This is a genomic window from Georgenia sp. Z1491, assembly GCF_049856175.1.
GTDB lineage: Bacteria > Actinomycetota > Actinomycetes > Actinomycetales > Actinomycetaceae > JB111.
Genome location: NZ_JBNDNA010000001.1, coordinates 394,335 through 451,219 on the forward strand (window position 1 = coordinate 394,335; position 56,885 = coordinate 451,219).

Below are 56,885 nucleotides of genomic sequence, written 5' to 3' on the forward strand. Positions count from 1 at the left end.
AACGCACTCAAGCTGCTCGATGAGCTCGTCCGCCGCGGGGAGATCCGGGTGCACGAGGCAGCCACCTTTCTCGGTGTCGCCCGATCAACCGCCCACCGTCTGCTGGCGGCGCTGGTCCGTCATGGTTTCGTGCGGCAGCGCACCGCAGGAGGCCCGTACGTGCCGATGGTCATCCTCGACCGGCCGGTGGTCCCGAAGGTCACGCACGAGCGCATGATCGCAGCGGCGGCCCCGGTTGTCCGCGCCCTCCGGGACGAGACGGAGGAGACTTCGCACCTCGCGCTGCTCCAGGGGAACAGCGTGCGTTTCGTCGTGGGGTACCAGGGGAGTCGCGACGACAGCACGCCGCTCCGCACCGGAATGGTTCTGCCGGCCCATGCGACAGCAGTCGGCAAGGTGATGCTGGCAGCGCTGCCTGCCGAATCGCTGCGGCACCTCTACCCACGTGGCGTCCAGGTACTCACGGACGCGACACTGCGGACGGAGGAGGAGATCGGGACCCACCTGCGTGACGTCGCCCGACGCGGCCACGCGACGAATATCGCGGAATCCGCGGAGGGGCTCACTGCCGTAGCCGTGATCGTTCGGGACGCCGAGGCAGCGCCGGCCGCGGCGATCGCCGTGGCCGGACCGGCGGAGCGGATGCCGGCTGTCCGGCTGCCGTACATCGTCAGCCGTATGCACCGAGCGGCGCTCGACATTCAGGCCGAGCTGCTCGGTCCGGCTCGTCCGTAGCGCGTCTTTGCCGCCGACAACTCATGATCTCTTGACCCAAGGGCCACCACGACACGGGACTTGACCTCCGATCGCCCGGCTCGGCAGCGCCTACTGCCGGGCGGGCGATGCTGATTCGAGGAATACTCGCGTGGTGGTTGTGATCTGGTCGAGCACCTTCGCTGCCGCCTCGACCACGGCATGCATCGACAAGAAGGCGTGCCCCAGCGTCGGCGCCGTGATGACCCGTGTCTCGTCGTCGTGGGCACGCAGCAGTTCGGCGAGCTCGGACGCCTCGTCCCGTAGAGGATCATGGCCGGCGATCACCACGCAGGTGCGTGGTAGGTGGCGCAGGTCCCCGCGGAGCGGCGAGACCCGGGGGTCCGCACGGTCAGCATCGGCCGGTAGGTAGCGCTCGACGTACCAGGCGAGATCAGGCGTCGAGAGCAGCAGCAGGGGGTCGTCGTGCCGCGCATGCGAGGGACGCCGTCGCCCGAGGTCGACGAGCGGGGTGACGAGCACCGCGCCGGCGAAGGAGCTCCGCTCGGTCGCGCCCATCGACTGCAGCGCGCCGAGCACAAGGTTCGCACCCGCGCTCTCGCCCATGACGACGACGGGGCAATCCGACCGTTGGATCTGATTGATCAACAGCTCTGTGGTGGCCGTGAGCGCAGCAGGGAAGGGCGACTCGGGGGCGAGTGGGTACTCGACGGACAGCACGTCGCACGATGAGTCGAGCGCGAGACGGCGGCACGTCGGGTCCGCGTGGGCGATTGACCCGAGGACCCAGCCTCCGCCGTGCAGGTAGATGACGGTGCCGAGGGAACGACCGGTCAATGTGTATCGGCGGAGCGGCAGGCCGCAGCTCTCGAGCGCGAGCACCGAGTCCTCGACGAGCAGGCGGGGATCCTCCGGCGCGTCCGGCGGCAGAGGCATCTGCGCCCGCGCCTGGTCCGTCGTCAGAACGGCGACCGAGCGCCGGCCCGCTGCGCGCGAGACACGTAGCGCTTTGTCCAGCAGAGGGTCGAGCGGCAACTCGGGGATGTCGGTCCCCGAGCCGTGATCAGTCGAACTCATAGTGCTCCGCATCGACCACGCGCGTCGCACGCCAGTAGTCGAGCGTGCGGTAGGGCCAGTTCTGGGTGACTCGTCCTCGTGCGTTCTTGTACCAGCTGGACACCTCGGATGCCCCCCATGCCATGAGCGCGTTCGCCCGGTCGAGCTCCTCGTTGTGTCGGAGGTACGGGCCCTCTCTTACTTCGACCGTGCGGTGATCCCCCTCGAGCAGGGCACGGGCCGCCTCCAGCACGACGTTCACCGCGAGCTCCGAGAACAGGAGGATCGAGCCGTTGACCACGAGGTTCGTGTTCGGGCCGTAGAGGCAGAAGAGGTTTGGAAAGCCCGGCACAGTGATGCCGTGAAAGGCGCGGGCGTCGCCGTCCCAGTACGCGTGCAGGTCGCGGCCGTCACGTCCGGTGACGGTGAGCGAACCGAGAAACTCGGACGCCTTGAACCCGGTGCCGTAGACAAGTACGTCGACCTCGTGCAGCACACCGTCGGACGTGCGTACGCCGTCGGGTTCAAGCCGTTCGATCGGGGCTGTGACCAGCTCGACGTGCGACTTCGAGAGCGTCTCGGCCCAGGCGCCGTCGTCCCGCAGCATGCGCTTGGCCCCGGGCGGGTACGACGGAGTCACGGCAGGCAGCAGGTCGGGCCGTGCACCGAACTGGTTTTCCAGGTAGCCCGTAAGCACCTCGCGGAGCTCGTTGTTCTTCGCGGAGACCGAATCGGTGCCCGTCCAGGTCGGGTCGACCTCGACGTACGGGCGGCGTCCTTCGACCGTCGTCCAGAACTGGAACAGCCGATACCACCGGTAGTAGTGCGGAACGTGACGCAGCAACCAGGTCATGCCCGGTGCGATGCGCTGACGGTAGTCGGGTGCCGGCAACAACCAGGGCGGTGTGCGCTGGAAGACAATGACGGCGGGGCTGCTCGACGCGAGCTCGGGGATCGCCTGGAACGCGCTGGCACCGGTGCCGATCACGCCGACGCGACGGCGACCGACATCGACGTCGTGCCGCCAGCGGGCCGTGTGCCAGCGCGGGCCCGAGAAGTTGTCCGACCCGGGGATGTCGGGGATGTTCGGCTGGTTGAGCTGGCCGGTGGCACTGACGACCAGGTCGGTCGTGAGCGTGCTCGTCCGGCCCGCCGAGTCGACCAGGCGGGCCGTCCATTTCTTGGTCGAGTCGTCGAAGTCAAGGGAGCTAACGGTCGTGTCGAACGTGATGAGCTCGCGAAGCCCACGACGATCCGCCACGTTTCGGAAGTACGAGTAGATAGCGGGCTGCGTCGAGTACTGCGTGGGCCAGAGCTGGGTCTGTGCGAACGTAAAGCTGTACCCGAAGTTGGTGGTGTCCAGCCGGCAACCGGGGTAGGTGTTCTCGTGCCAGCTCCCACCGACGTCCGAGTTCTTCTCGACGACGGTGACGTCGACTCCGGCCTGGTGCAACCTGTGGGCGCAGGAGAGTCCGGAGAGTCCGGCTCCGATCACGAGGGCGGAGAGGCGGCGCTCGCCGAAGTCGGACACCGTCCACGTCGGTGCGCCGGCGTCACCGGGATACGCGAACTCGTGGGCCAGCAGATCCGTGTAGTCGTCGTCAGCCGGGCCCGTGAGAAAGTCGAAGAGGTGCTGCGCCGTACCGGCATCGCGCATGTCGAGCGCGGAGCACGGGCCGTCGCGAAGCTGCCGCAGCGCGTCGAGCGCCAGACCGCGCAACGTGCGCTGCTCCGAGTCCGAGAGGCCCCCCTGCGCAGGCGGTATCGCCCCGGCCGTGTCTCCGGAGGGCCGAAGGTGGGGCGAGACGAGGTCGAGGCGACCGGTTGCCTGGGCCAGCGCTGCCATTAGTGGGAGCAGCTCCGCGTCGCGGACGGCGTCGCGGAGTTCGTCGTCGCTGGCCGCGATCGGTTCGACCGGCCGATCAATACGGACATCGTCGGCCGCCTCCGCCGCTGGGGCTGCCTGGTCCGTTCCCGCCAGTGGGTGCATCGTGTCCTCATCTTCGAGCTGATGTGCGCATAATGCACGAACTGCGCGCACTGTGCCCATAGTAGGGTCGGCGACCGTGGCGACGTCAAGAACTTCAGCGGCACGTGCGGTGGGTGGCTCGGTCGACGGACTGGTCGACCGGCGGTCCACCGTTCAGGCCGTGGACCGCGCGATGCTGGTTCTGGACGTGCTCTCGGCTAGCAGCGGTCCGCTCCCCGTCAAGGATGTGGCGGCGCGAGCCGACCTTGATCGCACGACCACGCACCGCCTCCTCAAGTCGCTTGCGGGACGTGATCTTGCCGAGCAGGGTGAGAACGGATGGCGCCTGGGTGTGGGGACGTTCCGGCTCGGTCGCATCTACCTCGACTCCCTGCCGTTTACGACCGTCGCTCCGGCCTATGCGCTTGACCTGTTCCGCTCGCAGGTGCAGCACCGGCCGTGGTCGGTCGTGGTCTCGTTGCTCCTCGACGACGCCGCAGCCATCGTCGATCGATACTGGAGCGACACGGCGCCGCTGTCGACCGTTCTTGAGATCGGCGCGCTCCTGCCGCTGGATCGAAGCGCGACCGGGCTGGCGCTCCTGGCGACGATGTCGGACGACGAGGTTCGACGGCGGGTCGGCGCCCCGCGTGCGACCGAGCTCGAGGAGCTCATCGACGAGGCGCGTGCCGATGGCGGTCTCGCGTGTGTCCCTCATCTGCTTCACAACGACGTGCATGCCGTGGCGTGTGCGGTGCGTGGCCCGAGCGGGGCTCCGGTCGGTGCGATCAACGTCAATGGTGTGGACATCGAGGACCAGCTCCGACCGGACTCCGAGCTTGCTCGCGGCGTCAAGCGGGCCGCAGACAGGATCAGCGTGGTTCTTAGTTCGCGCTGACGCCCTTTCGAGGGGTGGGTCCGGCGGTGCGTGGACTGCCGAGTTTGGGGCGCATGAGCGCCGGTTGAGCCGATAGTGCCCGTGTCGCCTCGGTTCGTGATGGGTCGCCCGAACGATGCCGCCGATCCTTGACCGGGTGGTCGCGATGGTGTTTGACTCAAGCCGCGCGCGAAGTGCACACATAGTGCACTATGCGCACAATGCGTCGTTGAGACGACACAAGCGGACGAGGAGGACGCGATGATGCGTCGTGGAGCAGGTGGATGGTTGGTCGTTGCCATGGGGGCGTCGCTCACGTTGGCAGCATGCGGAAGTGAGGATGGGGAGGGGGCCGAGGCGTCGACCGAGGAGGGGTTGGTACCTGTGGCGATCGCTGAGACGCCCGGGATGCCTACCCATATCGTCGAGTTCGGCATCGAGCAGGGTTTCTTCGAGGATGCGGGCCTCGACGCCACGGTGACCAGCATTGCCGGCGGCTCACAGCAGGTGACCGCAGCGATGGCGGGTGAGGTTCAGTTCACCGGCGGAGACGTCGTCTCCATCAATACGTTCCTCGCGCAGGACATGCCCCTCGTCGTCGTCGGCCCTGGAACCGCGGCCAGCGAGGAACCCGAGGACGACTTCTCCGTCGTGGTCGTGCGGGACGACTCTCCGATCCAGGAGCCAGAAGATCTCGAAGGAGCTTCGCTCGCCACGAACGAGCTCGACAACATCACTGCACTCGGTGTGGTGGGGGCGCTAGACAACCTGAGGCTCGACACGGAGGCGCTGGAGTTCGTCGAGATCCCGTTCCCCGAGATGGTCGCCGGCGTGGAAAACGGGCACGTGGACGCCGCGACCCTGATCGAGCCGTTCGCGACGATCGCCATCTCCCAGGGCTACCGACCCGTACTGCATCCGTTCGCGAGCTGGGAGCCTGAGACGCAGATCGGCATCTCCCTGACGACCCAGGAGTATGCGAGCGAGAATCCAGAGGTCGTGGAGGCATTCCAGGCGGCGCGACTGGCGACAGCCCAGTACGTCACGGAGAATCCTGACGAGTTCCGATCGGCGCTCCTCGAGCTGGGCGAGTTCGACGAGCAGGTCGTCCAGGACATGAATCTGCCGCTCTACCGAGAGGAGCTCGACCGCGAATCGATCGAGCGAGCAGCGGCGCTCATGGTCGACCACGGCATCCTGGACGAGGTGCCGGACTACGAGGGACACATCGACGACGGGGCCTGACGGTTCCCGCGACCTATCGGGAGTGGTCCTTGCCCAAGGACTCGCAGCATCGTTCCTGCGCTCCCGCTACCGCCCCGGGACGAGACCCGCGCGGATGATCGCCTGCAGGTCGGTGTAGTCGACGTCGAGCTCGCCGCCCAGGACGGCCGCCCAGCTCGGCAGCAGCTCGGAGTGGTAGCTGTGGGCGGTCCCGCCCTGCAGCGTCACCGAGCTCGGCATGTCGACGGCCATCTGCCAGAACGTCACCCACGGATACCAGTTGACGGCCTTCGACACCTGACGGCCGGCCTTCTCCCGGACCCACCGCGGGGCCCGCCACAGCAGGTCCGGGGACCAGAAGACGACCGGGTCGTTGGAGTGCTGCTGGAAGACGAACCGTGGCGACTCCCACGGGACGTACGGCTCGCCGAACGCACCGTGCATGAGCTCGGACGGCCGGGACACGAACCGCACGTGCCGGCCGTGGTCGACGATCGGCAGGACCTCCGGCGAGCCGCGCCGCGAGGAGGCGACGAGCTCGCGCCACATCCGGGTGAACCGCGGCGTGCCGATCCACACGCCGCCGTCGGTGCGCTCGAGCATGTCCGCGGCCGAGGAGAACGCGGCGAGACCGCCGTCCGTGCCGAGGGACTCGCCCCCGACGTAGAGCTTCGGCTGCTTCTCCGGCGGAAGGGACCGCACCGCACGCTCGACGGCCTCGAACAGGGCGATCCCGGCCCGCTGGGCGGTGTGACGGTCGCTGACCCACGCCAGCCCGCTCGGGAGGTAGGAGTACTGCATCGAGACGATGGCGCAGTCCCCGCCGGTGAGGTACTCGATCGACGAGCCGTTCCACTCCTGCACCCACCCGGAGCCGGTCCCGGTGAGCACGACGACGACGGATCGCTCGAGCCCGCCTGCCCGCACCAGCTCGCGGCACGCGGCCTCGGCGGTCTCCTCGATCTCGCGGTCCTCGAGGAACCCGGCGTACGCGCGGATCGGCTCGAGCGCGGGCGTGCCGGTGACCCGTTCGATGTCGGCGCGCCGCGGGCCGTCGCTGACGAACACCTGCCCGTGGCGGCCGAGCGTGTCGAACGACTCCAGGGAGGCGGGCGAGCCCGAGCGCTCGGGCTCGGCCGGCTGCGACCGCCCCGGGGCACGGCGCGCGTTCTGGTCCTTCGCCTGCACGGCGAGGCGGCGCAGCGCCCGCCGGACGAGGAGGCGGTCCGAGGCGTAGACCACGGCGGTGGCCGCGATCCCGGTGGAGAGCACGGGCACGAGCACCTTCGGGGCCACCCGGCGCACCACCGGCGAGATGGCGCGTGCCCCCGCCGTCGTCGCGCGCGCGGCAAGGAGCACGACCCCGAACCCCGCGGTGCCGGCGACGAGCCCACCTGCGTGCCCGGCCGCCGTGACGGGCTCGGTGCCCGCGAGCTCGGCGATCTCGTTCTGGCGGCGCAGGGAGCGCAGGAACGCGGTGGCCGTCCCGACCCCGAGGGCCGACTGCCACACGGCCTTCACGCGACGCTCGGTGCGCGGCGACATGTCCGAGCGGAGCTTCGCCAGCCGCCCCACCCCGCGGACCCCCGCGACCGTGCCCTCGCCCACGAGGTACCCGTAGGCCTGCGAGAGACCGACGTTGACCGCGGTCATCCACCACTGGCGCGGCAGGAGCGAGGGGCCCAGGGCGACCCAGGTCGCGATCTGCGCCCCGGAGGCCCCGGCGTTGTCGAGGGCCCTGAGGACCGGGCGGGTACGGCGCAGGGCGCCCCGAGCAATGGATCGCCTGGCCATGCGTCCCATCCTGACAAACCGGCGCGACGGCGTCGTCCGCCGTCCGGTGGAGATCGGCGCGGTGCGACGTGACCCAGGTCCCCCTCGATGTCCACCACCCGGGGGATATCCCCCGGTCGGGTCGTCTGCCAGCACCCTGCCCGGCCCGTCCCCGGGCGCAATAGCGTGACCGTCATGAACCCGACCTCTTCCACCGCCCCGGGCGTCCCCGGGCCGGCCGCCGCCGTCGGCCGTGCCTCGTTCGGCCGCGCCTCCCTCGGTCGCGCGGCCGGCCTGGCCGCCTCCGGTCTCGCCGACCTCGTGTTCTCCGGGATCGTCAGCCTCACGCTGGCGGTCACGGTCGTCACGCTCCTGGCCACGGGAGCGGGCCTTGCCGTCATCGGCGTCGGTCTGCTCCTCCTGGTGGGCACGCTCTACGTCATGCGCTGGGGCGTCGAGCTCCACCGGTGGAAGGCGCGCTCCCTGTACGGCGTCACCACCGCGCAGGGCTGGCGCAGCCCGCCGCCGCACGCCCGCACCCCGGGGTTCGGCAGCTACGTCGCCCGCCAGTGGGACCGGTTCAAGGACCCCGAGATGTGGCGCGGCATCGGCCGCATCGCCGCCGGCGCGATCCTCGGCATCGTGCTGCTGACCTTCGTGCTGTGGTGCGCCCAGCGGGTGGGCATCATGATCGCGGCGCTGGCCCGCGGGTACACGGGTGTCCCGCTCGGCCCGTGGGTCCTCGACACCTGGGCGATGGTCCTCGTGACACTCCTGCTCGTCGTCCTCGGCGCCCTGACCTGCCTGCTCTACGCCCACCTGTCGCGCGCCATCGACGCCGAGCTGCTCGGTGCCGTCACCCGCGCCGAGTACAGCGAGCGGATCCACCGCCTCGAGGGTGCCCGGCACGGCGCGGTCTCCGCCGCCGAGGACCAGCGCTACCGCATCGAGCGCGACCTGCACGACGGCGTCCAGCCCCAGCTCGTCAACGTCGCGATGACGCTCGACATGGCGCGCCGGGCGTTCGCCACGAACCCGGACGAGGCCCAGGCCCTGCTCGACGAGGCGCACACCTCCTCGAAGGAGGCCATCACCTCGCTCCGGCAGACGGTGCGCGGCATCCACCCGGCCGTCCTCACCGACCGGGGGCTCGACGCCGCCCTCTCGGCGCTCGCCGCACGGTCCACGGTGCCGGTCGACCTCGCCGTCGACCTGAGCGAGCGGCCCGGGCCGGAGGCGGAGGCCACCGTGTACTTCGTCGTCGCCGAGGCCCTGGGCAACGTCGCCAAGCACTCCCACGCCTCGTCCGCCCGGGTGACCGTCCGCCCGATCGGCCCCGACGGCGACCACCTCCAGGTCGTCGTCTCCGACGACGGCGGTGGCGGGGCCACGCTCGACGCCGGGGTGAGCCACACCGGGCTGCGCGGCATGCGGGACCGGCTCGCCGCCGTCGGCGGGTCGCTCACCCTGACCAGCCCGCACGGCGGCCCGACGACGATCGTGGGTGAGCTGCCGTGCGGATCGTGATCTGCGAGGACTCCGTCCTCCTGCGCGCCGGGCTGGAGCGGCTGCTCACGTCCGCCGGCCACGAGGTGGTCGCCGCACTGCCCGACGCCACCGGCCTGCTCGACGCGGTGCGTCCCGGCGTCGACCTCGCCCTCCTCGACGTCCGGATGCCGCCCACGTTCACCGACGAGGGGGTGCGCGCCGCCCTCGAGCTGCGGCGCCGGGACCCGCACGTGTCCGTGCTGCTGCTCAGCCAGTACGTCGAGCACTCCTACGCGGCCGACCTCGTCGCCCAGCACCCGCACGGCCTGGGCTACCTGCTCAAGGACCGGGTGGCGGACGTCGGCGACTTCCTCGAGGACGTCGACCGCATCGCGGCCGGCGGCACCGTCCTCGACCCCGAGGTCGTCTCCCAGATCCTCGTCCGGACCCGAAGGAGCCAGCCCTTGTCCGACCTCACACCCCGGGAGAAGCAGGTGCTGGCTCTCATGGCCGAGGGCCGGTCCAACGGCGCGATCGCCGCCGCCCTCAAGGTCTCGCCCGGATCGGTCGAGAAGCACGTCTCCGCGATCCTCCTCAAGCTCGACATCCCCAATACCCCCGACGAGAACCGCCGCGTCCTGGCGGTCCTGCGCTACCTGGAGTCCTGATGAGCACCGACGACACCACCCGCGAGACACCCGCCCGGGAGGCTCCCGTCCCGACGGCCTCCACCGGCCCCGGCAACCCTGGCCGAACGATCCTCGTCGGCCTCTCGGCGCTGCTCGTCGGGCTCGCCGCCGTCCCGCCGGCGCTGGGCTACGTCCAGGGCCGGCCGGACGGCCGGCCCCTCGACGTCGACGGCACGACGGCGGCGACCACCATCGAGGTCGACACCGACCGGGCCGACGTCACGGTCGTGCCCACGGCCGGTGACGAGATCGAGTGGTCCGTCGTCGGGGGGCGCGGCACCACGTCCGCGGACCTCACCGAGAGCGGGGACACGGCCACGCTCGAGGTCGACGACGGGCGCGGCGGCTGGGCCAGGATCGGTCCCAGCTTCGACCTCGACTGGATGGGGCGGCGCTCGAGCGACACCGCCCTGGTGACGGTGGCGGTCCCCGAGGGGACCGACGTCGTCGTCAGCTCGGGCTTCGGGCGCGTCCAGGCCGAGGACGTGGCGCTCGGCGACCTGAGCGTGGAGTCGTCCTTCGGGAGCGTGCTGGCGTCCGGGTCCGCCGAGAACCTCGACCTGCGCCTCGACTACGGCGAGGTCACCGCCGTCGACCTCGCGGTCGCCGGGGCGATCGAGGTCTACGCAGACTTCGGCGACGTCGAGCTGCGCTCGCCCGAGGTCCCGACGTCGGTCGACGTCGAGGCCTCGTTCGGCGACGTCACCGTCGCCCTGCCGCCCGGGCCCTACTCGGTCTCGCACGGCTCGGACCTCGGCGACGTGCGGAACCTCCTCGAGCAGGCCGGCGACGGGCCGACCGTCCCGGTGCGCCTGCACACGAGCTTCGGATCTGTGACCGCCGAGACGTACTGAGGCGCGCGGCCGACGGCCGGCCGTGATCCGGGGCTCCGGGCCGCTTCGCCCGGGCCCCGGCACGTCCCCGACATGCCCCACGTCACACGCCTGTCATGCGCGCGTGGCAGTGTTCTCCCACCGCGGCGCCATGAGGGCGCCGCACCTGGCGGGGGGAGCAGGGCATGGACCGGATCGAGGTCGTCCTCGGTGACATCAGTGCGTTCGTGTGGGGGCCGTGGCTCCTCATCCCCCTCCTGGGGCTCACGGGCGTCATCCTCACCGTTCGCCTGCGCGGGATCCAGTTCCGCACCCTTGGTGCGGCGCTCCGCCTCGGCATCGGGCGTCGCAAGGACGCGGGCGCCGACGACGGGGACCTCTCGCAGTTCCAGGCGCTGACGACGGCGCTCGCCGCGACGGTCGGCACGGGCAACATCGTCGGCGTCGCCACGGCGATCGGCGTCGGTGGGCCCGGCGCACTGTTCTGGATGTGGGTGACCGGGCTGTTCGGCATGGCGTCGAAGTACACCGAGGCGTTCCTCGGCGTCCGGTTCCGCACCACCGACGCCGCCGGCGAGAAGTCGGGGGGCCCGCAGTACTACCTCGAGCGCGGGATCCGGGGCCCGCTGGGCAAGATCCTGGGCCTGTTCTTCACGATCGCGGCGGCCATCGCCGCGTTCGGCATCGGCAACATGACGCAGGGCAACTCGATCGCCGGAAACATCGAGGGGTCGTTCGGCGTGGACCGGTGGATCACCGGCATCGTGCTCACGGTCTTCGCGCTGGTGGTCCTCGTCGGTGGGATCAGGTCGATCGGCCGGGTGACCGCCGGGTTCGTACCGATCATGATCGCCTTCTACGTCCTCGGCGCCCTGTTCATCCTCGCGGTCAACATCGGCGACCTGCCTGCCGCTCTCGGCCTCGTGCTCAGCGACGCCTTCACCGGGACCGCCGCGACCGGCGGATTCGTCGGGTCGACGATCATGCTCGCCGTCCAGTTCGGCGTGGCCCGGGGCATCTTCTCCAACGAGTCCGGCATGGGGTCCGCCGCGATCGCCGCCGCGGCCGCGAAGACCACCCACCCGGTGCGTCAGGGGCTCGTCTCGATGACGCAGACCTTCATCGACACGATGATCGTCGTCACCTGCACGGGCCTGGTCATCGTCACCACCGGCGTGTGGGACGTCGGCGAGGACGGGGCCGCCACCATGACCGGGGAGGCGTTCAGCCACGGGCTGCCGGGCGACTGGGGGCACTACATCGTCACCATCGCGCTGGCGATGTTCGCGTTCTCCACCGTGCTCGGCTGGGCCTACTACGGCGAGCGGTGCATGGAGCGGCTGTTCGGCCGCAGGCTGGTCATGCCGTACCGGGTCGTGTTCTCGCTGGTCGTGTACGTGGGCTGCACGGTGCCGCTCGCCGCGGTGTGGAACTTCTCCGACGTCGCCAACGGCCTCATGGCGCTCCCGAACCTGGTCGGGCTGCTCATCCTGTCCGGCCTGGTGGCCCGGGAGACGCGGCACTACCTGCGTCACGACCCGCGGCTGACGGCCGGCAAGGCAGAGGTCGACGCGTTCATGGCGGGCCACCCCGGCGGCATCGACACCTACGAGTCGACCGGTCGCTAGGCGGCGCGGGCAGGAGGGGCGGGAGCGGGGATCGGGCCGGGAGCTCGGGCACGGAGCTCGTTCGGCCGGCCGTGCACGAGAACGGGGCCCGGGCAGCGCTGCTGCCCGGGCCCCGTCCGTGCGCCTGGTGCGGTCAGGCCCCCTGGACCTGGCCCGCGTTGTTCTCGAGGTGTGCGCGGACGAACCACTGGAACTTCTCGAGCTCCGCGGTCTGGCCGATGAGGATGTCCTCGGTCATCGGGTCGACGTCGCCGACGGCCTTGATGGCCTTGCGGTGGTCCTCGACGACGCCCGTGTAGACGTGGTCGAGCGCGGTGAGGTGCTCCTGCGTGCTCGCGCGGCCCACCGCGTAGTCGTCCCACGTGCGGTCCTTGACGAGCGCGCCGGGGGTGCCGATGGGCTCGGCGCCGAGGGTGGCGATGCGCTCGGCGAGCTCGTCCGCGTAGCCGCGCACGAGCTCGACCTGGGGGTCGAGCATCTCGTGGACCGCGATGAAGTTCGGGCCCACCACGTTCCAGTGCGCGTGCTTGAGCGTGAGGTGCAGGTCGTTGAGCGCGTGGAGCCGGTGCTGCAGCTCGTCCGCGACGGAGCGCCCCTCGGTGAGCGAGAGGCCCGGGACGGTGTAGCCGGAGTTCGTGGAGTCAGCCATGATCAACCCTTCCGCAGCGTGTGTCGCCGCTTGTCATACAGTCCCGCAGGGGGTCGCTTCGTGGGCGTCCGGCGGTGCGGGGTGAACGGTTCCCATGGTAGTCGGCACGGCGGTGCGGGGGCCACCGGAACCGCATGATTCCGCCGTTGGAAGGCTGTCTGACTAGACACGCAGGGAAGGCTCACCTAGCGGCGAGCACCGCCGTGAGACCGTCCAGACCGGTGTGTGCGGTCAGTGCGAAGTACACCGCGAGGACGGCTCCCACGGCCCCGACCGCGACGGCCCACGTGGGCGGTCGAAGGTCCGGTGCGGAGCTCTTGCGCAGCCTCAGGAGGACCGCGACGAACGCGAGCACGAGGACGGCGGCCGCGATCGCCTGGAAGACGTCGAAGCGGAAGAACTCCACCACCTCGCCGTTGACGGTGCGCATGTTCTGGATGTTGAAGCTGACGACGAGCGGGAGGACCGCGAAGATCGCCGTCACCCAGGTCGGCCCCGGGATCGTCCTGTGCCACGGCCGTCCGGAGGCCGAGCCGGAGGCGGACGCGGGGGCGGGGGCCTCGTCGGTGTCGGCGGCCTGGATGTGCGGGGGGAGCGAGGAGGACATGGCTGCATCGTGGCCGGTCAGGACCGGTGCGCGCTCGGCGCGAACAGGGGAGTGCTGACCGGGCAGAGGTGTCCGCCGTCGTCGTCGGGGACACTGGTCCTCTCGCGGGAGCCGCCCGCGAGGGGAGGCCGGCCCGCATCCGGAGCGACCGGGGCCCGGCCCCGGGGAGAAGAGGCAGCTGCCCGTGGACGTCGTCATCGTTCCCACGCCCGCCGAGGTCGGCGAGCGCGCCGCCGAGGTCACCGCGCGACTGCTGCGCGCCGCCGGCTCCGAGGCCGTCCTCGGGGTCGCCACGGGCTCGAGCCCGCTCGGCCTGTACGCGGGCCTCGCCGAGCGCGTCCGCGCCGGTGAGCTCGACCTGTCCCGCGCGTCCGCCTTCGCCCTCGACGAGTACGTGGGCCTGCCCGACGGTCACCCGGAGTCCTACCGCGAGGTCGTCCGACGCACCGTGACCGAGCCGCTCGGGATGGACCCGGCGCGCGTCCACGTGCCCGACGGGCAGGCTGCCGACCTGGACGCCGCCTGCGTGCGGTACGAACGTGCGATCGCGGAGTCCGGCGGGGTCGACGTCCAGATCGTCGGCGTCGGTGTCAACGGGCACATCGGGTTCAACGAGCCGGCGACCTCGCTGGCCTCGCGCACCCGCGTCGAGCTGCTCACCGATGACACCCGGCGCGCCAACTCCCGGTTCTTCGCGTCGATCGACGAGGTGCCGAGGCGGGCGGTCACGCAGGGTCTGGGGACCATCCTCGACGCCCGTCACGTCGTCCTCGTGGCGACCGGCAGCGCCAAGGCGGACGCCGTGACCGCCGTCGTCGAGGGGCCGGTCGGTGCGCGCCGGCCGGGCTCGGTGCTGCAGCTGCATCCCGAGGTGACGGTCGTCGTCGACGAGGAGGCCGCCGCCGGCCTCGAGCTCGCCGACTACTACTGCCAGATGACCGACGCGCGGGAGGCGCTGCTCGGCGACTGACCGCGCCCGGCGCACGGGTGCGGAGACGGCTCGGCGCCGCCCTCCGGAAGGTTCCGGAGGGCGGCGCCGAACGGGCGTGCGGGGGATGCGGGGGCGTGAGGGGGTGTCAGGCTCCGACGTTCGCGCCGCGGATCGCGGCGAGCGCGGAGGTCATCTGCTCGACCGAGGCGAGCAGCGCGTCGATCTCCCCGTCGCGGCGGGCGTCGGGCTGGACCCCGTTCTCGCCGAACTCGGTGAACAGGCTGAGCGAGACCTGGCCGCGCACGGCCACCATCTGTGCGTTGGCGACGATCTGGCGCCACTGCTCGACGGCGCGTACGCCGCCGTCGGCGCCGTAGGAGACGAGGCCGACCGCCTTGTGCGCCCACTCCGGGGCGATCGTGTCGAACGCGTTCTTGAACGCGCCGGGCACGCCGTGGTTGTACTCGGGCGAGACGAAGATGAACCCGTCGTAGCCGTCGATCTCGGTGCTCCACGCGCGGGCCTCGGCGGTGCCGTACTCGCGGTTGGCGGCGCCCGGGACGACCGGGTCGGTGAGGATCGGCAGGTCGAACGCCTTGAGGTCGACGATCTCGTAGTCGACGCCGTCGCGCTGCTGGGCGTGGCTGTACACCCACTCGGCGACGGACTGGCCGGCGCGACCCTCGCGAACCGAACCGATGATGATGCCGATCTTCATGTGCGCTCTCCGTAACGATGTCGGGGTCGTGCTGCGGTCGCCGGCGTCAACGGGAGCGCGCCTAGTTCCATTCCTATGCATGCGGTGGGGCGGGTCACGTCTCAACTCCCCGTCCCCGACGCCGGGTGCGGGGGGCTGTCCTGGCACGATGCTCCTGGCCGGCGGCGGACGCCTCCGCCCGGTGCCACAGCACCGTCGCACTGTCCGGTGCCTCGTCCCGTCATCCAGCGGAGCCCAGCAATGTCCACGACGACGCACGTCCCCGAGCGCCTGGAGCAGCACGACCGTGCCGGGTGGCGCGTCCGCCTCGGCGAGCTCGTGACGTCGCCCGGTGTCCAGCGGATCGTCGTCGTGCTCATCATCGTCAACGCGGTCACGCTCGGCCTCGAGACGTCCGCGACCGTCATGGACCGCGCGGGCGGCCTGGTCCTCGCAGTCGACTCGCTGTGCCTGCTCGTGTTCACGGTCGAGATCGCGGCGAAGCTCGTGGCCTTCGGCGGCCGCTTCTTCGAGGACGGTTGGAACGTCTTCGACCTGCTCGTCGTCGGGATCGCGCTCGTGCCCGGGTCGGGACCGCTGGCGGTGCTCCGCTCGCTGCGCGTGCTGCGGGTCCTCCGACTGGTCTCGGTGCTGCCGCGGCTGCGGTTCATCGTCGAGGCGCTCATGCACTCGCTGCCCGGCATCGGCTCGATCGCCCTGCTGCTGGCGATCATCTTCTACGTCTCGGCCGTGATGGCGACCTCGCTGTTCGGGACCGGGCACCCCGAGTACTTCGGCGAGCTCGGCGACTCGCTGCTCACGCTGTTCCAGATCATGACCCTCGACAGCTGGGCCGGGGCGGTCGTGCGGCCGATCATGGAGACGCAGCCCTGGGCGTGGATCTTCTTCGTCGTCTTCATCCTCGTCTCGGCGTTCACCATGCTCAACCTGTTCATCGCCGTCATCGTCGACACGATGCAGTCGATCGGGCACGGGCGCGGACAGGTGGAGGACGCGGACGAGGTGGCCGACGACGTGGCGCGGCACCCGGGCGACGACGAAGAACGGCACCGGGGTGACGACGTGGCTCGGCACCCGGGCGACGACGAGGAACGGGCGCAGCTCGCCGAGGTGCTCGCCGAGCTGCGGGCCCTGCGCGCCCAGGTCGACGCGCTGCCCGGGCAGCGCGTCGACGCGGAGTCCTGAGCCCGGCGTACGACGTCGGGCCCGAGCGCCGGCCGGACCCCGGTGGTACTGCCGGGTACCCGGCGGTGCTGCCCGGAACCCGGGCGTGCCGACCGGTCGACCGCTACGGTGTGAGGACTCCTCCCGCACAGAAGCGAGGTCGACATGTCGCACGACATCGAGGTCACCGTCACCGTCGACGCCCCCCGGCCGGAGGTCTGGCGCGCGTTCACGGTCGACGTCGGGATGCGTCCGTGGTGGTGGGCCGAGGCCGGGGACGTCACCTTCGAGCTGCCCGAACGCGTGGACGGCCGGTACCGGATCGCGTCGCGTTCGCTGGACCTCGCCGTCAGCGGGTGGTTGCTCGAGAGCGACCCGCCCGCGCGTCAGGTCCTCACCTGGCTGCGCGAGGGCGAGGCGCCGCCGGCCGACCCGGAGTTCGACCATGTGACGATCACGCTCGAGCCCGACGGCTTCGCGACCGCCGTCACCGTCCGGCACACGACGCACCTGGGCGACCCGGCCGAGCTCGAGCGCGCCTGGCACGGGCTCCTCGGCTCGCTCGTGCGCCTCTACGACAACACGCACTGAGCAGGCCGACGGGCAACCACCGCACTGTCCGAAAACCGCCGGTGGTGAGCGTCGTCGTCGTGCATGCTTGACCGCGTGAGCACCGCGATCGACGACGCCGCCGCCTACGCGGCGTGCTCGGCGCGCGACCCGCGCTGGGACGGCCGCGTCTACCTGGGCGTGACCTCGACGGGCGTGTACTGCCGCCCCTCCTGCCCGGCGCGGATGCCACGGCGGGAGAACTGCCGCTTCTTCCGCACGGCGGCGTCGGCCGCGACCGCCGGGTTCCGCGCGTGCCGCCGCTGCCGGCCCGACACCCTGCCCGGGCGCCGCGCGCCGGGGGAGTCGCCGGAGCTCGTCGAACGCGCACTGGCGATGATCGCCGGCGGCGTCGTCGACGAGGTGGGTGTGCCGGGCCTGGCGGCGCGTCTGGGTCTCCAGGAGCGGCGCCTGCACCGGATGCTGACGGCCGAGCTCGGTGCGGGGGCTCTCGCCCTCGCGCGGACGCGGCGCGCACAGACGGCCCGCACGCTGCTCGAGCAGACCGACCTGCCCGTCACCGACGTCGCGTTCGCGGCCGGCTTCGCCTCCGTGCGTCAGTTCAACGACGTGGTCCGCGCCGAGCTCGGCGCCTCGCCGACCCAGGTCCGGGCCCGGGCGCCACGATCGCCCGGGGCGCGTGGGCGGGGCGTGCCCCGGGGTGCGTCCTGGGGTGCGGACGGTTCGGGCGAACGGGTCGCCGACGGCGCGGCCACGCTCACGCTCCGCCTGCGGGTCCGGCCGCCGTTCGACGGGCCGCGCCTGGCCGCGTCGATCGCCCAGCACGCCGTCGACGGCGTGGAGACCGTGACAGACGTCGAGGCGACCGCGACGCTGCACGCGGGCGGGACGTTGCACGCGTCAGCGACCGATGTCGGGGCGACCGCGAGGCTGCACGCTGCCGAGACGTTGCACGCGTCAGCGACGTTGCACGCGGCGGGCGGGCCGGCGCGTGTCAGCGTGGAGCTGTCGGACCTCTCCGGCGGTGGTCCGAAGCCGTGGGACGGCGACCGTGCGCACGTGGCGATGCGCGCCGACCTGACGGACCTCGCGGACCTGCCGGCCGTCGTCGCTCGTGTACGCCGGTGGCTGGACCTCGATGCCGAGCCGGTCGCCGTCGCCGACCACCTGGGGTCGGACCCGCTGCTCGCGCCGCTGGTGGCCGCCCGTCCGGGGCTGCGCGTGCAGGGCAGCGTCGACGCGTTCCGCACGCTGATCGTGGCGATCCTTGGCCAACAGGTCTCCCTCGCGGCAACCCGCACCTTTGCCGGACGACTCGTCGGGGCGCTGGGCGAGGCCGCGCCATGGCGCGGCTCGGTGTTGACGGGCGCGAGCGTCCTCGGAGAGGCGACGGGCGGCTCTCCCATGGCCCCCGACGACGCCGGAGCGGCCGGACCGTCTCCGGCCGCTGCGTCCGGGGCCGTTGCGTCCCCGGCTGATGCACGTCCGGCCGGGCCGGCTTCGACCGATGTGTCCCAGGCTCTCCTGTTTCCGACGCCGGAGGCACTCGCTGCGGCCGGCCCGGAAGCGATCCGAGAGGCCGTGCGCATCCCCGCAGCCCGTGCCCGCACCGTGCACCGCGCAGCCGAGCTGGTCGCGGGTGGGCTCGACCTCGGACCGGGAGCGGATGGCGAGGACGTGCGCGCCGCTCTGCTGGACGTCTCCGGCATCGGGCCGTGGACCGTCGACCTCCTCGAGCTGCGCGGCCTCGGCGACACCGACGCGCTCCCGCCCGGCGACCTCGTGCTTCGCCGCGCGCTCGGGCGCCTGCTCGGCACGACGCCCGACCCGTCTGCCGTCACGGCGCGGGCCAAGAGCTGGCGGCCGTGGCGCGCCTACGCCACCACGCACCTGTGGACCGACGAGATGGAGAGACCATGAGTGAACAGCTGCACGTCCTCACCGTGCCGAGCCCGGCCGGAGACCTCACCGTCGTCGTCGAGCCGGGCACCGGCGTCCTGCGGGGCACCTCGTTCTGGGGTGCCGACGACATCCTCGGCAGGCTCGGCCTGGGGCCGGACGAGGTCGTCGGGGGCACGGGTGAGCCGGCGCCACGCACGCCCGCGACCGACCGGGTCGTCGAGACCTTCGCCCGGTACGCCTCCGGTGAGATCGACGCGCTCGACGCCCTCGAGGTGTCCCAGCCGGGCGGACCGTTCACCCAGCGCGCGTGGGCGGCGATGCGCGAGGTGCACGGCGTGGCTACGTACGCCGAGATCGCCGAGACGGCCGGCAGCGCGACGGCGTACCGCGCCGCGGGCAGCGCGTGTGCGCGGAACCTCGTCCCGGTCGTCGTGCCGTGCCACCGGATCCTCACGTCCGACCGCCGGGTCGGCGGCTACTACTTCGGCGGCGAGACCAAGACGGCGCTCCTCGAGCACGAAGGCTCCCTCGGGAGCGTCCACCGCTGACGGGTGAGCGCGGTTCGGTAGGAACGAACCGCGCTCACTCGTGGGGCAGAACGGCCCTCACTCGTGGGGCAGAACGGCCCTCACTCGTGGGGCCGCACCGCGCTCACGCCGGACTAGGCACGACCTGGTTGGACCGAACTCCGCTCACTCGTCGGGGATGGCGGAGGCCCGGCGCGGTGTCGTCGGTGAGTCAGCGGGGTAACCGTCGAGGCAGTGCACCCGGGGGACTGCCTCGACGGTTACCCGATTGTCTGGGCGACGGTGCGACACCGCGGCCAGCTCATCCATGGGCAGAACCGCGCACACTGGTCAGGCCCGGGCAGCGCCACGCTCACTCGTCGGTATCTTGACCGGGTGCGCGCGGGCGCCCTACCGTATCCGAGTAATCGATTTCCCAGCGACCGACGGACGTGACGATGACGCACCCCGAGACGCCGCGCCGTGCCACGGCCCCGCGGTACCCGGACATCGAGCAGCCACCCTCCTGGGCCGAGGCGTCGTGACCACGCCGGCCCAGGTCTGCGTCGTCGCCTCGTTCATGTACGACATGGTGGCGACCGCGCCGCGGCGCCCGGCCGAGGGGGAGACGCTCGTCGGGACCGGCTTCGCCACCTTCGTCGGCGGCAAGGGGTTCAACCAGGCGGTGGCCGCCGCGCGGTCCGGCGCGAGCACGGCCGTCGTCGGCCGTGTCGGCGAGGACCACTTCGCCACGGAGTTCCGCGAGTTCCTGCGCGCGGAGGGGATCGGCGACGCGCACGTGACCGGCGACCGCGAGCAGGGCACCGGAGTGGGCCTGCCGGTCGTCGTCGAGGGTGGGCAGAACTCCATCATCATCGTGCCGCGCGCCAACGAGGCCGTGACGATCTCCGACGTCGAGGCCGCCCGTCCGGCGATCGAGGTCGCCGAGGTCCTGCTCCTCCAGCTCGAGATCCCGCTGCCCGCCGTCCGCCTCGCGGCGCAGATCGCGCGCGACGCCGGCACCACGGTCGTCCTCAACCCCGCGCCCTTCGCCGATCTGCCGCCGGACGTGCTCGGTCTCGTCGACGTCCTCGTCCCCAACGAGGTCGAGCTGAGCCAGCTGGTCCCCGGCGAGCCGGACCCGGCCGAGGCGGCGGTCGCGCTCCGGCGCAGCGCGGGGTGCGTCGTCGTCGTGACGTGCGGGCGCGCCGGCGTGCTGGTCGTCGACGACGAGAGCGCTCCCCGGCGCATCGCGGCGCACCGGGTGGACGTGGTCGACACGATCGGCGCCGGCGACGCCTTCTGCGGCAACCTGAGCGCCCGCCTCGCCCTGGGCGACGACCTCGACACCGCGCTGCGGTTCGCCAACGCCGCGGCCGCGCTGTCCGTGACCCGCCCGGGCGGCGCGCCGGCCGCACCACGCGCGGCCGAGACCGCGGACCTCGTGGCAGGGGCGGGGTCGTGACGCGGATCGTCGACGTCGCCGCGCGGGCCGGCGTGTCGACCGCGACCGTCTCCCGTGTGCTCAACGGGACCAAGGTGCGTGCCGACCTCGAGGAGGCCGTCCGGCGGGCCGTCGACGAGCTCGGCTACAGCGCCAACCGGGCGGCACGCTCCCTGCGGCGCCAGTACAGCGACGTCGTCGCCCTCGTCATCCCTGACGTCGAGAACCCCTTCTTCACCTCCGTCGCGCGCGGGGTGGAGGACGTCGCACAGGCCGCGGGTCTGTCGCTCGTGCTGTGCAACACCGACGACGACGTCGAGAAGGAGCAGAGCTACCTCTCTGTCGCGGAGTCGGAGAACATGGCGGGCGTCATCCTCGCCCCGGCGGGCGACGCGCCCGATCTCACGCGGCTCCTGGGCCGGTCCCGCGCCGTCGTGGTCATCGACCGTGAGGTGCGGGACCAGGTCGACCAGGTGCTGTTCGACAACGTGGGCCTGGGTCGGAGGGCGACCGAGCTCCTGCTGGCCCGGGGGCACACCGACGTCGCCTGCATCACCGGTCCGCGGACCACCAGCACGGCCGTCGAGCGCGCGGCCGGGTGGCGCGACGCCCTGGGCGACGCCGGGATCGGCGCGGACCGGCTCGTCCACGCGAACTTCCGTGTCGACGGCGGGCGGGCGGCGATGACCGAGATGCTCGCCGGCCCCACCCAGCCGGACGCGGTCCTCGCGACGAACAACCTCGTGGGGGTCGGCGTGCTGCAGGCGCTGGCCGCCTGGGGCGGTCCGCGGATCGAGGTGGGCATCGTCGGCGACCTGCCGTTCGCCACCTCCGACGTGGCGGACGTGGCCCGGCTGCCGCTGAACCCTCGCGAGATGGGGGTGCGCGCGGCACGCCTGCTGGTCGACCGGATCCGGGGCACGGCCGGCGAGCCGGGGACGCACGTCCTCGGGACCGACCCCTGACCGGGGCTCCGCCGGGCCCGTGACCGCAGCTCCGTCCGAGGCCCCGACACGGAGGGGTGAAGGTCTTGCGTCGCCGGTCGGCAGCGCGTAACGTTCCAGCGAGAAATCGATTACTTGCCAAGTTGCCAACGGGGGTAGCGTGCAGTCGTCCGACCGGTCGGTCCCCGACACACCTGTGCTGCAGATGTCCGGGATCGCCAAGCGCTTCGGCGGGATCCGTGCCCTCAAGGGCGTGGATCTCGAGGTCCGGGCCGGTGAGGTCATGGCCCTCCTGGGCGAGAACGGCGCGGGCAAGTCGACCCTGATGAACATCCTCGCCGGCGTGCTCCCGCCGGACGCCGGCCGGATCGAGGTCGGCGGGGAGGAGCGGCGGTTCGCGTCACCGTCGGACGCCCAGGCGGCCGGCGTCGCGATGATCCACCAGGAGCTCGACCTCGTCCCCGGCGCGAGCGTGACCGACAACCTCTTCCTCGGCGCGGAGAAGCGCCGCCTCGGCCTGCTCGACCGGCGCGGGATGGAGCGCGAGACCAAGGAGCTCCTCGCGGAGGTCGGTATCCGCATCTCGCCGTCCCGTCACGTGGGCACCATGCGCGTCGGGGAGCAGCAGATGGTGGCGATCGCCAAGGCGCTGCGACTGGACGCCCGGATCCTCGTGATGGACGAGCCCACCTCCGCGCTGTCGGAGACCGAGGTGACCCGGCTGTTCGAGATCATCCCCGGCCTGCGGCGGCGCGGGGTCGCGGTCGTCTTCATCTCGCACCGGATGGACGAGATCGCCCAGATCGCCGACCGCGGCACCGTCATGCGTGACGGCGAGAACGCCGGGACCTTCGACGTCGTCACCACGAGGCCGGCCGAGGTCATCCGCATGATGATCGGCAAGCCGCTCGACCAGGTCTATCCCGACCGGGCCGAGCCGGAGGCGGACGTCCGGCTGCGCCTGCGCGGCCTCCGGCTCGACGGCGGGGTGGACATCTCCCGCAGCGAGCCGAACGGGATCGACCTCGAGGTGCGGCGCGGGGAGGTCCTCGGCCTGGCCGGTCTGCTCGGCGCCGGGCGCAGCGAGCTCCTCGAGGCCGTGTTCGGCCTGGGCGGCGGCCGGCTGCGCGGGGACGTCGAGCTGGACGGCGAGCCGGTCCGCATCCGTTCCCCGCGCGACGCCATGGCCCACGGGATCGGGTTCGTCCCGGAGGACCGGCGGGCCGCCGGCCTCAACATGCACGCCACCGTCGGCGCCAACATCGCCATCAGCGTCCTCGAACGACTCGCCACCCTCGGCTGGCGGTCGAGGTCGAAGGAGCGGCGCGCGGTCACGCGCGCGATCGAGGCGCTGCGCATCAAGACCGGCTCCCAGGACACGATCGTGCGCACCCTGTCCGGCGGCAACCAGCAGAAGGTCGTCTTCGGCCGGAACATGCTGCGCGAGCCGCGCGTCCTGCTGCTCGACGAGCCCACGCGCGGGGTCGACGTCGGGGCCAAGTCCGAGATCTACCGCCTCCTCGCCGAGCTCTCGGCCGACGACGTATCGGTCGTCATGGCCTCCTCGGAGCTGCCGGAGCTCATCGGCGCCTGCGACCGCATCGCCGTGCTCCGCGAAGGCAGGGTCGTCGAGGTCGTGGCCGCCAGGGCCGCCACCGAGGAGTCGCTGCTCGCGGCAGCAGGCATGGAGCACCGCGAGCCCGCGCGCGTGGGCGCGGGTGGGGCGGAGCAGAGCGGCGCCGGCGGTGCCGAACGCGCAGGCCCGAAGGGCGCCGGCGAGCGCGCCACCACGAACGACCGGGACGAGACGGGGGAGACCCAATGAACGGGACGACGACCGCGGAGGGCACGGCTGCGGGGGCGACGACGGCGAGTCCCGTGCCCAAGCGGCGGCGCTTCCAGATCCCGGAGCGGTTCTTCGCGCTCCAGAGCTATGTGGCGCTGCTGCTCGTGTTCGTCGCCGCGATCGTCTTCTCGCCCAGGCGGGGTGGGGAGATCGTCTTCCTGAACAGCGAGAACCTGCTCAACATCGTCCGCGCGACGTCGGAGATCGGCATCATCGCCATCGGGATGACCTTCGTGATCCTCATCGGAGGCATCGACCTGTCCGTCGGATCGGTCCTCGGGCTGGCGGCGACCGGCGTGGCGAGCCTGCTCATGGTCAACCAGATGGGCGTGATCGCCGCGGTCCTCATCATCCTCGCGATCGGCGCGGCGTTCGGGGCCGCGCAGGGTCTGATCACCGCGAGGTTCGGCATCCAGGCGTTCATCGTCACCCTGGCGGGCCTGCAGATCGCCCGCGGCCTGGCGCGGATCTGGTCCGGCGGGCAGGGCATCCCGATCGCCTACGGCGACGGACCCGGCACGGCCCCGGACTCCTTCGCCCTGCTCAACTCCCGCACGTTCAACGGCACCGTGCCGATCCCCGCCCTGATCTTCCTCGCGGTGGCGGTCGTCGCCATCCTTGTCGCCCGGAACACGGTCTTCGGCCGGCACGTCTACGCGATCGGTGGCAACGAGCGCGCCGCCCGCCTGTCGGGCGTCCCGGTGCGGCGCGTCAAGGTCGCGGTGTTCGCCATCGCCGGTCTGCTCGCGGCCCTGGCGGGCATCATCCAGGCCGGGCAGCTCAACCAGGGCAGCCCCAACGCCGGGATCAGCTACGAGCTCGACGCCATCGCGGCGGTCGTCATCGGCGGCACGAGCCTCATGGGCGGTGTGGGCACGGTGGCCGGGACGATCGCGGGCGCCCTGCTCATCGGCATCCTCAAGAACGTCCTCGCCCTCAACAACATCGACTCCAACATCCAGCTGCTCATCACCGGATTCATCATCATCGTCGCGGCGGGCGTCCAGACCTTCCGCGCGCGCTCATAACAGGAGGCAGGACATGACCACCCGACACTTCTTCGCTCGTCGCCGCTGGACGGCCGCCCTCGCGGGCAGCGCGGCCCTCATGCTGACCCTCGCCGCGTGCGGGACCGAGTCCGACGCGCCCGGCGTCGGGGACGACGAGGCCGGTTCCGGGGACGGCGGCGGTGACACCGGCGCGGAGTGCGCCGGGGCCGACGGCGAGTACCTCATCGGCATGAGCCAGGCGAACGTCGCCGAGCCCTACCGGCAGCAGATGGACGACGACATCCGGGCGGCCGCCGAGGAGATCGACCAGTTCGAGGTCGTCTTCGCCGACGCCGCACAGGACAACGCGCAGCAGGTCTCCGACGTCGAGAACTTCCTCACCCAGGGCATCGACCTGCTGATGATCAGCCCCAACGAGGCCGCGCCGCTGACCGACGTGGTCGAGCGCGCCTACAACGAGGGCATCCCGGTGATCGTGCTCGACCGCAGGGTCGAGGGCGAGGCCTTCACCCAGTACATCGGGGCCGACAACTTCGAGATCGGCCGGGCCGCCGGCGAGTACGTCGCTACCGAGCTGCTGACCGACGGCGGGAACGTCGCCGAGCTGGCCGGTCTGCCCGGGTCGACGCCCGCGCAGGAGCGGGCCGAGGGCTTCCGCGAGGGCATCGCCGGCACCGACGGCATCGAGATCATCGCCGAGGGAACCGGCGACTGGCTGCGCGAGCTGGGCCAGAGCCAGGCCGAGGGCATCCTCCAGGCCAACGCGGAGATCGACGTCTTCTACGCCCACAACGACCCGATGGCCGAGGGCGCCTACCTCGCCGCGCAGTCCGCGGGCCGCGAGGGGGAGCTCGAGTTCATCGGTATCGACGGTCTGCCCATCCCGTCCGGCGGTATCCGCGCCGTCGAGGAGGGGCGCCTCTCGGCGACGTTCGTCTACCCGACCGGTGGCGTCGAGGCCGTCGAGACCGCCGAGCAGATCCTCATCGGCTGCGAGGAGGTCGACGTCGAGCAGATCCTCGAGACCCAGCTCGTCACGCAGGACAACGCAGCAGACGTGTACACCGAGCTCGGCGGGGAGTAGGGAGCCGAGGAACGCCGACCGGGAGGGGGGCGCGGGGACCCCTCCCGGCGTGGTCGGGCGAGGATGACACGCCACGCCCGGCCCGGTCCCGCGCCGTACGGCACGGACCCGATCGGCCTCCCGCACGTCCCGGACGGACCGCGCGGTCCTTCGGCATCCGGCAGGGCATCGCCGCCCCGCCAGGCTCGACGAGGAGCCACCGCACCGACGCACACGAGATCGACGCACACCAGATCGCACGACCAGTCACAGCTCCGATCGAGGGGGATCAGACATGTCCGACCAGTCACGCATCAGAGCACGGGGGAGACGACGCGCCGTCCGGGCGGTGGTCGCCGCCGTCGGCACGATCGGCCTGCTCGCGCCGGTCGCGGCCGCCTCCGCCGCACCTGCCGAGCACGCCGTACCTACCGAGAACGCCGCACCGCCGCTCGTCCTGCAGCCCGCGGTCCAGGAGCCGGCGCCCGACCAGGACGACACGTCGTCGTCGACCGGTCCCGTGGGCCGGGGCACCTACGACAGGCTCGACCTGCTCCCGACCCTGACGACCGGCGTCGAGACCCGCCAGTTCTCGAGCTTCGACCGCACCGGCGGCAACGACGACGGTTTCGAGGGCACCTACTCGTGCCTTCGCGAGGACGAGTCGGGCTGCGTGCTCGCGGAGGACACCGGGCCCGGTGAGATCGGCTCGATCTGGTTCACCTGGGACGGCGGCAACGTCTCCGGGGCCGGCAACATCGTCATCGAGCTCGACGGCGAGACGGTCGTCGACGCACCGCTGCAGGAGCTCGTCGACGGCGAGCACGGCGACCCGTTCACCTACCCGCTCGTGGCCAACGCCGACCAGAGCTCCGGCGGTGTCTACATCAAGGTCCCGATGCCCTACCGGGAGTCGATGCGGGTGACGACGACGAACAACCCGTTCTTCTACTACGTCACGCACCGGTCCTTCCCCGACGCCGAGGGCGTGACCACGTTCGACCCGACCGACCCGGCGAGCGACCTCGTCGAGGCTGCGCAGGCCTGGGGCACCGCGGACCCCAAGCCCGCCCACCCCGACGCGACCACGGTCGAGACCGACGTCGCGATCGCCCCGGGCGAGTCCGTCCGGCTCGCCGAGCAGAGCGGCCCGGGCGTGATCGACGAGCTCCGGCTGCAGCTCCCGCAGATCGTCGGGGTACCGCCCGACGGCGACCCGGTCGAGGACGACGGCCGCGCCCACACCGGGACCAGCAGCTTCACCGTGGCGATCGACCCGGACAACGAGGGCGTGCAGCTCACCAGACGCTGGGACCCGCTCTCGGCGAACCAGCACGCGACGATCACCGTCGACGGCGAGCCGGCCGGCGAGTGGGAGCCCGTCCGCGGGGACACGGGACGGTGGACCGACCAGACGGTCGAGCTGCCCGCCGAGCTCACCGCCGGGCAGAGCGAGATCACCGTGGAGAACACGTTCGTCTCGGCCGGGATCGACTTCAACGAGTTCCGCTACTGGGTCGACTCCGTCGTCGACGGCGAGCTCGTGCGGACCGACGAGCTCGACGTCGGCCCGGGGGACGAGGCGCTCGCGAGCGAGGAGGCCCACGGGTACGAGATCACCGACCAGCAGTGGGAGGGCTCGCACCGATACTCCTACCCGCGGGAGATCGACAACGAGGAGGAGATCCTCGCGTCCAACGAGCTGCTCCGTGACGTGCGCGTGCAGATGAGCTTCGACGGCGTACAGACCGTCGACGCCCCGCTGGGCGAGTTCTTCGGCTCGGGCCTCGGCGAGGCCGAGGTGCGCGCGCTCATGTACTCGATGGAGACCGAGGACGACGGCTCGTACTATTCCTGGTGGCCGATGCCGTACGCCGAGTCCGTCACCATCGACCTCGTCAACGGCTCGAGCCAGCCGATCGAGGCGGGCAACGGCTCGGTCACCTCGCACGCGGACCCCGCCGTCGCCGAGCAGCTCACCGGTCCGTCCCCGTCCATCGGCTACTTCCAGGCCGAGAGTCGGATCGGAGAGACCGTCAACGGGCAGGACTGGACGTTCCTCGACACCCAGGGCGTCGGCCGGTTCGTCGGCGTCAACCACACGATGGTCGGGCACATCGAGGAAGGGAACATCCGCAACTACCTCGAGGGCGACGAGCGGGTGTTCGTCGACGGATCGCGCTCGCCGCAGATCCACGGCACCGGCTCGGAGGACTTCTACCACGGCGGCTGGTACTTCAACCGCAACGAGTTCTCCGCACCGCTCAACGGGGCGCCCGCCATGCAGACCGGCATCCTCGACTGCCCGAACCAGTGCGACGCCGCCTACCGGCTCATGCTCGCCGAGGCCGTCAGCTTCGGCTCGGGGATCGAGTTCGGTATCGAGCCCGGCCCGACGGCGAACGAGCCCGGCCTCTACGGCTCCACCGCGTTCTGGTACGGGCACGAGGGCGTGAGCAGCCTGCGGGTCACCGACCGGATCGACGTCGGGAACGCCGAGAGCGAGGACGCCCACGCCTACACCGGCGGCGGCGAGGTGGAGAGCCTCACCTCGACCTTCGAGGGCCGGCACGGACCCAGCCCCGTGACCGAGGACCTGCGCGCGAGCGAGGAGGCCGTGTCCTTCACGGTTGCCGTCGCCGAGGACAACGACGGCGTGTGGCTGCGCCGCACGTCCGACCAGGCCCACGGCTACCAGGCGGTCGAGGTCGCGGTCGACGGCGAGGTCGTCGGCATCTGGCAGCAGCCGCTGGCCAACGAGACGCATCGGTGGTTGGAGGACTCCTTCGTGGTGCCCGCCGCACTCAGCCAGGGCACGGACGGCATCGCCGAGGTCGTCCTCACCCCGGTCGACGGCTCCGCGCCGTGGTCCGCGGCGAGCTACCGGGTCGAGTCGATCGTCGACCCGGTCGCGGACACGACCCCACCCTCCGCCCCGGTCGACCTCGTCGCCGAGGGCCAGGAGTCCAACGCGGTCGAGCTGAGCTGGGGAGCGGCCACCGACGACGTCGGTGTCGCCCACTACGAGATCCACGCCTCCACCGAGGCCGGATTCGAACCCGGTGAGGACACGCTGATCACCACCACCGCGAACCTCGGCCTGAGGCACGACGACCTCGGCCTGGGCGAGCAGTGGTACTACCGGGTCCGCGCCGTCGACGTCGGGGGGAACCCCGGTGAGCTCTCGCCGGAGGTCTCCGCCACGAGCGGCACGAGCATCCATCTCGAGGCCGAGAACCTCGAGGTCCTGGCCAGCGACGCCGACGCCGTCCGGCAGGGCACGTGCTGCGGGGCCGACTGGTCCGCCGGGGCACAGCTGTGGTTCAGGGCCACCGAGGTCGGCCACGCCGTCACCCTCGGAGTCGATATCCCCGAGGACGGGACCTACGACCTCGCCGGTGTCTTCACCCAGGCCGGTGACTACGGGATCGTCGAGATCCTCGTCGACGGTGAGGTCGTCGGCGAGCCCGTCGACGGCTACGGCGCCGAGGGCGTCGGGACGACCGACCCGGTCGTGCTCGGCACGGTGGAGCTCACCGCCGGCAGCCACGAGCTGACGGCGCGCGTGACGGGGCAGAACGCGGAGGCGTCCGGCTACTTCGTCGGGCTGGACTACTTCACGCTCACCGGTGACGACGAGGACCCCGGTGAGCCTGGTGAGCCGGTGCCGCCGTCGGCCGGTCGTGGGTTCTACCTGAACGACGGCTGGGGGATCTGGGCGGATCACGAGTTCAGCTTCGGCCGCCCGGGGGACGAGGTCCTCGTCGGTGACTGGGACGGCGACGGCAGCGACACGCTGGCCGTACGCCGGGGGAACGCGTACTACCTGAGCAACTCGCTGTATGGCGGGGCGGCGGAGGTCGAGCTGACCTACGGGCGTGCTGATGATGCGGTGCTGGTGGGTGACTGGGACGGTGACGGTGCGGATTCGTTCGCGGTGCGTCGCGGGAACAGTTACTTCCTCACCAACTCCCTGACCGGTGGCAATGCGGATGCGGTGCTGGACTACGGCCGCGCCGACGACACCGTGCTGGTGGGTGACTACGACGGCGACGGCGTCGACACGTTCACCGTGCGACGTGGCAACACGTACTACGTGTCCAACAGCCTCAACACGGGCTGGGCGGACAGCGAGCTCGACTACGGCCGGGCGTCGGACGACGTCCTGGTCGGTGACTGGGACGGCGACGCGGCCGACACCTTCGCGGTGCGGCGGGGCAACCTGTACCTGGTGTCGAACTCGCTGACGTCCACGGTGGCTGACACCGAGGTCCGCTACGGCCGGGCCGGGGACGAGGTGTTCGTCGGTGACTGGGACGGCGACGGCTCCGACACCCTGGGAGTCCGCCGCTGACCAGATCCATGTGGCGAGTGAGCGGACTTCTGCTCCACCAGTGAGCGGAGTCCTGCTCCACGGATAGGCGCCGCCCGGATCTCGGTCCGGGCGGCGCTCAGCTATATGGCGGGGCACGCCATTCGCCGTCGTCGTGCCCGTCGCCGGGTCGGTGTGGTCGGTGAGTCAGCGGGGTAACCGTCGAGGCAGTGCACCCGGGGGACTGCCTCGACGGTTACCCGATTGACTGGGCAACGGCGCCTCGGCGCGACACCGGAATCCGCTCCCCAGCGGGCAGAACAGCCCTCACTCGTCACGCGCGACGGACAGAACCGCGCTCAGTCGTCATGCGGTGGGGGTGGGGAGGCCGACGGCCTCGGGACCCTCCTCGATCACGGTGCGCAGCATCGACTCGAGCTCGGCGCGGGTGGCGTCGGCCTCGGTGCGGTCGATCTCCCCGTCGACCACAGCCGCGTCCAGCTGCTCGTCCACGGGCTCCAGGCCCAGCTGCACGAGGTCCTCGGGGTCCACGCCCTGCTCGGTGGCGAGCTCGCCGATTGTCGCCCCGTTCGAGAGCTCGCCGAGCAGCTCGAACGGTGAGAGGTCGAGGAGTTCGAGGCCCTCGAGCGCGGCGTCGATCATGGGCTGCATCGCGTCGGTGAGCGCCTCGACGTCGGCGCTGCCCGCGAGGTCCTCGGGCAGCTGCGCGGCAAGGTCGTCCGGCAGCTGCGCGGCAAGGTCGTCCGGGAGCTGCTCGGCCAGGTCCTCAGGAAGCCGCTCGGCGAGGTCCTCGGGCAGCTGCTCTGCCAGGTCGTCGGGGAGGTGGTCGAGGAGGTCGTCGGGCAGAGCGGGCAGTCCGCCGGGCGGGGTCGTCCCATCGCTCTCTCCTGGGCCGTCGCCCGGTCCGTCGTCGGAGTCCTCGTCCCCGGCACCGCCGGCGTTACCGGCAACCGCCGGCCCGGTCGGAGTGTCCTGCGCGCCGTCGTCCGTGCCCATGGTGGCCGCGACAGCCACGCCGCCGACCCCGACGAGACCGAGCCCGGCAACCGCCGCGACGGTGATGACCTTGTTCCTCATGCTGCTCCCTCGTCGTCGTGCCGGGCCCGCACTGGGGGCGCCGCCCGGCCGATCCTCCGTCTCGACGGTACGCGGGGCGCCGCGGACCGGCAACGAGTTCCGGCCCCGGTACACGACGCGACGCACCGCCCGCCTCGCTCCCGCCGGGCACTCCGCTTCCCTCGCCCTGCGCATCGCCCGTCCTGCTCACAGTTCCGTGCACCACTGCCCGTGCGGGATCCTCCGCAGTGGCGTCCCGCCGACCTAGACTTGGCCCTCGCGCGCCAGGACGCGGCAGCAGGGGCGGACCGCTCGCCCCGGGACCACGAGGGAACGGTGTGACCAGCTCGACGCCGGACGAGACCACCAGTCGGAGCCCCGACGAGCCGTCCGACGTCCCGTCGGACGACTCGCTCGACGACGACGTCATCGCGCTCTCCGGGGCCGACGACGCCGATCGTGGCCGACGTGGGCGCCGTCGTGGTGGCGGTCGGAAGGCCCTCATCGCCTCGCTCGTCATCGTGCTCATCCTCGTGGGCGGCGTGTACGGCGCGCTGCGGTACATCCAGCACCGCATCGACTCGCAGGTGGAGCGCATCCCGGACGTCTTCGAGTCCGTGACCGACCGACCGACGCACGCCGAGCCCGAGGAGGGGGACGGCACCCCGGTCAACTTCCTCGTCCTCGGCTCCGACTCGCGCATCTCGGCGGGCGACGCGTCCGAGTGGCAGGCCGGCGCGCAGCGGACCGACGCGATCATGATCGTCCACCTGTCCGGGGACCGGCGCTCCGCCGTCGTCATGTCGATCCCGCGCGACTCGTGGGTGCCGATCCCTGGTTATGGCGACAACAAGGTCAACGCGGCGTTCTCCTTCGGCGGGCCCTCCCTGATGGTGCAGACCGTCGAGGACCTGACGAACATCCCGATCGACCACTTCGCGGTCACCGACTTCGAGTCGTTCGCGACCCTGACCGACGAGCTCGGCGGCGTCGAGATCCACCTTCCGAACGGCATGCAGGGCACCACCCGGGACGGCCGCACGGTCGACCTGCCGCCCGGCACCCACCTGCTCGACGGCGAGGAGGCGCTCATGTACGCCCGTGACCGGTCGATCCCCGGCGGCGACCTCGGCCGTGTGCAGCGCCAGCAGAACTGGATGCGGGCCATGATGTCCGCCGTATTCCGGGAGAACCTCCTGCGCCGCCCGACCGCGCTGTACGACTTCGCCCAGGTCGTGGCCGGGACCGTGGCGGTGGACGAGCACCTGTCGGTGAGCCAGATGACCACGCTCGGACTCTCGATGCGCGACGTCAGGCCCGACGACGTCACCTTCCTCACCGCGCCGGTGGCCGGCACGGGGTGGAGCCCCGACGGGCGGCAGTCGATCGTCGAGCTGGACATGGCGGCCTTCGACGAGCTCAACGCGGCGATCGCCGAGGACCGCGCGGCGGAGTACCTCGACGAGAACCCCGACGTCGCCGAGCGACTCCAGGAGGAGGTCCGGTAGGGACCCGGCCGGGTCGGCCGGCACCGGCCCCGCCGGGACCGGACCACCGGCCACCGGGCCAGCGACCACCGGACCAGCGACCACCGGACCAGCGACCACCGGGTCAGCGACCACCGGGTCGGCCGACCGGTGGCGCGGCATCCTCCGTGGCGCCGTCGGCCACGAGGGCGTCGACGTGGTCGGCGATCTCGTCGACCCGAGCGTCGGCCTCGTCCTGGCTGAGGGTCCCGTCGGCGACCTCGTCGTCGAGCAGGGTCTCGATGTCGACCAGCAGCGCGTCGACGAGCTCGCTGCCGGCGACGCCCTCGTCATGGGCGATCTCGCCCAGCGTGGCGCCGCCCGCGAGGCGGGCCTCGAGGTCGGCCGGGTCGAGTCCGAGCGTGGTCGCGGCGGTGTCGAGCATCGGGACGGTGCCCGCGGCCTCCGGGGTGCTCCGGGTCGGTGTCGCGTTCACGTGCATGTCGTTCTCCTTGCGAGCCGGGTGCGAGGGGCCCGGTTCGAGCCCGTACGAGAGAATCTCGCTCATCGACCTGGGAGGGGCCTTGCGGGGCGCTGTGCGCGTCCTGCCGGAGTGGTGGGAGTCCGCTGGACGCGGGCACGCAGGGACAACTCAGGGGGCAGAAGTTCGCTCACTCGTCGGGCGGAGCGGGCAGAAGTTCGCTCACTCGTCGGGCGGAGGGGCAGAAGTCCGCTCACTCGTGGGACGGGCGCCGCCAGGTCAGGCTGTGCCGAGGACCTTGTCGGCGATGGCGTCGATCGCCTCGGCCACGGCATCGATCGCGGCCCGGTACTCCTCGGGGCTGCCGCGGTAGGGGTCGGGCACGTCGTCGAGCTCGCGGGGGACCTGCACGCGGTGACGGGAGGCGAGGTCGACGAGCGCCTTGAACCGGGCGGCGGGCGAGGCACCCTCCCCGGCCCGCGCCACGAGGTCGTCCTCGTCCACGTCCTGGGCGAGGCGGGCGAGCTCGCGCAGCGTGAACGACCGGCGCACGAGCGCAGGCGCGGCATCGACGACCGCGGTGCGGTGCTCGCGTGTGGCGGTGAGCACGACGTCGCTCGACGTCGCGATCCGCTCCGTCAGGGCCCGCGCGGCGAAGTCGCCGGTGTCGGTGCCGCGGGCGCTGAGCAGCTCGACCACGGGAGCGTCGATCGGGGCGCCGACGACCGCCTGCACGCCGGCGCTCCTCACCGTGACGCCGGAGCCTGCCCCGAGCCGCTGGCGCAGCAGCCGTTCGGCGGCGGGGGAGCGGCAGATGTTGCCGGTGCAGACCGTGAGGACCTGCAGCACGGCGGTGTCGCCGCCGGGGCGCGTGGCAGTCATGTCCGCTCCGTCAGGAGGCGGCGCGGGTGCGCCGGTTGCGGCGAGGGGCGGACGTGGCGCGGCGCGGGGCTCCCGCGCGCGTGATCGGCTCGGGGCGGGGCGCGTCGTCCTCGGTCAGCGGCTTGTAACCGCCGTACGCGTAGGAGTACCGGCTGTTGGAGCGCGCCACCCGGTTGAGGACGATGCCGAGCACGTGGGTCTCGACCGCCTCGAGCGACTCGAGCGAGTCGGCGAGCTGGCCCTTGTGGATCTGGTCGGCGCCGGCCACGACCAGGGTCCCGCCGGTCATGCCGCTGAGCACCGTGGCGTCGGTGACGGGCAGGATCGGCGGGCTGTCGAGCAGCACCGCGTCGTAGGACTCCGTGGCCTCGGCCAGGAGCGTGCGCATCGACTGCGAGCCCAGCAGCTCGCTCGGGTTCGGCGGGATCTGGCCGGTCGGCAGGATGTCGAGGGACGAGCTCTGCCACGGCTGCACGACGTCCTCGAGCGACGCGCGGCCGATGAGCACGGTCGTCAGGCCGACGCCGCCCTCGAGCCCGAGGTACTCCGCGACCGACGGACGCCGCAGGTCGGCGTCGATGAGCAGCACGCGGGCGCCCGTGTCCGCGAGCGAGGCGGCGAGGTTGATCGCCGTCGTCGACTTGCCCTCGCCCGGCAGGGAGGAGGTGACGACGATCGAGCTCGGGCCGTCGCCGAGGTCGACGAACTGGAGGTTGGTGCGCAGCCGGCGGACGGCCTCCGCCGAGGGCCCGTGCGGCTCGTCGTGGACGAAGACCCGGTCGCGCTCGGCGTTGTCCTTGACCGCGACGGCGGCGATGACGGGCACCTCGGTGAGGCCGGCGATGTCCTCCTCGGTGTGCACGCGGGTGTCCGCGAGGTGCCGGACGAAGGCGGCGCCCAGGCCGAGGAGCAGGCCGAGCACGAGGCCGAGCGCGCCGTTGCGCACGACGTCGGGCGACGACGGCGAGCCCGGGACCTGGGCGGGCGTCATGACGGTGGCCTGGACCGGCGCGGTCTCCCCGCCGTCGGGCGAGGACAGGGCCGCGGAGGTGCTGGCGAGCTGGCCCGCGACCGCGTTGGAGATGCGCGCGGCGTCGTCGGGGCTGGTCGAGGTCGTCGAGACCTCGAGGATGACCGTGTCCTGGGGCACGCTGACGGTGACCATCCCGGCGAGCTCGCCGGCGGACATGTCCAGGCCGAGCTCCTCGATGACGGGCTCGAGGACGAGCGGCGAGGTGGCCACCTCGGCGAAGGACGTCATCTGCCGCTGGGCGAACGTCGAGCCCTGCGCGAGGTCGGAGACGGAGTCGCCGCCCTGCACGGCGAAGAACACCTCGGAGCTCGTCGTGTAGCGCGGTGTGGCCAGCAGGCTGGCGGCGAGCGAGGCGGCGAGGCACAGGAGGGTGACGACCAGGACGATCGGCCACCGTCGGCGTAGGACGGCGACGTAGTCGGTCAGCTCCACAGGTCCACCATTCGTCTCGTTCCGCGCACCGGCGTCCCCACGCGAACCTGAGGGGGTCATGGGACGTGTGATGCATTAGTTGGGGGGGGAGTTGCGAGAGTACTACGGCGCGGCGGTGGTCCTGGGCCGTTTCCTCGGGCGATCCGGTCACTGCGGCGGTGCAATCGGCCGGCCGGGGGCTTCGCAGCAGGTCATGGGTTTGATAACTTCGTGAGGTGGTCCCTGGGATGAGAACTGCGGTCGTCGTCGAGGACGACGCCGACATCAGGTTCCTGTTGGAGACCACCCTTCGGCAGGCGGGGTTCGAGGTGCACGCCGCGGCGACCGGCGTCGAGGGTGTGGAGGCGGTGCGCCGCCACGATCCGCTCGTCACCACCCTCGACATCTCGCTGCCGGACATCGACGGCTTCGAGGTCGCCCGCCAGATCCGCACGTTCTCCTCGACCTACGTCCTCATGCTCACCGGCCGCTCCGACGAGATCGACACCCTGCTCGGGCTCGAGGCCGGCGCCGACGACTACGTCACCAAGCCGTTCCGGCCGCGTGAGGTCCGCGCCCGCATCGAGGCGATGCTGCGCCGGCCCCGCGCGGTCGCCGGTCCGGTGGGCTCGTCGTCGGCGGCGTCCGCCGGCTCGGCACCCGTCGCCGTGTCCGGCGAACCTGCCGCACCACTCCCGCCCCCGACGACGACGAACGGCTCGGCGGAGGGTGCTCCGCGCGAGTCGTCGGCCCCCGCGGCGGGGTCCTCGGCGGAAGGTCCTGCCTCACCGGCGCCCACGTCGCCCCCGGGGGGCGGGCTCCCGGACGCCGACGACGACTCGGTGCTGCGGCACGGCGGGCTGCTCGTGGACGTCGGGGCCCGCCTGACGTCCGTCGACGACGTCGCCGTCCACCTCACGCGCAGCGAGTTCGACATCCTCGTCGCGCTCGTGGGGGCCGGTCGACGGGTCGTCGAGAAGGACAGCCTGGTGCGCGCCGCGTGGGGCGACGCCGACGATCACGCGCGGTACGTCACCGACCCCGACCGCCGCGCCGTCGAGGTGCACATCGCGAACCTGCGCCGCAAGCTCGGTGACGGAGCATCGGCGCCCCGGTTCATCGAGACGGTCCGGGGTGTCGGCTACCGGATGGCGGCCGTTCGGTGACGGAGCGGACGTAGCGGCTGCCGCGGATCGGTCGGCGGTCAGCAGACGCAGCGGACGGACCGGGTGTCGAGCTCGTCCGCCGACCGGCGCGCGAGGTCGTCGAGCCGTGCGAGCGCCGGCCCCCTTGAGGTGCGGCCCGCCCGCGACGGGACGCCGTCCGGCGGCGGTAGGTCCCGGGCGGCCTCGGCGAGGGCGTCGGCGCCGAGCATCGCCGCCGAGCAGGCGAGGCTGAGGACGGCGACCTGGAGCTCGTCGGTGTCGGATGCGCGTCGGATGCGGGCCAGCCGCTCGTCGAGCATGGCGAGGAATCGGGCGACCAGCTCGTCCGTGGCCTCCTGACCGATGTCCTCGGCGAGCGCGAGCAGCGTGGATCGGTCGAGGACCGCGCGGTCGCCCTCCGTCATCGCGCGGCACCGGCGGACGATCGCGCGTGCGCCCCGCTCTCGCTCTCGACGCCGCTGGCGTCGGTGGTGGCCGCCTCGGCGCCGGCGCCCGTGCTCGCCGCGGAGCCGCCGTCCTCGACGTCGAGGGCCGGATCCTCGCCCGCCGCGCCCCCGTGCCGGCGAGCTCCGCGGACGGCGCCGAGGACCTGGACGGCCGCGTAGGTGAGCAGGGCGGCCGCGGCGACGATCGCGCCCGCGGCCTTCTGCCCGCCGTCGAGGGCCGTGGCGACATAGCCGGCGTAGGGGACGTGGTAGCGGACCTCGCCGCGGATCTGGGTGGCGGTGACGTCCCACGCGTCGACGGCGCCGTTCGCGTCACCCTGCGTGACGAAGCCGACCCCGTTCGAGGAGTCATGCCGCTCGACGATCCGGTGGGTGACCAGCGTCGGGTCGTTCGGGTAGGGCATGACGGTGATGACGTCGCCGACCTCGAGCTCGCGGGCGTCCGCCTCGCCGTCGACCTCCTCCACGACGACCTGGCTACCGGTGGGGATCGTCGGCTCCATCGAGCCGGTGAGGATCGTCAGCGGTACCCAGCCCATGATCCGGGGGACCACGACGAGTGCGCCGAGCAGGGCGAGGATCGCGACGAGCGCGAGGCCGGCGAGGGCGCGGCCGAGGTGGCGGACGGACATGGTGGGCTCCTTGGGCGTGGCGTGGCGTGTGCGGGGTGGCGGGGAGGGCCCGAGGTGCTCACCTGCGGGTGATGGTGCCGCCGTGCTGGGGCGATATCGTGACGGCGATCTGGGTGCTCGCGACGGCGCTGCCGTCCGGCAGGACCGCGACGACGCGGAGCCAGCCGGTGCTGCCGCTCCGCGTGAACTCGCTGCGAATGTCCTGCCACCTGATCTCGACGGTGCGGGCGGTGCCACTGATCGAGGTCCGGAGCATCGGCTGCCAGTTCGACGTGGCGACGCGGTACTCGACCCGCCACTCGGCGACGGGGGCCGTGCTCGGCGCGCCGCTGGCGGAGTCGGCCCAGGTCCAGTCGAGGTGAATCCACTTCCCGTTGGTGTGCGGACGGCTGTCGAGGGAGCCGACCTCAGGCAGGGCCGGCAGCGCGGCGGGTACGTCCTGAGTGGTCGACCAGCTCTGTGCGGCCGTCCAGGTGCCGTCGCCGGCCTGGGTGGCGGTGATCGCGGTCGTCACGGCCAGGGACACGCCCGCGTGGCTCGCCCGCAGGGTGTCGCCGGGGACGAGCGTGACGCACAGGGTCTGCGTGCCGCTGAGGGCGGCGCCACCGGTGACGGGGAAGCTCGTCCCCGCGGCGGTCGGTGTCGCGCTGAAGAGCGGTGCGCCGGAGACCGTGCACGACGTGCCGCCCGCCGTGCGGTACTCGATGCGGGAGCCGGCCAGCTGGGTGCCGGTGAGCGGGACCCCGCCGGCGGTCACGGTGACGGACGTCGGCGCCCAGGTGCTCGCGGCCGTCCCGCCGGGCGTGACGACGGCGGATCCGGTGACCCCGCCCGTGACGGCGAGGGAGAGCGAGCCCGTGGTCCCGGTGGGGGCGGAGACCTCGACCGAATCGCTCCACGCGGCCGTCGTGCCGCCCGAGGGCTGCAGGACCACCACGGCGACGACGGCGACGAGCGCCGCGACCAGCGCACGCACCAGGTGGGGGCGGGGGCGTGAGTGCGTGGTGGTCGCGGCGCTCATCGGTTCTCCTTCGGGCAGGTTCGGGTAGCTCGGTGAGCTCACGGCTGCTGGACGAGGGTCCAGCGCAGGCCCCCGGGGGTGACGGTCTGGTTCTGGAGCTGGGAACCCCACCAGTTCGACCGGTCCGCGGCGCGCGCCCGGCCGTCCGTGGTGGCGGGGACGGTCCACGAGACGGTGGCGGTCGCCGTGGCGCCGTCGCCGGTCTCGGTGACGCGGAACGCGTGGGACCCGGCGCCGGGCAGCGAGCTGGTGGTGGAGATCCGGGGGGTCCACTGCCGGGCGACGCCGCCGACGGTCATCACCAGGCCGGCGCTGTCGAGCTCGAGGCGGGCGCCGAGGGTGTCGCCCGCGGCGTGGACGCGGACGGTCGAGGTCATCGTGATCGTGTCGCCGGGGTTGACCCGGGTGGAGGCGAGCGGAGTGGCGGTGGGGCTGCCCGGCCGCGCGACGACGACGCTCTGGGACACCGCCTCGACCTCGAGGGGGCCCGACTCGATCGTGGCGCCAGCGCTCGTGACCGAGTCGGTCCACGAGGCGGCGGTGCCGCCCGAGCCCGAGAGGAGGACGACGCCGAGCGCCGCTGCGATCGCCGCGCGGCCGAGCCGGGGGGTGCTCATCGTCGTCGTCCTCCTCTCAGGGGTTCAGGGGGTGTCCGGTCCGGGGTGCGTCAGCCGGCGACGGGGGGCTGCTCGACGCGGGGCTGCGCGACGGTGACCGTGAGGTCCTGGACGTCGACCGAGCCTCCCTGCGCGTAGGTGCCGTCGGCGGCGAACGGAAGCTCGACCCTGATGTCGAGCGTCTGCTCGCCGACGTTCGTCGGGATCTCGGCGGTCGGGCCCTCGGGACCGGGTGCGACCTGGAGCTCCTGGCCGTCGATCGTGAGCGTCATGGTGGCGGAGCGGGTGAGTGCCTCGATGAGCTCGCTGTCGCCGGAGAGTGCCGGGATGTTGGTCGAGACCTCGGCGGCGAGCCCGTCGCCCTCGGCGTCGATGGTCATCGAGTGGGTGTAGATGAGGGTGGTGCCCGGGACGATGAGGTAGTCGTCGAGCTGGACCGAGTTGCCCGCGCCGTCCGTCCACGCGCCGTCGTCGTTCGACTCGATGTCGAGCACGCCGGAGCTGATGGGGGCGCCGGCGCTGGCGGAGGCGGAGTCGCGCCACTCGGCGAACGAGGCACCGCCACCGGCGAGGAGGGCGATGGCGGCGACGCCGGCGGCGACACCCTTCCAGGTCTTCGAGCGGGAGGAGGCGGGGGCGGTGGAGCGCGACATGGCGGGGGCCTTTCGAGAAGGGGGTCAGCCCGGCCTGTCCGGGCTGCTGGGAAGAGATTCCCCCGCGCCCCTCAGCGCCCGCCCACGGCCACCGTTCGGTTCCCTCAGGTTCTCCTCAGGATTCCCGGGCGCCTCGGTCCCGTGCGGCGCCGATGCTGCGGCCGACAGCCCCGAGGCTCGCCTCGCCCTCCTCGCGCGTGGCGACGCGGACCCGGTTGCCGCCGTCGCCGGCCGCCGCGGCCGCGCTGTCCCGGCTGACCTGAGCGAGGTCGTCCAGGTCGTACCCGGCCGTGTCGTCGCAGGCCACGCCGATGCTCAGGCGGAGCCTGAGGTGCCCGTCGTCGACCTCGAGCGCGACGTCGGTCAGCTCCCGGCGCACCTGCTCGGCCCAGGTGCGCGCCTCGGCCTGCGCGCGACCCGGCAGCAGGACGTCGAACCCCGCCCGGTGGCGCTCGCGTCCGATGAGCGAGAGCGGCGGGACCAGCCGGCGCACGACCTCACCGAGCACGGCGACGGCGCGTTCGGCGAGCACGGTGTCGAACGCCGTCCGGAGGCGCTCGTGGTCGTCGAGGTCGAGCGTGACCATGGACACGGGTCGGTGCGCCTCGCGGTGCTCGGCGACCGCCGTGACCGCGCGCGGCCGGAAGCTCGCCACCGTCCGGGCGCCCGTCATCGGGTCGTAGGCGGCATCCTCCTCGCGTGCGCGGCGGCCGTCCTCGGCCCGCATGCTCACCATGCAGAACGCCGCGCAGGTGATGAGGACGATGATGACCAGGGACGACGTCGTGGTACCTGCCCACAGCTCGAAGATCTCGGAGTCCGGCCCGTGGGTGAGGAGCAGCACGAGGCGGCCCGCGTAGAAGGCGGACACGACGGCGAGCACGCCCGCGAGGACGCGCACGACGAGGGAGCGGAGTCGGGGGGTGCGGAGGAGCGCGATGCAGGCCGCGAGTGCTCCGAGGGAGGTCCCGGCGAGCATCGCCCATGCGCCGCCCCACGCCCCGGCGCCCTGCCCCGCGACGAGGGCCGCGAGGACGACGAGCCCCGACGCGGCAAGCGAGACCCCGACGAGCGGTCGCCGGCCCGTCCAGGCGCGCACGCCGTTCCACATGAGCAGGGTCGTGAGGGCGACGCCGGCGTTGCCGATCGCGTTCGCCCACCACGTGCCGGGAGTGGCGGCGGCTGCGACGTAGGCGACCGCCCCGGTGATGGCGGCGGCGAAGGCGCCGCCCCAGATCCGGTCGACCGCGTCCTCGCCCCGGCCGCGCGCGTCGACGACGAACAGGATCGTCACGGTCATGATGACGAGCCCGGTCGTGGCCTGGAGCGTGAAGGGGTCCAGGGTCATCGGGCGCCCGCCGCGGGGAGGCTGACGTGGACGGTGGTGCCCTCGCCCAGCCGGCTGTCCAGCTCGATCGTCCCGCCGATCGCCTCGACGAGCCCCTTGGTGATGTGGAGGCCGAGCCCGGTGCCCTGGACGGGTCCCTGCCGCACGGCCGGTGCCCGGTAGAACCTGGAGAAGAGGCGGATGCGGTCGCCGGCCGAGATGCCGATGCCGGTGTCCGCGACCTCGAGATGCACGTGCTCGGGGTCGCGCCAGGTCTCGACCCGCACGTGGTCGTCCGGGCGGGAGTACTTGATCGCGTTGGAGACGAGGTTGTCGACGATCTGGGTGAGTCGGGTGTCGTTGGCCTCGACGTCGCAGGGTGCCTCGGCGTGCACCGTGACCGTCACCTGCCCGTCCCTGGCGCGCGGCGTCTGGCTCTCGACGACGTCGCGGACCACCGCCGAGAGGTCGACCAGGCCGGCCGGCGCGGGAGTCGCCTCGGCGCTCTCCCTGGCGGCGACCAGGAGGTTGGAGATGAGCAGCTCGAGCCGTTCGGCGTTGCGCACGGCGACCTCGAGCCGGGCGCGGGCCTCGTCCGGCAGGTCCGGGTCGTCGATCGCGAGGTCGAGGTAGCCGAGGATCGAGGTCAGCGGCGTGCGCAGCTCGTGGGTGACGGAGGAGACGAAGTCGTCCCGCTGGGCGAGCGCCGCCATCTCCTTGGTGAGGTCCTGGTAGACGACGACGGATCCGGCGTGCTCGCCGTGCTCGTCGGTGAGCCGGGCGGCGGAGACCCGCTGTGCGGACCGAGGCTCGTCGGCGCCCCACCAGACGATCTCCCGCACGAGACGCTCGCCGCGGTGCACGCGCACGCTGGGGAGCTGCTCGGCCCGGAGCTCGGTGGTGCCGTCCGCCGCGCGGACACGGCCGACGCTGCGGGCCCGCGCGGCCGGGTCGTCGACGAGCTCACCGACGGCGGGGACCGGCGCGTCCTGCTCGACCAGGGTGCGGTTGCGGAGCGTGACCCTGCCGGCCGCGTCGAGGGCGAGCACGCCGACGTCGACGGTGTTGAGGACGGCCTCGAGCAGGCGGCGCTGGGAGCGTGAGTCCGCCAGGGCGTCCTCGACGACCTGGCTCTGCGCGGACACGAGCTCGAGCCGTGCGGCGGCGCGCCGTTCGGACCCTGCGACGACGATCGCCGCCGAGGCCAGCACGGCGGGCACGAGGACGAGCCGCTGCAGCGTGACGCCGTCGACCGTGAGCTTGCCGGTAGAGGTGAGGAGGTCCCGGATCTCGGGCGACCAGGCGGCGAGGACGCCGAGCGCGATCGCCGGGACCACGCCGACGCGGGGGAACGTGCGTGCCAGCACCATGACGGGCAGCACGAGCGTCGAGGAGACGATGAGCGAGTCGGTGAGCAGGAGCGCGACCGCGAGGATGTCGAGCACGGGGACGGTGGCGACCGCCCACCGCGGCAGGCGGTGCCACGGCATCGCGACGGCCGCGGTCGTCGCCGCGATGACGACGAGGAAGGCGGCGAAGGTGCGGTCCCGGGTGAGGAGCTCGGCATCCGTGGCCACGTGGACCAGGGCGACGACGATGACGACGACGACGAACGGCAGCTGCCGGACCAGCGGCGAGGACCTGCGGTGACCGGACCGCTTCGACGCGCCGCGCCCCGGGTCGTCCGCGGGCGCGCCGGAGACGGCCCACGGGCGGTTCCGCTGGGGTTCCGCAGCCGGTCCGCCGGCCGGTCGTCGTCCCTCGTCGTCGGGGGCGAGGACGGGGGCCATGGGGCGACCCTATGCGCCGCGGCGCCCCCCGGGCGGTCGTTCCGACGTCGACCGGGACGCCCGTCGTCCGGACGCGCTCGTGGGATGCCTGGTGCGGGGACGCGCACGTGGGGCGCCCGACCCCGGTCGCGGTCGGGCGCCCCACGTGGTGGGCCGGTCGGTCGCTCAGCCCTGGGTCGGGCCCCCCGGCATGCTGGGGGCGCCGCCCGGGACCGTCGGGTCGGCGTCGAGCCTGCGCTCCGCCTTGCCGAGGGTGCGGGCGGCGGCGTCGCGGCCGCCGAGGCCGAAGGCCAGGGCCGCGGCGAGCGCACCGCCGACGACGACGGCGCCGAACGCCAGGTTGACGATCGACTCGGCGATACCCATGTAGCTCAGGCCCATCGCGGCGAACAGGGCGACGGTGGCCCAGTAGACGATCTGGCCGGGCGTCCCACGACCGATGGCCCGGCGCAGGAGCGTGGCGACGAGCACGCCGACGGCGACGAACGCGGCGCCGAAGAGGATGCGTCCGCCGACGGCGATGATCTCCTCGAGGAACGCGGTGATCTCCGGGAAGCCGAGCATGCGGGTCGCCATGATCGCGAAGAACACGACGATGGCCACCTTGACCGCCGTGGCGATGATGCTCGAGGCCCGACGGCCCTCGGGGACGATGCCCTGCTCGACCGCGACGCGGTCGATGCTGAGGCCGGCGAGCGTCGACTCGAGGAGCTGGCCGACGAACTTCGCGATGACCCAGCCGAGGACGAGGAGGACCGCGGCGGCGAGGACGTTCGGGATCGCGTCGAGGAAGGTCTGCAGCATCGAGGTGGCCGGGTCGGAGATCGCGGAGATCCCGAGGATCTGCAGCGCCGAGATCGCGACGACGACGAGCACGACGGCGAACGCCAGGTTCGCGAGGACGTTCGTCAGGCTGGCCGGCTGCTGACCCGGCTGCTGACCCGGGTGCGGACCGTCCTGCGGCTGGTGCGGTGCGTAGGGCTGGCCGGGAGCGCCCTGCGCGTGCGGGGCGCCGGGCGCGACCTGTGCGCCCGCGGGGGCGCCGGCCTGCGCGGCGGCGGGTGCCCCCGTCCGGCGGGCGGAGCCGACCGCGCCGCCGCTCAGGCGGGCGACACGCTCGTCGAGGCCCGCGGAGTGCAGCGCGGTGCCGACGAGCTGGCGGACGATCCGGGCGAGCACGAGACCGATGAAGAACACCACTCCCGCACCGATGACGTTGGGCAGGTAGGAGAGGATCGTGTCGAGCATCCCCTGGATCGGCGAGAGGACCTGCTCCAGGCGGAAGACCTGCAGGATGGCGATGAGGCCGAACATCCAGATGAGGAGCGAGGCGATCTGTCCGATCGCGCTCCCGATGCTCTGGCCGTCACGTCCCGTGCGCTGGAGCGCGGGGATGCGCACCACGAGCTTCTCGATGAGGGTCTTGACGGCCTTCGCCACGATCCAGGTGACCAGCAGGATGACAAGGGCGACGACCACCTTCTCCAGCAGCCCCACCCAGTCGTAGTTCCGTAGTTCGTCCATGTCGCTGCGCTCGCTTCCACATCATTGAGTCATAACGGACGCTGAACAACGTAGCGACACGATGCACACATGGGAAGGCCAGGAGTTGACCAGTTCCTGACGCGGTCATGGATCGCAGGCGTGGTGCGACCGCGTCACACGGTCAGCGAGCGGGACTCAGCAGCTCGAGGACCGCCCGGACGTCGCCGACCGGAAGCTGTCCGGGGGCCGAGGTCGCGCCGGCGCTCGCGAACGTGGCCGCAGAGCCGTAGCGGCCCCCGACGAGCCTGCTCGGCGCCCCGAGGTCGCCCATCGCCATCGTGATCAGGGGGACGCGCGCGTCCTGTGCCCGCTCGGCGGTGGCCCCCAGGAGGGTGAGGACGTCGTCGGAGGAGTGCGGCATGACGGCGATCTTCGCGACATCGGCGCCGGCCTCCTCCATCGCCGCGAGCCGGTCGACGATCTCCACGCGGGTCGGCGTGCGGTCGAAGTCGTGGTGGGACAGGACGACCGCGGGGCGGGTGGGCGCTCCCGGCGCAGCGTCCGTGCCTGCGGTGGGCGCGGCGGCAGGGCCCCCGAGACGATCGACGTCGGTGCGCGAGCCGGCGCCGACGGCAGCCAGCGCCTCGGCCGCCGCCGGGTGGTCGGCCTCGACGTCGACGAGGTCGACGCCCCCCGCCGCGGCGAGGTTCGCAAGGAGCCGGACGTACTCCTCGGGCGGGGCGCTGCCGGACCCGCCCTCCGCCGTCGTGCGGTAGGTGACCATCAGGGGTGTGCCCGCGCACGCGGCGACGACGGTCGGAAGTGCGTCGAGCACCGCGCGGTGAGTGCGTGGGTCGAGGACGGTGTGCCGGGAACTGGACGGCGTGCCCGTGCCCGCGTCTGCGCTCGTGTCGGCGAGCGCGAGGTCGATGCGCCACTCGACGACGTCCGCACCGGCCGCCACGGCCTCGGCCGCCCGCTGCGCCGCGTCCGCCCCCGTGACGACAGGCACGACGACGGCCGGACGCTGCGCGGAGAGCGTGACGCCGCGCAGGGTGAGAGCGGCGGTGTTCTCGGGCATGCGGCGAGCCTACGTCGAGGAGGGCGTGGGTCGGCCGGGACGTGCGGGGCATCGTGCTCGCCGCGCGCAAGCCCGTTCGCGCTGGGTCCTCACCGCGTCGTCTCCGCGCGCGAGCCCGTTCGCGCGGGGCGGACAGAGCCCCCGACTCGCCGTGCTCAGGATGCGTCGCCCACCCGGACCCTGTTGCATGGAGGTGACCGCGGCCCCTCGCGGGTCGGACCGACATCAGGAGGTTCATCATGGCCCCGAACATCTCCGGCAAGAAGGTTGCCTTCATCGCCACCACCGGCGTCGAGCAGTCCGAGCTCGCGCAGCCGTGGAAGGCGGTCACGGACGCCGGCGGCGAGCCGACGCTCATCTCGCTCGAGCCCGGCACCGTGACCTCGCTGAAGTTCGACTGGGACCGGGGTGAGGACTTCGAGGTCGACCTCGAGATCACCGCCGCGAACCCGGACGACTACCAGGCGCTCGTCCTTCCCGGTGGCACGCTCAACGCCGACGCCCTGCGCACGAGCACCGAGGTGCGGACGTTCGTGCGGGCGTTCTTCGACCAGCACAAGCCGGTCGCCGCCATCTGCCACGCACCGTGGATCCTCATCGACGCGGGCGTCGTCGACGGACGCCGGATGACGTCCGTGAAGTCCGTCGAGATCGATCTCAAGAACGCCGGCGCGGACTGGGTCGACGAGGAGGTCGTCGTCGACGCCGGTCTGACGACCTCGCGCACCCCGGCCGACCTCGCCGCCTTCTGCGCGAAGGTGGTCGAGGAGATCGCCGAGGGCAAGCACTCCGGCCAGACCGCCTGACGGTGGACGCGCGGCGCTGACGCGCAGGCCCTCCGGCTACCCGTCTCGTCTCGTCGCCTCGGCGATCGAGACGAGACGGGCGTGCTGAGCGGCCCACGCGACGTCGTCCAGGTCGGGCAGGGTCGACCCCCGGGCGCGTGACGAGGGCGCTCCACGAGGCGTCGGGCAGGTGCGCTTCTGCGGGACGCGTGCCTCGGGGCACGGACCTGCCAGGATCGGACCGTGGACGAGCCAGTGGGTCGGGGTGCCCAGAGTCAGGGTGGCGACGGCCCGGGACCAGTTCGTGCTCGGCGCCGTCGGACCGGTCGGCGGCGCGGCTACGGACTCGTGGCGCTCGCGATCGCGTGGCTCGTCGTCGGGCTGCTCGGTGTCTTCGTCGTCGCCCTGATCGGCGGATCGACCGGGGCTCCGCCCGACCTCGTGGCGAGCGAGCCGCAGCCGCTCGAGGACGACCGCTACGACCTCCGCGGTGACGCCCCCTACGTGCTGGTGGCATCGGCCGCCGTCGAGGCGGAGCCCGTGTGCTCGATCGTCGGGCCGGGCGGTGAGGAGGTCGAGAGCGAGGTCGCACCGAACTGGGCCCGCTCCGACCGACCCGCGATCGCGAGGTTCTACGCGCAGGACACCGGCAACCACGAGATCACGTGCAGCTCCGACGGCGTGGATCTCGAGGTCGCCGTCGCCGAGGACGGCGCCCGGGAGTGGGACGAGGAGCGCGACGCGCACGAACACCGGATGATCGCCGCGGTGGTGCTCGTCGCGGTCGTCGGCGTCGCACTGCTGCTGGTCGGGACCCGTCGGGTGGTGCGGAGCAGGACCTGAGCAGGTCTCAGCCGCCCGCCCACGCGAGCTCGTCGTCGCCGTACGGGCGCGGCGCCCAGCGGTGCGCCAGGCGCTCGCCGCCGACCGCGAACGGCGGCGGGACGTGCAGCAGCCGCCCGGACGGCGAGTCCGTCTCCGCGAGCTCCGGCCCGGCGTCGTCCGGCGTGCCGCCCGGGCCGGGCAGCGCGAGGAGCTCGGTCGCAGAGTCGAGCAGGGCGAGGTGCGCCGATCCGGCGCCGTCCCGTGCACGTGCGGCGAGCAGCCGCATCGCCGAGGTCGCCACGCGGAACCCCGTGACGTAGTCCAGCGCCTGCACCGGCAGCGCCCCCGGTCTGCCGTCCGCACCCCGGTAGACGTCGGCGATGCCCGACGCCGCCTGCACGAGGCTGTCGAACCCCCGGCGCCCGGCCCACGGGCCGATCGTTCCCCAGGCGCTGAGCGCGACGACCGTCAGCCCCGGGTGGCGGGCCCGGACGCCGGGACCCTCGAGGTCGAACCGCGCAAGCGCGCCCGGCCGGTACCCGGTGAGCAGGACGTCGGCCCGCTGGAGCAGGGTGTGGACCCGGTCGAGCACCTCGCGCGTCGCGAGGTCCGCCTCCGCGGTGCGGAGCCCGAACCCGGTGTCGAGGTGCTGGTCCGGCAGCTCCGGGAGCGCGGGCGGGTCGATGCGCAGCACGTCGGCACCCAGGCTCGCGAGGAGTCGGGCCGCGCTCGGGCCCGCGAGCACCCGGGTGAGGGCCATGACCCGCAGTCCGCGCAGCGGGAGGTCGCCGTCCGCGAGCGGCGGCAGGCGGTGCGCGGCACCGGGGGCGAGCGCGTGGTCCGGCCGGTGGCCGGGCGTGCCGCGCACCGCGACCGGCTCCGCGGCGGCGAGCTCCGCGGCGGTGCGCACGGCGACCGCCAGCCCGCCCGCGGCGGTGCGCACGGCGACCGCCAGCCCGCCCGCGGCGGTCACGCGCTCCTCGGCCTCGAGGCTCGGCAGCGCACCGAGCGCCCGGGCCACGTCGTCGGGTCCTGCGTCGTCGGGCAGGGAGAGGGCGGAGCGCAGCGCCGCGACGTGGTGCGGGTAGTTGGCGTGCGTGCGGACCCAGCCGTCGGCCGTGGCGAAGAACGCCGACAAGGGGCCGAAGCCGATCCGGCGACGCCCGTCGACGCGCAGGTGGTTCGCGGTCGCGACGGCGTCCCAGGCCCACTCCGGACGCGTCGTGACGACGCCGGCGGAGTCCCGCTGCTGGGCGAGGGCCGTCGCGGCGTCGGCGCAGTCGGCCGCGGCGGTCTCCGCGAAGGTCTCGACGTCGAGCGGGCCGCGCCAGGGGCGGCCCCGGCGCTGCGGGCGAGGTGGTGCGGCGGCGGTGCTCACGCCATCATGGTGCCGACCGCTCGGCGGGGACGCCAGAGCAGATCGACGCCGACGCCACACCCCGCCCTGACCGGTCGCGTCAGGACGGCCCGCCGGACTTCGGCCGTCAGCGGTCGAGCACGGTGCAGAAGCAGGCGCGGTTCCCCTGGGCGTCCTCGACCACGACGAACGCCCGGCCCCGGCCCAGGTCCTCCACACGCCGACCGCCGGCGGCGACCGCCGCCTCGACACGTGCGTCGAGCTCGTCGGCCGGGATCTGGACGTCCAGGTGGAACCGCTGTCGCGGCGTCTCGTGGGCGTCGGTGCGCTGGAACCACATCAGCGGCGCCTGCCCGGCGGGGTCGGCGATCTCGTCCCCGTCGACGTTGTCCGGCGAGCCCGTGAGCACCGACGACCAGAAGGTGTCGATCTCGCCCTGGTCGGCGGTGTCCAGCGCGAGGTCGACCTGGGCGGTGCCCGCCGGCGAGGCAGGCACGCCGTCCGCCGCGGCGATCGTGCTGATCCGGCGCGCGAGGTCGACGTCCTTGGCCGTGACGCCACCGGAGTCGTGGCTCGTCAGGCGGATGGCCACCGACGGGTAGGTCAGCGTGATGTCCGGGTGGTGGCCGGCCGCCTCCGCGGCCTCGCCGATCGCAGCGACGAGCGAGAGCCCGCGCGCGAAGCTCCCGGTGTCGAAGCGCGTGTACAACGCGCGCCAGAGGTGTCGCCAGTCCTGCAGGTCGGCGTCCTGGATCTGGGCCGGGGTCAGCTGCTCCATGACCCCAGCGTGGCACCGGTCACCGACATCGGCATCCCGGGTACCTGCTGGTCGTGACGAGCGTCTGCCCCGTGGGCGCCGTCGGGCGTCCCGGCCGACCCGCGTGTGCGGCCGGGACACCGGACGGACCGGGGACTCAGTGCTCGTGGACGACGACGCCGCGGATGTTCTCGCCCGCGTGCATGGCCTCGTAGGCCTGGTTGATGTCCTCGAGCTTGTACTGCCGGGTGGCGAGCTCGCCCAGGTGGAGCTTGTTGTCCTTGTAGAGCTCGATGAGCTTCGGGATCGCGACCCTGGGCGACCAGCCGCCGTAGAGGCAGCCCTGGATGCGCTTCTGGAGCATGGAGATGGAGAACAGGTTGATGCCGTCGATCGTCGAGCTCGTGCTGCCCTGACCGGTGACGACGAGCGTGCCGGCCTTGCGCACGGTGTCGTAGGCCTCGAGCACGTGCTCGCCGGTGGTGACGCCCACGGTGACGATCGTCGAGTCGGTGCCCTGGCCGTTGGTGAGCGACTTGGCGAGCGCGTCGGCGTCGGCGATGGTGGCGAACACGTCGGTCGCGCCCAGCTTGAGCGCCATCTCCCGCTTGAACGGCTGGGGGTCGACGACGATCACGCGCCGCGCCCCCGCGTACGCCGCGCCCTGGACGGCGTTCATCCCGATTCCGCCGGCGCCGAGGATCATCGTCACGTCGCCCGGCTTGACCTCGGCCGCGTTGACGGCGGAGCCGAACCCGGTGGGCACGCCGCAGCCGATGAGGCAGGCGATCTCGAGCGGCACGTCCTTGTCGATCTTCACGCAGGAGGTCTGGTCGAAGACCTGCCAGTTGGCGAACGTGCCGAGCATGGCTGCCTTGGCGACGTTCTGGCCGTCGGCGTCCTTGAGGCGGAACCCGCCGTCGAGCTGGGTGCCCTCGAGGATGAGCGCTCCGTAGTCGCACAGGTTCTGCATGCCCATCGAGCACCACTTGCACTTCCCGCACGCGGGGACGAAGGAGGTGACGATGTGGTCACCGACCTCGAGCCCCTGGACGCCCGGGCCGACCTCGCGCACGATCCCGGCGCCCTCGTGGCCCGCGACGACGGGCAGGTTGGGCAGGGGGGTGTCGCCCTTGGCCATGTGGTCGTCCGAGTGGCACAGGCCGGTGGCCACGACCTCGACGAGAACCTCGCCGTGACCGGGAGCGCTGAGCTCGAGGTCCTCGATGTGCCACCTTCCGGGCTGCTCCCGCAGCACTGCCGCACGAATCTGCATCGCTGAGAATCTCCTCGTCGAGACGGGTCGGCCGCTCGTCGGTGAGCGGCGCGGGGGCAGGCTCTGCCCCGGACCGAATACTGGCACGGCATGCCGTTATATGCCAGGGGTGAGGCGGAGAACTGGCGGGTGCCTCGTCCGCCTCGCCGGGGCTGTCGAACCCATGCGTACCGGAGGTCTACGGTTCCTCCATGGGGCACCCGCGGATGTTCGACGACGCCGACCCCGTGCTCGCCCGGGTGCGGGAGATCGCGCTAGCCCTGCCCGACGCCGCGGAGAAGGTCTCGCACGGCCGGCCGACGTTCTTCACGACGAAGACCTTCGCGACGTACGGCGGCAGCGTCCGGCTCGGGCCGGGTGACCACGAGCGGCACGACACCAGCCTCCTGCTGCGGGCCGCGGACGAGGACGAGCTGCGGAGCATGCTCGCGGACCCGCGCTGCTTCTACCCGGCGTACGTCGGGGCGTCGGGCTGGTACGGCATCGACCTCGACGACGCGACCGGCTGGTCGGAGATCGCCGAGCTGGTCGAGGAGTCGTACCGCGTGACGGCAGGCCCCCGACGGGTCGCACGACTCGATCGCGACCGCGCCTCCCGCGCCTGACTCGAGCTGACCGAGGTCGGACGGATCGACGACGGCCGGTCACCCCGCGGGGTGACCGGCCGTCGTGCCGAGCTGCGTGTGACTCGCGGCGGTCAGGCGAGCACGTCCGCGATCGGTGTGGCGCCGTCGTGGAAGTTGACGGTCCGCCCGATGGACGAGGGCTGCTCGAGCGCCGCGGCGATGACCGCGGCGACGTTGGCGCGGGAGGTGTCGCCCGACTGGTCGGTCTCGGTGATCCTCGCGGTCGCGGGCTCGAGCGTGAGGCCGCCCGGGCCGAGGATCGTCCAGTCCAGGCCGCTCTCGCGCAGGTGGGCGTCGGCGGTGGACTTGGCGTCGGCGTAGGGGAAGAACGAGCTGTCCTCGGGCACGCCGTGGTCGGGTCCGGCGCCCACGTAGGACACCATGACGTATCGGTTGACGCCGGCCGCCTTCGCGGCGTCCATCGATCGGATCGCGGCGTCACGGTCGACGGCGTAGGTCTGGTCCGGGTTTCCGCCCCCGGCGCCGGCGGTCCACACGACGGCGTCGTGCGCGGAGATCAGGTCGGTCAGCTCCTCGGTGGAGAGCTTCTCGACGTCGGCGACGACCGGGATCGCGCCGGTCGCGGTGATGTCGTGCGACTGATCGGCGTCGCGGATGACCGCGTCGACGGAGATGCCCTTGTCGACGAGCAGGGGGTGGAGGAGGAGTGCGACCTTGCCGTGGCCGCCGAGGACGATCACCTTCTGAGTCATGCTCTTCACGCTAGGGGCGCGTGGGCGTGTCACGCACGGGGGCGGGATGGGGTCTCGCTGTGGGCGGAACGGGGAATCCGCGTGGACCCTGCGACCGGGTCGGGCTCGGCGAGCGGGTGAGGCCCGGCGACCGTGTCGGGCCCGGTGCACGGCTCCGGGCGCTACGCGAGGACCTCGTTGAGGGCCTCGGTCGACGAGGGGTGCGTCCAGATGCCGTCGCGCAGATCGCTCGCGGTGATGCCGTGCCGCATGGCGAGCGCGAGGAGGTTGACGACCTCCTGGGCGTCGACCGTGTGCAGGGCCGCCCCGACGATGCGGTCGGTGCCCGCCTCGACGAGCACCTTGATGAGCCCGTGGGTCTCCTCGACCGCCTTCGGGCGTGGCATCGCGGCGATCGCCGCGACCGGCTTGGACCGCACGACGACGTCGATCCCACGCTCGGTGGCCTCCGCCTCGGTGAGGCCCACGCGGGCCAGCGGTGGCGTGAGGAAGGTGGTCGTCGGGACGGCCACCCGGTCCTCGGTCGACCGCGACGACCCGCCGCGCAGCTGGTCCGCCACGATCCGGTGGTCGTCGTAGGAGATGTACGTGAACTGCGGGCCGCCGTTGACGTCGCCCACCGCGAACACGCCCTCGGCGCTGGTGCGCAGGTGCTCGTCGACGGTGATCGCGCCGCGCTCCCCGACGGCGATACCGCCCGCCTCCAGGTCCAGCTCGGCGGTGCGGGGGTTCCGGCCGGTCACCACGAGGATCGCCTCCGCGGTCAGCGTGCGCTCGGTGGCTGCGCCCCCGTCCGGGCCCGCGACGTCGAGGATGAGGTCGGCGGCCTTGTCGCCGTCGACGACGCGGCGGGCCGACGCCCCGAGGAGGAACGTCGTCCCCGCGTCCTCCATGGCGGCGCGCACGCTGGCGGCGACGTCCTCGTCCTCGCGCGGCAGCAGCCGCTCGGCGACGTCGACGACCGTCACCTGCGAACCGAACCGCGTGAACGCGTCCGCCAGCTCGAGCCCGATCGGTCCCGCCCCGAGCACGACGAGCCGCTCGGGCAGGGACCCCAGGAGCTGGACACCGGTGGAGTCGACGACGTATGCGCTGGCCCGCAGGCCCTCGATCGGTGGGAACGACGGCTCGGACCCGGTGTTGACGACGACGTGCGTCCCCCGGACCGTCACCGTGCCGTCCGCGGTGGCGACCTCGACGGTCCGGTCGCCGACGAACCGCGCCGTGCCGATGAGAACGGTCGAGGAGTCGAGGTCGTCGACCATCGCGAGGTTGGCCGCGCGCAGCTTGGCGGTCAGGGCGGTGCGGAAGCCCTGGGCGGACCGGAACCAACCCGCCGCATCCTCGTCCCTGCGTCCGGCGGCGCGGTGGACGAGCGCCTTCGTCGGCACGCAGCCGATGTTGATGCACGTCCCGCCGACCATCTGCGGGTCGGCCTCGACGATGACCACCCGCTCCCCGGCCGTGGCGTGCGCGCGGGCCAGCGTCTTGCCGGCCTTGCCCCAGCCGATGACGAGCAGGTCCGCGTCGATCGAGCTGTCGGAGGTCATGCGACCACTCTTGCAGCCCGTGGTTCTGTTCGGGAGCCTGGAGGGATGGGAGAGCAGCCGTGGACCCTGCGCTTCGTCCTCGGGATCGCCGTGGGCGTCGGCGTCGGGATCGTGCTCGACGACGTGCTCGTCGCGATCGTGGTCGCCGTGGTGCTGGCGATCGTCCTGTCGGGTGTCTCCCGGGTCATCGGGCGGCGGGGCCGACGATCCGGGCGCGGTCGAGACGGTCGATCTGGTCGGGATCCAGCTCGGTCGTGACCGCACGCCACGCGTCCTCGATCTGGCCCACGCTCGAGACGCCGGCCACCGGCCGTACGGGGCGCCCGCGCTGCGTCATCCACGCCAGCACCGTCTGTCCGGCGTCGAGATCGACCTCCGAACCGACCTCGCCGAGCGCGAGGAGCGCCGGGCCGAGTGCGGGTGTGCGGTACTGCTCGGGGATCGGCCGATCCGCCCGGGTGTACGCCCCGGACAGCAGCGGGGAGTACCCGACGAGCGTGAGGCCGGAGCGGTGCGCGAGGTGCGCTACGGCGTCGTCGAGCTGGACGTGGGGTGAGAGGTCCGCACCCGGAGCGGGCCGCAGGTAGGTGAAGCGCTGCTGCAGCGCGGTGAAGCGGTGCGCGGTGGGTACGGACAGCGCGGCGTGCAGACGCTCGGCCGAGTAGTTGCTCGCGGCGATCTCGCGCACCAGTCCCTCGTCGATGAGGTCGGACAGGGCGCCGAGGGTCTCGTCGAGGGGCGTGTGGAGGTCGTCGATGTGGGCGTAGAGCACCTCGACTCGGTCGGTGCGCAGCCGCTGCAGCGAGTCGGTGACCTGCCGTCGGACGGCCGAGGCGCCGAGGCCCGTGGTCCCGCCCGGCCCGGGGCCGCCGGCCACGGGCAGGTTGCCGATCTTGGTGGCGAGGGTGACCTCGTCGCGGGCGATCGGTCCGCGCGAGTCGAACCAGGCGCCCAGCGTGCGTTCGGACTCCCCGCCGTCGCGGCCCACCCAGTGCGCGTAGATGTTGGCCGTGTCCCAGGAGAGCGCGCCGAGGTCGCGGGCGCGGTCGAGCACGTCGTGGGCGATGCGGGCCGGCACGGTCGTGCCGAAGTACATCGTGCCGAGCGTGAGCGGGTGGGCGGCGAGCAGCGAGGTCATCGGGGAGAGTCTGCCCCGTCGTCGGGCCGGGGGTGCCGGCGACCCGCTCGGCTCGCGGTGCCCGGAGCGGACGGGAACGACGACGGCGCACCCCGGGCTCGGGGTGCGCCGTCGTGCGTCGGCCGCCGTTCACCGGCGGCCCCGAAGGTTCGGGATCAGGCGCCCGCCGCGCGGACCTTGTCCTCGATCGCCTGGCCGGTGGCCTGGTCGACGGCCTTGACGTAGAGGTAGACGCGCTCGCGCACGGCCTCGCTCACGCCGCCGAGCAGGGAGCCCGCCACCTGGTCGACGTAGGCGGCGCGCTGGTCGTCGTTCCAGACCTCGCGGACCAGGGTGCCCGGCTGGCCGAAGTCGTCGTCCTCGGCGTGGAGCGCGTACGCCTGGCGCACCATCTCGCCGTCGGCCTCCCAGCCCTCGTCCTCGACGCCCTGGAAGTCGGCGTAGTCGCGACCGTGGGAGTTGGGCACGTAGTTCGGCCGGGCGCCGCTGTGCTCGTACTCCATGGGACCGGCCTGGCCGTAGTTGTTCGTCTCGACGATCGGCTTGTTGACGGGCAGCTGGTTGTAGTTCGGGCCGATGCGGTACCGCTGCGCGTCGGCGTAGGCGAAGACGCGGCCGAGCAGCATCTTGTCGGGGCTGAAGCCGATGCCGGGGACCACGTTCGAGGGCGCGAACGCGGCCTGCTCGATCTGGGCGTGGTGGTTGACCGGGTTCGTGTCGAGCGTCATCGTGCCGACCTCGATGAGCGGGTAGTCCGCGTGCGGCCACACCTTGGTGAGGTCGAACGGGTTGAACCGGTAGGTCTTCGCGTCCTCGTACGGCATGACCTGGACCGAGAGCTTCCAGGACGGGTGGTCGCCGCGGGCGATCGCGTCGAACAGGTCGCGGCGGTGGTGCTCCGCGTCGGTGCCGGCCAGCTCGTCGGCCTCGGTGTTGCTGAGGAACTCCATGCCCTGGTTCGTGTGGAAGTGGTACTTCACCCAGAAGCGCTCACCGGACTCGTTGACCCACTGGTAGGTGTGCGAGCCGTAGCCGTTCATGTGGCGCCACGTGCCGGGCAGGCCGCGCTCGCCCATGAGGTAGGTGACCTGGTGGGCCGACTCGGGGTTGAGCGTCCAGAAGTCCCACTGCATGTCGTTCGAGCGCAGGCCCGAGTCGGGCAGGCGCTTCTGCGAGTGGATGAAGTGGGGGAACTTCATGGGGTCGCGCACGAAGAACACCGGCGTGTTGTTGCCGACGAGGTCGTAGTTGCCCTCGGTCGTGTAGAAGCGCAGCGAGAAGCCGCGGACGTCGCGCCACGTGTCGGGCGAGCCCAGCTCGCCGGCGACGGTGGAGAAGCGGGCGAGCATCTCGGTGCGGGCGCCCGGCTGGAACACGGCGGCCTTGGTGTAGGCGGAGACGTCGTTCGTCACCTCGAAGCGGCCGAAGGCGCCCGAGCCCTTGGCGTGCGGACGACGCTCCGGGACCGACTCGCGGTTGAAGCGGGCGAGGGACTCGACGAGCTTGACGTCGTGGAGCAGCAGCGGGCCGTTCGTGCCGACGCTCAGCGAGTTGCGGTCGCTGACGGCGGGCGCGCCGTTCTCGCGCGTGCTGGCGCCGGTGGGCGCCGTGCCCTCGGGGAGCGGGCCGAGCGTGTCGACGCTCGGGTCGTGCGGGACGGGTGCGTTACCTGCGGTCACGGTGTTCCTCTCGTGGATGTCGTCCTGCCCCGGGCATTCGGGAGTGTCGGGGCGGTCACGTGGTCCGGGCGCGTGATCGGGGGCGCCCGGTGCGTCACGTTCCTGTCCGGTCCAATGTCGTCGGGGGACGAATCATTCCCAGATCCATGAATTCGTATGAAGTTGTCGGCCGCGCTGACCCCGAGCTCTCGGGTGGGGGACCTGGGGGTATGCGCTCCCGGGGATCGCCCCGGACCGGCCTGCGTCCAGGATATGACGCGGTGACAGCAACTGTGGGGTTCGTTCGGCAGACGAGACCGGACGGACGGTTGCGGTCCCGAAGCGGGTGCGCGGTGCGGGGAGGCTCTCCGTCCGTCGGGCGCTCTCGCTCGCCGCCGAACCCACCCGCTGGCCGCCGAACCCACATGCGCCGTCGTCTGTCTCGGCGTTCGATCTGGGGGTTCGGCGCGAACCCGCTGTCGCAGTGTCCGTCGCGTGTCGGCGGTCGGGCCTAGCCTGGGTCGACACGTCACGCCGACCTCGGAGGTTCGACCATGGGGTTCCTGCAGGGGCTCGCCGGCAACATGCAGCAGATGGACGAGAAGGGCGCCCGTGCGACCTACGGCCAGTGGCTGACCGAGGGCGAGCAGCTCCAGTCCGCCTACCGCATGATCCGGGACGGTTTCGCGCTCACGGACCGCCGCATCATCACGAC

At 72.4% G+C, this 56,885-nt stretch carries 50 protein-coding genes (2 of these 50 cut by a window edge); 24 read left to right on the plus strand and 26 right to left on the minus strand.

Annotation, left to right across the window (positions count from 1 at the left end; all coding sequences use genetic code 11):
* Positions 1-735, plus strand: partial view of an IclR family transcriptional regulator gene (locus ACPYO4_RS01860; RefSeq protein WP_425707500.1) — the 3' portion only. 39 nt of this gene lie to the left of the window's left edge; 735 of the gene's 774 nt are visible here — the last part of the coding sequence; its start codon lies beyond the left edge, outside the window; it ends in the stop codon at positions 733-735.
* 90 nt (positions 736-825) lie between these two features.
* Here ACPYO4_RS01860 and ACPYO4_RS01865 read toward each other — a convergent pair whose 3' ends face one another.
* Complete coding sequence (locus tag ACPYO4_RS01865) at positions 826-1,791, minus strand: alpha/beta hydrolase (protein WP_425707501.1); 966 nt, start codon at positions 1,789-1,791, stop codon at positions 826-828.
* Entirely contained in the window at positions 1,778-3,490 is a 1,713-nt protein-coding gene (locus ACPYO4_RS01870) for a flavin-containing monooxygenase (RefSeq protein WP_425707502.1), read from the minus strand. Before ACPYO4_RS01870 ends, ACPYO4_RS01865 begins: the two co-directional genes overlap by 14 nt.
* Positions 3,491-3,920: 430 nt before the next feature.
* Between ACPYO4_RS01870 and ACPYO4_RS01875 the strand changes: the two genes are divergently transcribed.
* Both ACPYO4_RS01875 and ACPYO4_RS01880 read left to right on the plus strand, forming a co-directional pair.
* On the plus strand, positions 3,921-4,637 hold the full coding sequence (locus ACPYO4_RS01875; protein WP_425707503.1) for an IclR family transcriptional regulator: 717 nt from the start codon (positions 3,921-3,923) through the stop codon (positions 4,635-4,637).
* A 267-nt stretch (positions 4,638-4,904) separates the two neighbouring features.
* Positions 4,905-5,861, plus strand: coding sequence for an ABC transporter substrate-binding protein (locus tag ACPYO4_RS01880; protein ID WP_425707504.1), 957 nt, complete (start codon positions 4,905-4,907; stop codon positions 5,859-5,861).
* 66 nt (positions 5,862-5,927) lie between these two features.
* Here the strand turns inward: ACPYO4_RS01880 and ACPYO4_RS01885 are convergent, their stop codons facing one another.
* Positions 5,928-7,634, minus strand: coding sequence for an alpha/beta-hydrolase family protein (locus tag ACPYO4_RS01885; protein ID WP_425707505.1), 1,707 nt, complete (start codon positions 7,632-7,634; stop codon positions 5,928-5,930).
* A gap of 174 nt (positions 7,635-7,808) precedes the next feature.
* Here ACPYO4_RS01885 and ACPYO4_RS01890 point away from each other — a divergent pair, with 174 nt between their 5' ends.
* From ACPYO4_RS01890 to ACPYO4_RS01905, 4 genes are all read left to right on the plus strand, one after another.
* Positions 7,809-9,140 (plus strand): histidine kinase, encoded by a 1,332-nt coding sequence (locus ACPYO4_RS01890; RefSeq protein WP_425707506.1) that lies wholly within the window; start codon positions 7,809-7,811, stop codon positions 9,138-9,140.
* The gene (locus ACPYO4_RS01895) at positions 9,128-9,769 is read left to right on the plus strand and encodes a response regulator transcription factor (RefSeq protein ID WP_425707507.1); all 642 of its coding nucleotides are present in this window, start codon (positions 9,128-9,130) and stop codon (positions 9,767-9,769) included. The genes ACPYO4_RS01890 and ACPYO4_RS01895 overlap by 13 nt, the downstream gene beginning before the upstream one ends.
* Complete coding sequence (locus tag ACPYO4_RS01900; protein ID WP_425707508.1) at positions 9,769-10,644, plus strand: DUF4097 family beta strand repeat-containing protein; 876 nt, start codon at positions 9,769-9,771, stop codon at positions 10,642-10,644. The genes ACPYO4_RS01895 and ACPYO4_RS01900 overlap by 1 nt, the downstream gene beginning before the upstream one ends.
* A 164-nt stretch (positions 10,645-10,808) precedes the next feature.
* Positions 10,809-12,251 carry an alanine/glycine:cation symporter family protein gene (locus ACPYO4_RS01905; protein WP_425707509.1) on the plus strand — a complete coding sequence of 481 codons (1,443 nt, stop codon included), beginning with the start codon at positions 10,809-10,811 and terminating at the stop codon, positions 12,249-12,251.
* Between the two features lie 133 nt (positions 12,252-12,384).
* Here the strand turns inward: ACPYO4_RS01905 and dps are convergent, their stop codons facing one another.
* Both dps and ACPYO4_RS01915 read right to left on the minus strand, forming a co-directional pair.
* Positions 12,385-12,900 carry a DNA starvation/stationary phase protection protein Dps gene (dps, locus tag ACPYO4_RS01910; protein WP_425707510.1) on the minus strand — a complete coding sequence of 172 codons (516 nt, stop codon included), beginning with the start codon at positions 12,898-12,900 and terminating at the stop codon, positions 12,385-12,387.
* Between the two features lie 181 nt (positions 12,901-13,081).
* On the minus strand, positions 13,082-13,507 hold the full coding sequence (locus ACPYO4_RS01915; protein WP_425707511.1) for a hypothetical protein: 426 nt from the start codon (positions 13,505-13,507) through the stop codon (positions 13,082-13,084).
* A 184-nt stretch (positions 13,508-13,691) separates the two neighbouring features.
* On the opposite strand from ACPYO4_RS01915, the gene nagB reads away from it, so the two are divergent.
* On the plus strand, positions 13,692-14,477 hold the full coding sequence (nagB, locus tag ACPYO4_RS01920; protein WP_425707512.1) for a glucosamine-6-phosphate deaminase: 786 nt from the start codon (positions 13,692-13,694) through the stop codon (positions 14,475-14,477).
* 106 nt (positions 14,478-14,583) lie between these two features.
* Here nagB and ACPYO4_RS01925 read toward each other — a convergent pair whose 3' ends face one another.
* Complete coding sequence (locus ACPYO4_RS01925; RefSeq protein ID WP_425707513.1) at positions 14,584-15,156, minus strand: NADPH-dependent FMN reductase; 573 nt, start codon at positions 15,154-15,156, stop codon at positions 14,584-14,586.
* 240 nt (positions 15,157-15,396) lie between these two features.
* On the opposite strand from ACPYO4_RS01925, the gene ACPYO4_RS01930 reads away from it, so the two are divergent.
* From ACPYO4_RS01930 to ACPYO4_RS01975, 10 genes are all read left to right on the plus strand, one after another.
* Positions 15,397-16,341 carry an ion transporter gene (locus tag ACPYO4_RS01930; protein WP_425707514.1) on the plus strand — a complete coding sequence of 315 codons (945 nt, stop codon included), beginning with the start codon at positions 15,397-15,399 and terminating at the stop codon, positions 16,339-16,341.
* Positions 16,342-16,485: 144 nt separating this feature from the next.
* A complete protein-coding gene (locus ACPYO4_RS01935; protein ID WP_425707515.1) occupies positions 16,486-16,911 on the plus strand; it encodes an SRPBCC family protein in 426 nt (141 codons plus the stop codon).
* 75 nt (positions 16,912-16,986) lie between these two features.
* Entirely contained in the window at positions 16,987-18,810 is a 1,824-nt protein-coding gene (locus tag ACPYO4_RS01940; RefSeq protein ID WP_425707516.1) for a DNA-3-methyladenine glycosylase 2 family protein, read from the plus strand.
* Positions 18,807-19,340 (plus strand): methylated-DNA--[protein]-cysteine S-methyltransferase, encoded by a 534-nt coding sequence (locus tag ACPYO4_RS01945; protein WP_425707517.1) that lies wholly within the window; start codon positions 18,807-18,809, stop codon positions 19,338-19,340. Before ACPYO4_RS01940 ends, ACPYO4_RS01945 begins: the two co-directional genes overlap by 4 nt.
* A 499-nt stretch (positions 19,341-19,839) precedes the next feature.
* The gene (locus ACPYO4_RS01950) at positions 19,840-20,763 is read left to right on the plus strand and encodes a ribokinase (RefSeq protein ID WP_425707518.1); all 924 of its coding nucleotides are present in this window, start codon (positions 19,840-19,842) and stop codon (positions 20,761-20,763) included.
* Positions 20,760-21,707 (plus strand): LacI family DNA-binding transcriptional regulator, encoded by a 948-nt coding sequence (locus ACPYO4_RS01955; RefSeq protein WP_425707519.1) that lies wholly within the window; start codon positions 20,760-20,762, stop codon positions 21,705-21,707. Before ACPYO4_RS01950 ends, ACPYO4_RS01955 begins: the two co-directional genes overlap by 4 nt.
* Positions 21,708-21,846: 139 nt before the next feature.
* A complete protein-coding gene (locus tag ACPYO4_RS01960) occupies positions 21,847-23,511 on the plus strand; it encodes a sugar ABC transporter ATP-binding protein (protein ID WP_425707520.1) in 1,665 nt (554 codons plus the stop codon).
* Positions 23,508-24,560, plus strand: coding sequence for an ABC transporter permease (locus ACPYO4_RS01965; RefSeq protein WP_425707521.1), 1,053 nt, complete (start codon positions 23,508-23,510; stop codon positions 24,558-24,560). Before ACPYO4_RS01960 ends, ACPYO4_RS01965 begins: the two co-directional genes overlap by 4 nt.
* Before the next feature lie 13 nt (positions 24,561-24,573).
* Complete coding sequence (locus tag ACPYO4_RS01970; RefSeq protein WP_425707522.1) at positions 24,574-25,626, plus strand: substrate-binding domain-containing protein; 1,053 nt, start codon at positions 24,574-24,576, stop codon at positions 25,624-25,626.
* Positions 25,627-25,900: 274 nt separating this feature from the next.
* Positions 25,901-29,959: a DUF2961 domain-containing protein gene (locus ACPYO4_RS01975; protein WP_425707523.1), complete on the plus strand. Its 4,059-nt coding sequence runs from the start codon at positions 25,901-25,903 to the stop codon at positions 29,957-29,959.
* A 324-nt stretch (positions 29,960-30,283) separates the two neighbouring features.
* Here ACPYO4_RS01975 and ACPYO4_RS01980 read toward each other — a convergent pair whose 3' ends face one another.
* Positions 30,284-31,015, minus strand: coding sequence for a hypothetical protein (locus ACPYO4_RS01980; RefSeq protein ID WP_425707524.1), 732 nt, complete (start codon positions 31,013-31,015; stop codon positions 30,284-30,286).
* A 317-nt stretch (positions 31,016-31,332) separates the two neighbouring features.
* On the opposite strand from ACPYO4_RS01980, the gene ACPYO4_RS01985 reads away from it, so the two are divergent.
* Positions 31,333-32,502: an LCP family protein gene (locus tag ACPYO4_RS01985; RefSeq protein WP_425707525.1), complete on the plus strand. Its 1,170-nt coding sequence runs from the start codon at positions 31,333-31,335 to the stop codon at positions 32,500-32,502.
* 103 nt (positions 32,503-32,605) lie between these two features.
* Here ACPYO4_RS01985 and ACPYO4_RS01990 read toward each other — a convergent pair whose 3' ends face one another.
* The 3 genes from ACPYO4_RS01990 to ACPYO4_RS02000 all read right to left on the minus strand — a co-directional run bounded on the left by ACPYO4_RS01990 (position 32,606) and on the right by ACPYO4_RS02000 (position 35,288).
* A complete protein-coding gene (locus ACPYO4_RS01990; RefSeq protein WP_425707526.1) occupies positions 32,606-32,962 on the minus strand; it encodes a hypothetical protein in 357 nt (118 codons plus the stop codon).
* A gap of 258 nt (positions 32,963-33,220) precedes the next feature.
* Entirely contained in the window at positions 33,221-33,823 is a 603-nt protein-coding gene (locus ACPYO4_RS01995) for a low molecular weight phosphatase family protein (RefSeq protein WP_425707527.1), read from the minus strand.
* Between the two features lie 10 nt (positions 33,824-33,833).
* Positions 33,834-35,288 (minus strand): polysaccharide biosynthesis tyrosine autokinase, encoded by a 1,455-nt coding sequence (locus ACPYO4_RS02000; protein WP_425707528.1) that lies wholly within the window; start codon positions 35,286-35,288, stop codon positions 33,834-33,836.
* Positions 35,289-35,515: 227 nt separating this feature from the next.
* Here ACPYO4_RS02000 and ACPYO4_RS02005 point away from each other — a divergent pair, with 227 nt between their 5' ends.
* Entirely contained in the window at positions 35,516-36,433 is a 918-nt protein-coding gene (locus tag ACPYO4_RS02005; protein WP_425707529.1) for a response regulator transcription factor, read from the plus strand.
* A 38-nt stretch (positions 36,434-36,471) separates the two neighbouring features.
* Here the strand turns inward: ACPYO4_RS02005 and ACPYO4_RS02010 are convergent, their stop codons facing one another.
* The 9 genes from ACPYO4_RS02010 to ACPYO4_RS02050 form a co-directional block, all read right to left on the minus strand.
* Positions 36,472-36,837, minus strand: a complete 366-nt coding sequence (locus ACPYO4_RS02010) for a hypothetical protein (protein WP_425707530.1) — start codon at positions 36,835-36,837, stop codon at positions 36,472-36,474.
* Positions 36,834-37,511 (minus strand): signal peptidase I, encoded by a 678-nt coding sequence (locus tag ACPYO4_RS02015; protein WP_425707531.1) that lies wholly within the window; start codon positions 37,509-37,511, stop codon positions 36,834-36,836. The genes ACPYO4_RS02010 and ACPYO4_RS02015 overlap by 4 nt, the downstream gene beginning before the upstream one ends.
* Positions 37,512-37,569: 58 nt before the next feature.
* Entirely contained in the window at positions 37,570-38,532 is a 963-nt protein-coding gene (locus ACPYO4_RS02020; protein WP_425707532.1) for a SipW-dependent-type signal peptide-containing protein, read from the minus strand.
* A gap of 38 nt (positions 38,533-38,570) precedes the next feature.
* Positions 38,571-39,149, minus strand: coding sequence for an alternate-type signal peptide domain-containing protein (locus ACPYO4_RS02025; RefSeq protein WP_425707533.1), 579 nt, complete (start codon positions 39,147-39,149; stop codon positions 38,571-38,573).
* Between the two features lie 50 nt (positions 39,150-39,199).
* Positions 39,200-39,802 carry an alternate-type signal peptide domain-containing protein gene (locus ACPYO4_RS02030; protein ID WP_425707534.1) on the minus strand — a complete coding sequence of 201 codons (603 nt, stop codon included), beginning with the start codon at positions 39,800-39,802 and terminating at the stop codon, positions 39,200-39,202.
* A 115-nt stretch (positions 39,803-39,917) separates the two neighbouring features.
* Positions 39,918-41,150, minus strand: a complete 1,233-nt coding sequence (locus tag ACPYO4_RS02035) for a GGDEF domain-containing protein (RefSeq protein WP_425707535.1) — start codon at positions 41,148-41,150, stop codon at positions 39,918-39,920.
* Complete coding sequence (locus ACPYO4_RS02040; protein WP_425707536.1) at positions 41,147-42,919, minus strand: sensor histidine kinase; 1,773 nt, start codon at positions 42,917-42,919, stop codon at positions 41,147-41,149. The genes ACPYO4_RS02035 and ACPYO4_RS02040 overlap by 4 nt, the downstream gene beginning before the upstream one ends.
* A gap of 165 nt (positions 42,920-43,084) precedes the next feature.
* Positions 43,085-44,443 (minus strand): mechanosensitive ion channel, encoded by a 1,359-nt coding sequence (locus ACPYO4_RS02045; RefSeq protein WP_425707537.1) that lies wholly within the window; start codon positions 44,441-44,443, stop codon positions 43,085-43,087.
* Positions 44,444-44,585: 142 nt separating this feature from the next.
* Positions 44,586-45,485 (minus strand): type I 3-dehydroquinate dehydratase, encoded by a 900-nt coding sequence (locus ACPYO4_RS02050; RefSeq protein WP_425707538.1) that lies wholly within the window; start codon positions 45,483-45,485, stop codon positions 44,586-44,588.
* Positions 45,486-45,721: 236 nt separating this feature from the next.
* Between ACPYO4_RS02050 and ACPYO4_RS02055 the strand changes: the two genes are divergently transcribed.
* Positions 45,722-46,291 carry a type 1 glutamine amidotransferase domain-containing protein gene (locus ACPYO4_RS02055; protein WP_425707628.1) on the plus strand — a complete coding sequence of 190 codons (570 nt, stop codon included), beginning with the start codon at positions 45,722-45,724 and terminating at the stop codon, positions 46,289-46,291.
* 327 nt (positions 46,292-46,618) lie between these two features.
* Positions 46,619-47,113 (plus strand): hypothetical protein, encoded by a 495-nt coding sequence (locus tag ACPYO4_RS02060; protein ID WP_425707539.1) that lies wholly within the window; start codon positions 46,619-46,621, stop codon positions 47,111-47,113.
* A 7-nt stretch (positions 47,114-47,120) separates the two neighbouring features.
* Here ACPYO4_RS02060 and ACPYO4_RS02065 read toward each other — a convergent pair whose 3' ends face one another.
* The 3 genes from ACPYO4_RS02065 to ACPYO4_RS02075 all read right to left on the minus strand — a co-directional run bounded on the left by ACPYO4_RS02065 (position 47,121) and on the right by ACPYO4_RS02075 (position 50,485).
* Positions 47,121-48,473 carry a CoA transferase gene (locus ACPYO4_RS02065; RefSeq protein ID WP_425707540.1) on the minus strand — a complete coding sequence of 451 codons (1,353 nt, stop codon included), beginning with the start codon at positions 48,471-48,473 and terminating at the stop codon, positions 47,121-47,123.
* A 106-nt stretch (positions 48,474-48,579) separates the two neighbouring features.
* On the minus strand, positions 48,580-49,230 hold the full coding sequence (locus ACPYO4_RS02070) for a 4a-hydroxytetrahydrobiopterin dehydratase (protein WP_425707541.1): 651 nt from the start codon (positions 49,228-49,230) through the stop codon (positions 48,580-48,582).
* 136 nt (positions 49,231-49,366) lie between these two features.
* Positions 49,367-50,485: an NDMA-dependent alcohol dehydrogenase gene (locus tag ACPYO4_RS02075; RefSeq protein WP_425707542.1), complete on the minus strand. Its 1,119-nt coding sequence runs from the start codon at positions 50,483-50,485 to the stop codon at positions 49,367-49,369.
* A 191-nt stretch (positions 50,486-50,676) separates the two neighbouring features.
* Here ACPYO4_RS02075 and ACPYO4_RS02080 point away from each other — a divergent pair, with 191 nt between their 5' ends.
* Entirely contained in the window at positions 50,677-51,090 is a 414-nt protein-coding gene (locus ACPYO4_RS02080; RefSeq protein WP_425707543.1) for an MmcQ/YjbR family DNA-binding protein, read from the plus strand.
* A gap of 92 nt (positions 51,091-51,182) precedes the next feature.
* Here the strand turns inward: ACPYO4_RS02080 and ACPYO4_RS02085 are convergent, their stop codons facing one another.
* The 4 genes from ACPYO4_RS02085 to ACPYO4_RS02100 form a co-directional block, all read right to left on the minus strand.
* A complete protein-coding gene (locus tag ACPYO4_RS02085; protein ID WP_425707544.1) occupies positions 51,183-51,824 on the minus strand; it encodes an SDR family oxidoreductase in 642 nt (213 codons plus the stop codon).
* Between the two features lie 161 nt (positions 51,825-51,985).
* Positions 51,986-53,374 (minus strand): FAD-dependent oxidoreductase, encoded by a 1,389-nt coding sequence (locus ACPYO4_RS02090; protein WP_425707545.1) that lies wholly within the window; start codon positions 53,372-53,374, stop codon positions 51,986-51,988.
* A 184-nt stretch (positions 53,375-53,558) separates the two neighbouring features.
* Positions 53,559-54,512 carry an aldo/keto reductase gene (locus ACPYO4_RS02095; RefSeq protein WP_425707546.1) on the minus strand — a complete coding sequence of 318 codons (954 nt, stop codon included), beginning with the start codon at positions 54,510-54,512 and terminating at the stop codon, positions 53,559-53,561.
* Positions 54,513-54,667: 155 nt separating this feature from the next.
* Complete coding sequence (locus ACPYO4_RS02100; protein ID WP_425707547.1) at positions 54,668-56,191, minus strand: catalase; 1,524 nt, start codon at positions 56,189-56,191, stop codon at positions 54,668-54,670.
* 533 nt (positions 56,192-56,724) lie between these two features.
* Here ACPYO4_RS02100 and ACPYO4_RS02105 point away from each other — a divergent pair.
* Positions 56,725-56,885 carry the 5' end (the start) of a PH domain-containing protein gene (locus tag ACPYO4_RS02105; protein WP_425707548.1) on the plus strand. Its footprint extends 268 nt past the window's final position, so only the first 161 of its 429 coding nucleotides appear in the window; the start codon lies at positions 56,725-56,727; its stop codon lies off the right edge, out of view.

Coding starts and splice junctions, on each gene's coding strand:
- ACPYO4_RS01865 (WP_425707501.1), bottom strand. CDS start 1,791: ATGAGTTCGACTGATCACGGCTCGGGGACCGACATCCCCGAGTTGCCG.
- ACPYO4_RS02020 (WP_425707532.1), bottom strand. CDS start 38,532: ATGAGCGCCGCGACCACCACGCACTCACGCCCCCGCCCCCACCTGGTG.
- ACPYO4_RS01930 (WP_425707514.1), top strand. CDS start 15,397: ATGTCCACGACGACGCACGTCCCCGAGCGCCTGGAGCAGCACGACCGT.
- ACPYO4_RS02005 (WP_425707529.1), top strand. CDS start 35,516: ATGAGAACTGCGGTCGTCGTCGAGGACGACGCCGACATCAGGTTCCTG.
- ACPYO4_RS02080 (WP_425707543.1), top strand. CDS start 50,677: ATGGGGCACCCGCGGATGTTCGACGACGCCGACCCCGTGCTCGCCCGG.
- dps (WP_425707510.1), bottom strand. CDS start 12,900: ATGGCTGACTCCACGAACTCCGGCTACACCGTCCCGGGCCTCTCGCTC.
- ACPYO4_RS02010 (WP_425707530.1), bottom strand. CDS start 36,837: ATGACGGAGGGCGACCGCGCGGTCCTCGACCGATCCACGCTGCTCGCG.
- ACPYO4_RS02050 (WP_425707538.1), bottom strand. CDS start 45,485: ATGCCCGAGAACACCGCCGCTCTCACCCTGCGCGGCGTCACGCTCTCC.
- ACPYO4_RS01925 (WP_425707513.1), bottom strand. CDS start 15,156: ATGAAGATCGGCATCATCATCGGTTCGGTTCGCGAGGGTCGCGCCGGC.
- ACPYO4_RS02090 (WP_425707545.1), bottom strand. CDS start 53,374: ATGACCTCCGACAGCTCGATCGACGCGGACCTGCTCGTCATCGGCTGG.
- ACPYO4_RS01995 (WP_425707527.1), bottom strand. CDS start 33,823: ATGACTGCCACGCGCCCCGGCGGCGACACCGCCGTGCTGCAGGTCCTC.
- ACPYO4_RS01975 (WP_425707523.1), top strand. CDS start 25,901: ATGTCCGACCAGTCACGCATCAGAGCACGGGGGAGACGACGCGCCGTC.
- ACPYO4_RS02030 (WP_425707534.1), bottom strand. CDS start 39,802: ATGTCGCGCTCCACCGCCCCCGCCTCCTCCCGCTCGAAGACCTGGAAG.
- ACPYO4_RS02015 (WP_425707531.1), bottom strand. CDS start 37,511: ATGTCCGTCCGCCACCTCGGCCGCGCCCTCGCCGGCCTCGCGCTCGTC.
- ACPYO4_RS02035 (WP_425707535.1), bottom strand. CDS start 41,150: ATGACCCTGGACCCCTTCACGCTCCAGGCCACGACCGGGCTCGTCATC.
- ACPYO4_RS01980 (WP_425707524.1), bottom strand. CDS start 31,015: ATGAGGAACAAGGTCATCACCGTCGCGGCGGTTGCCGGGCTCGGTCTC.
- ACPYO4_RS01905 (WP_425707509.1), top strand. CDS start 10,809: ATGGACCGGATCGAGGTCGTCCTCGGTGACATCAGTGCGTTCGTGTGG.
- ACPYO4_RS02045 (WP_425707537.1), bottom strand. CDS start 44,443: ATGGACGAACTACGGAACTACGACTGGGTGGGGCTGCTGGAGAAGGTG.
- ACPYO4_RS02040 (WP_425707536.1), bottom strand. CDS start 42,919: ATGGCCCCCGTCCTCGCCCCCGACGACGAGGGACGACGACCGGCCGGC.
- ACPYO4_RS02085 (WP_425707544.1), bottom strand. CDS start 51,824: ATGACTCAGAAGGTGATCGTCCTCGGCGGCCACGGCAAGGTCGCACTC.
- ACPYO4_RS01970 (WP_425707522.1), top strand. CDS start 24,574: ATGACCACCCGACACTTCTTCGCTCGTCGCCGCTGGACGGCCGCCCTC.
- ACPYO4_RS02095 (WP_425707546.1), bottom strand. CDS start 54,512: ATGACCTCGCTGCTCGCCGCCCACCCGCTCACGCTCGGCACGATGTAC.
- ACPYO4_RS02075 (WP_425707542.1), bottom strand. CDS start 50,485: ATGCAGATTCGTGCGGCAGTGCTGCGGGAGCAGCCCGGAAGGTGGCAC.
- ACPYO4_RS02070 (WP_425707541.1), bottom strand. CDS start 49,230: ATGGAGCAGCTGACCCCGGCCCAGATCCAGGACGCCGACCTGCAGGAC.
- ACPYO4_RS01965 (WP_425707521.1), top strand. CDS start 23,508: ATGAACGGGACGACGACCGCGGAGGGCACGGCTGCGGGGGCGACGACG.
- ACPYO4_RS02025 (WP_425707533.1), bottom strand. CDS start 39,149: ATGAGCACCCCCCGGCTCGGCCGCGCGGCGATCGCAGCGGCGCTCGGC.
- ACPYO4_RS01935 (WP_425707515.1), top strand. CDS start 16,486: ATGTCGCACGACATCGAGGTCACCGTCACCGTCGACGCCCCCCGGCCG.
- ACPYO4_RS01900 (WP_425707508.1), top strand. CDS start 9,769: ATGAGCACCGACGACACCACCCGCGAGACACCCGCCCGGGAGGCTCCC.
- ACPYO4_RS01890 (WP_425707506.1), top strand. CDS start 7,809: ATGAACCCGACCTCTTCCACCGCCCCGGGCGTCCCCGGGCCGGCCGCC.
- ACPYO4_RS01990 (WP_425707526.1), bottom strand. CDS start 32,962: ATGCACGTGAACGCGACACCGACCCGGAGCACCCCGGAGGCCGCGGGC.
- ACPYO4_RS01915 (WP_425707511.1), bottom strand. CDS start 13,507: ATGTCCTCCTCGCTCCCCCCGCACATCCAGGCCGCCGACACCGACGAG.
- ACPYO4_RS01945 (WP_425707517.1), top strand. CDS start 18,807: ATGAGTGAACAGCTGCACGTCCTCACCGTGCCGAGCCCGGCCGGAGAC.
- ACPYO4_RS01885 (WP_425707505.1), bottom strand. CDS start 7,634: ATGGCCAGGCGATCCATTGCTCGGGGCGCCCTGCGCCGTACCCGCCCG.